This is a genomic window from Solibacillus sp., assembly GCF_040273735.1.
Lineage (GTDB): Bacteria > Bacillota > Bacilli > Bacillales_A > Planococcaceae > Solibacillus.
On sequence record NZ_JBELZM010000004.1, the window covers coordinates 138507 to 196177 of the forward strand.

Below are 57671 nucleotides of genomic sequence, written 5' to 3' on the forward strand. Positions count from 1 at the left end.
ACCGGTTGTTCAAGCCAGTCGATATTTAACTCTTCCAGCTCACGAACTGCTTGCATCGTTGTTGAACTGTTTACCCAGCCTTGGTTGACATCAACACGAATTGCAATTTCATTTCCAACACGTTCACGCACTGCTTTAATGCGGGCAACATCACTCGCTACATCGCGTCCGACTTTCATTTTGAATGAGTTGTACCCCATTTGTACACGCTCTGCTGCTTCATTTGCCATCTTTTCAGGTGTTCCGATACTTAACACATGTGTAATCGGGAACTTTTCATAATAACGCCCGCCTGTTAATTGGTAGGCAGGTACACCAAGTTTTTTCCCTGCCAGATCAAAGCAAGCGATATCAATTGCCGCTTTTGCAGCCGGCGAACTGGAGATGAGCTCGTCCATTTTGGCATGGATCTTTTCAAAATTCATCGGATTTTCCCCAATCATTGCTGGTGCCAACGTGTGTTTTAAGACAGCATAAGTGCTTTCCAATGTCTCCCCCGTCACATGTTCATCCGGCACTGCCTCACCCCAGCCGACAAAACCACATTGTGATGTCATCTTTACTATAATCGACGGCATATTCGGATATGTCCCATAGCTCACGATAAATGGTTCAATTAATGGTAATTCGATATTAAATAATTCAATTGTTTTGATTTGCATCATTTATTCTCCTTTGTTTAAAGCGGGCGCTTAATTGTGAATTGCTCACCAATTTTTGCATAGTCATTTCCTGCAAGACGACTGATTGGGCCAAGTCCTTCCGGATCAATTCGACCATCTTCATACAGAGTTTCTTCTATATGATAGTACACAACTTTTCCGATGATTAAATCACAGCCTGCAGTTTCGTCAACGCCGCCAAGTTCCAGTGCTTTTTCAAGAACACACTCCAGTCGGACTTTCGCTTCCCTTACACCCGGAACATCAATCTTTTCGCTCTTCACTAATGACATTCCCGCAACTGCTACTTCACTTTCATTTGGTGGCAAGTTAGCTGCAGTTTCATTTACTTGCTCTACATTTTCAGTATCGACAATATGAACAACAAATTGCTCTTTTTCTATAATATTTCTTGCCGTATCTTTTTTCTCCCCTTTTTTCCGTTGGATACTTACCGAAATCATCGGAGGATTTGAAGACACTATATTGAAGAAACTAAATGGTGCAGCGTTTACAATACCTTCTTCAGAAACAGATGTAATAAAAGCGATTGGCCTAGGAATAATGGAACCAATCAGAAATTTATAATTTTCACGTTCGGATAATTGTTTCGGATCAATTTTCTTCATAAAAATTCGCCTCTTTTCTTATCACTAATTTGACTTTAGAGAACAGAACGTAACACGTCAATTAATTTATTTGATTGTAAATAAAGAGCAAGTATTTTTATTCATATCCCTCCAGTTCCATTTTTTATGTGATTTCAGGCCCGTTCCCAAAGGCTTTATTAAAGAAATCGAAACAAATAATCTCTTTCATCCCTTAAAAATATCTCTTTTTTAATCATAATTCTTCGGCGTAACTTCAAAAATTTCATTTCTCGCAATCTGTTATAAACAGTTTCAACATACTTATTTAAAATCAGAAAATCGAAGGGTTTTTGGGTCTATTTCCCCCTAAAAACGTTGATTTACCAGTGCATAAAGCATTTTTCCAGCTAATTCCACGTGTATTAGTAACTGTTATATTATGAGTTCAAAAGCATTTTCCGTTAATCGCCTTTCTGCATTTAAGAGAAATAATAGGTACAACTAAGTATTTTTAGTTATTTAAATAGAATTTATTATAGTTTACAATATTATCCTCCTGTTCACATATTGTTATACTGAACAAGCACTCAACCCTTGCGAAACCTTGATTTATCAACGTTACAGCGCTATTTACCCTTCGAAAAATATTTACTTTAAGTACAAATTTATTACCCAAAAGAGAAATATATGTTTTTTCGAGATAATTTATTTTGTGAAATTCTACTTGCACAAAATAATAAGTTAATGTTAAGTTATTGTACATGGACGTTCATACTTTAGACATAACTACTTCAAGTAGAAAAATGTCGTATAACTGATATTTATTTTTGTGTGAGGGGGAATATTTTTGAAAAAGAATCGTTGGTTAATTGCTGCAGCAGCAATCGCTATTCACCTTTCGATTGGTGGAGCTTATGCATACAGTGTGTATAAAAATCCAATTGCCGAGGAGCTTGGATGGGATGCATCGCAAATTACAATTGCGTTTACAATAATGATGGGGTTAGCAGGTTTTGCTGCCGCACTATTTGGTAGTACAGTAGAGAAATTAGGACCGAGAAAAGCAGCGATGGTTGCCGCAGTACTCTTTGGTTTAGGTCAAGGTGGCGCAGGGATTGCAATCGCTATGGATTCGGTTGTTTTATATTGGTTGACATACGGACTGTTAAGTGGACTAGGGATGGGTATTGGTTATATCGCTCCAGTATCTACACTTGTTAAATGGTTCCCGAATCGTCGAGGCCTGGCGACAGGTATGGCAGTATTAGGATTCGGATCTGGTGCATTAATTACCGCGCCGGTAGCTGTAAACTTAATGGAGTCTTTCGGTATTTCAAACACTTACTTTATTTTAGGAATTAGCTATTTTGTATTAATGATGATCGGTGCACTTTATATCGCTCCGCCTAAACCGGGCGAAGTAGAAGAAGCTGTTGCATCAGGAAAAGCAAAAACAACTGAAATTGCACAAATGTCTGCACGTGAAGCTGTTCGTACAAAGCAGTTCTGGATGCTTTGGGCAATGCATTTAATTAATGTTACATCTGGTTTAATGTTAATTTCTGTTGCTTCTCCAATGGCACAGGAAATTGCAGGTTTATCTGTAGCTGCAGCTGCAGCAATGGTTGGATTAATGGGCTTATTTAATGGTGGTGGTCGCTTACTTTGGGCAGCTGGATCAGATTATATCGGGCGTTCTAACGTATTCGTTATTTTCTTCACAATTCAATTAATTGCCTTTATTACACTACCATTCACTACAAATGCAATTCTATTACAATTGTTCATATTCTTAGTAGTTAGTTGTTATGGCGGTGGTTTCTCGAATTTACCAGCGTTTGCAAGTGATTTATTCGGTACGAAACAACTTGGTGTTATTCACGGATATTTATTAACAACTTGGTCACTTGGTGGTATTTTCGGTCCACTAATCGCATCAACTGTTTATGAAGCTGCAAATAGCTATGTACCATTGTTTTACTTATTCAGCTTCTTAATTGCAATTTCATTAGGAATTTCTTTATTAATGCGCTCGAATGTCAACAAAATGAAAAAACAACGCGCAAAAGAAGAAGCAAGTTCAAAACACAAAGGGAAACAGGGAGCACCTGCTCATTCATAAGGGGATTATATAGAGATGAAACGGAAGTAACCAACTTCCGTTTCATCTCTTTTCTTTTTTCTCTTACTTCTGCGGGTATTTTCTCTATTACTCTTGAATTTAAGAATGGTACAATTACTGTAGGGGATTTTTTCCAGGGGGGATGTTCATGAACCGTCAACATTTCAGTATCATTTTAGGAAGCATTTTATTTTTAGCGGTTGCAATGGGGATTAGCCGCTTTGCTTTTACACCGATTTTACCGTTCATGCGTATTGATGAAAACTTATCGTTTGCACAAGGCGGTTGGCTCGCATCAAGCAATTATATCGGGTATTTCATCGGAGCTTTAGGTGCCGGCTTTGTTTACAAGTCAAAAAAGAATTTCCTATTAATAAATGTATTTCTGAATGTGTTCTCAATTATTTTAATGGGATTGGTTGAATCTTATTTAATCTGGATACTTTTACGTTTTATCGCCGGCTTGACGAGTGGCTTCATATTTGTTCTTACATCAAGCATCGTGATGGATTATTTAGCGGCAAATTTATTAACCCGCTGGAGCGGCTATTTATTTAGCGGAGTTGGATTGGGTATCGCGTTATCAGGACTTTTCGTACCATTTTTTGAAGCGAGTTTTAACTGGCAAGGGTCCTGGCTTGGTCTTGGCGTATTATCCTTCTTATTTTTATCAACGACAATTTTCTTATGGCGAAAGTTAACCGTTGCAAACCATATAAAACAGCCAAAGTCAGCGGACAACAATATTTGGCGCGGCTTTATGCCATGGCTGATCATTGCATATGGCTTGGAAGGGCTCGGCTATATTATTACAGGTACTTTTTTAGTAGACATTATTTATAATATTGAATCATTGCGCGCCTATGCCGGATACAGTTGGGTACTTGCCGGGCTTGCTGCCATTCCGTCAGCACCGATCTGGATGAAATACATGTCCCGTTTTTCACCAGTTTCGATGATGACTATAGCCTATTCCCTGCAGATCATCGGCATTCTGCTTCCTGTTTTATCACAATCGGCATGGAGCGTACTGTTGTCTGCGATGTCATTTGGTTTTACGTTTGTCGGACTCGTAACGATGTCGACTGCCTATGCTAGACAGCTGTTTCCAAAGCAAAGTAACTATGTCGTATCGATACTGACTACGTTCTATGCTATTGGACAAATTATCGGACCGGTAATTGCAGCCCGTCTGGAAACTCATTACCGCACGTTTAAAGCACCCCTGCTGTTTGCAGGCGGTACCGTTACAGTCGCGCTTGTATTGTTACTCGTAGGGTATTTCTACAGCAGGAGAAGCCCTGTTCATTTAGCTCCTAATATTAAATATTAAATATTAAATGTAAGTCACATCTCATAAAAGTAATGAGGTGTGATTTTTTCCTTTATCAAAATAATTTACCCCTATCCCCCATTAATGTTACGATACCGATAACATTGTACCTCGGAGGACACTCTATGGAAGAAAAACATTATGCAATCGGTGAGGTTTCCAAACTGACGAATATCTCTATTCAAACATTACGCTACTATGATCAGATCGGCTTATTCAAACCTTCCTATGTCGATCCTAAAACAAATTACCGCTACTACAAAGACTCACAATTTTATCATTTGGATATTATCAAATCATTGAAATATATCGGTGTCTCATTGGAGGAAATTAAAGCAGCACAGCAGTTTACCCCTGCCGAGCTTCTTTCCTTTTTGCAGAAGCAGGAAATTGTCATCGAACAGCAGATGAATCGCATGTATGAAATACAGCAATCCTTATATAAAACAAAAAGGCAGATGGAGGAACAGCTGGCGATTGATGTAATGGATACGGTCTATTTCAAAAATGAAGAATCGGTCCGTATTTTATCAATTGAAACAAATGAACTGACACCGTACTATATTCCAAATACGTACTACAGTTCCTTAATTAAAACATTAGAAGTTGAAAACAGCTTGCTCAGCAATCGTTATGGATGTATTTTCCCTTACGAGCAATATGACAGCCTGGATGAGCTGCATTACAGTCATGTTTTCACACCGCTGATTACAGACCGGTATATTACCCATTTAACAACAGATATGGACGTGAAAACGATACCTGCAGGACGCTACGTATGTATTGCGTTTATTTTTAAGCCGGATACGTATTTAACACAATTCCAAAAACTTTATCATTATATTGAAGAGCATCATTTACAGGTGGTTCCGGTTGTCTATGAAATCTTTATGCCTCTTAACTATTCTCCAAACGAAGAAGACCAATTCATCGTGGAATTAAAGATTAAGCTGCTTTAGCTAATTTTAACATTACTTAAAACAGTTCTATTGACTCTATAGCTACTGTAGGGTTTATGTTAGAAAGTGCGGATTAACGATTTTTATACAACTTAATAAGGAGCAATAACAATGAAAGACTATAAAATAACATTAGGGTTACTATTATTAAACCTGTTCATCGCCTTTCTAGGAATCGGTTTAGTTATCCCGGTACTTCCTACTCTAATGAATGAACTGCAGTTAAGCGGCCAGGTTATCGGCTATTTAACAGCAGCATTCGCAATTGCACAACTGATTGTTTCACCAATCGCCGGTAAAGCGGTTGATAAATATGGACGCAAAATTATGATTGTCCTCGGATTATTTATTTTCGGTATTTCGGAATTTCTGTTCGGTTTAGGTAAAACGATAGAAGTTCTTTTCATTTCCCGTGTATTAGGCGGGATTAGTGCGGCGTTTATTATGCCAGCTGTTACGGCCTTTATTGCAGACATTACTACAATGGAAACACGTCCAAAAGCACTTGGCTACATGAGTGCGGCAATTAGTACAGGTTTCATTATCGGGCCCGGTATCGGCGGATTTTTAGCAGATTTCGGTACACGCGTGCCTTTCTACTTTGCAGGGGCGCTTGGTACAACAGCTGCAATCTTATCGATTATTTTACTGCGTGAACCGGAACGCAATGTGGAGAACGCGGAAAATGCACCCGCACAAACATCCGGATTTAAACGCATTTTAGAACCGATGTACCTGATCGCGTTTATATTAATTTTTGTCGCATCATTCGGCCTCGCGGCATTCGAATCCTTCTTCAGTCTGTTTGTTGATCACAAATTCGGGTTTACCCCTATGGATATCGCGATCATTATTACTGGTGGCGCGATTTTCGGTGCGGTTGCGCAAGTTCTGCTGTTTGATCGGCTTGCACAAAAATGGGGAGAGATTAAACTCATTCGCTACAGTCTGATTTTATCGGGTGTTCTCGTATTTTTAATGACCGTTGTCAGCTCATATTTTGCTATTTTACTCGTAACATGTATCGTCTTTATCGGCTTCGACTTATTCCGTCCTGCCGTTACGAGCTATTTATCAAAAATTGCGGGCAATGAGCAAGGTTTTGTCGGCGGGATGAACTCTATGTTCACAAGTCTGGCGAATATTTTCGGGCCGATTTTAGGCGGGATGTTATTCGATATTGATATTAACTACCCATATTACTTTGCAACGGTTGTCATCTTCTTCGGTATTCTGTTAACATTAATTTGGAAGAAACCTGCATCGTATATGTAATTTTTTCTGTCTTTTGCAATGGATTTATCTGTTTTACAAGTAAATTTGCTTAAGGAGGATTTCATCATGACAACAAAATCAAAATCAGAACAACTTATTTCAACTACGGAAAAATTCGGGGCGCACAACTATCATCCACTTCCGATTGTAATCGAAAAAGCAGAAGGTTCTTGGGTGACAGACCCTGAAGGCAACCGTTATTTAGATATGCTTTCGGCTTATTCTGCCTTAAACCAAGGTCATCGTCATCCGAAAATTATTCAGGCGTTAAAAGATCAGGCAGATGCGGTGACACTTACGTCACGTGCATTCCATAGTGCGACATTAGGTGTATGGTATGAAAAGGTCAGTAAGCTAACAGGCAAAAATATGGTGCTGCCGATGAATACAGGCGCTGAAGCCGTGGAAACGGCCATTAAAACAGCCCGTCGCTGGGGTTACGAAGTAAAAGGCATCGAAGCAAACAAAGCGCAAATTATCGGCTGTAACGGCAATTTCCACGGCCGTACAATGGGTGCTGTGTCGTTATCCTCGGAAGCGGAATATAAGCGCGGTTTCGGTCCAATGCTGGAAGGCTTCACATTAGTTCCTTACGGCGATATTGAAGCATTGAAGGAAGCTATTACACCTAATACAGCGGCATTTATCGTCGAGCCGATCCAGGGAGAAGCAGGTATCATCATCCCGACTGAAGGCTTCTTAAAAGCAGCGTATAACTTATGTAAAGAAAATAATGTTCTGTTTATTGCAGATGAAATCCAAACAGGTTTATCGCGGACAGGAAAACTGTTTGCCTGTGAGTGGGAAGATGTTATACCGGACGTCTATATTTTAGGTAAAGCGCTTGGAGGCGGTGTTTATCCGATTTCAGCAGTTGTCGCGAACGACGATATCCTTGGTGTGTTCAATCCAGGTTCACACGGCTCGACTTTCGGCGGTAACCCGCTTGCATGTGCCGTATCGATTGCAGCGATTGATGTATTAATAGACGAAAAGCTGACAGAGCGTTCATTGGAGCTTGGCAATTACTTTAAAGAACAGCTTCAGACAATTGAGAACCCGGTGATTAAAGAAGTTCGCGGGCGCGGTCTTTTCATAGGTGTCGAGCTTCACGAATCAGCTCGCCCCTACTGCGAAAAACTGGCAGAACGCAAATTGCTTTGCAAAGAAACACATGACACAGTAATCCGCTTCGCCCCACCGCTAATCATTTCAAAAGAAGATCTGGATTGGGCAATCGAGCAGATTAAGGATGTTTTTAGTGAATAGGTAGTATATTAAGAGGGCGCTGTGTTATGCATAGTGCCCTTATTTTATTGATGGCTTAGCAAAGGAGACTTATGATGAAATCACTTTATATTACGGGCTACCGTCCACATGAACTAGGCATATTTAATGACAAGCATCCTGGTGTCCCGGTTATTAAAAAGGCGCTGGAAAACCAGCTGCGCATTCTAGTAGAAGATGGGCTCGAGTGGGTCGTAATCAGCGGCCAGCAAGGCGTTGAAACATGGACGGCACAAGTTGTACTTGAACTTAAAAACGACTACCCGCAACTCAAATACTCCATTATAACCCCCTTCTTGGAGCAAGAAAAAAATTGGAACGAGCATAAACAAGAGACCTATATGCATATAGTAAGTAAGGCAGATTTTGTGACAAGTGTGACGAAGCGCCCTTATGAAGCTCCATGGCAGTTTATCGAAAAGGACAAATTCATTATCGATAATACGGATGCGACACTGCTCGTCTACGATGAAGAAAATGAAGGATCTCCAAAATATGTGCTTCGCCTCATCCAAAAGTATATGGAACAGCATGATGAATATAAGCTGTTGATGATCAATGCTTATGATTTACAAATGGTGGCTGAGGAAATGCAGCAAGGAGATGATTGGTAAAAAATATGTAAATATCTAAATTAAATAAATATTCTGATTAAAGCTGTTCGTTTTGGGGTATAATATATTGAACAAATTATATTTTACTAATCAAGGAGGCCACATTATGAACCAATTGACGATGATTAATGAGACGACACCAATAAATATCGCACACCATACGTATAAGCGTGAGTGCCGATATACAAGAGGCATCAACATCCCCCTCGCGGATATCGAAAGAATTTTATATGGGCTGAGCGATGATGCGCTTCACTATTTTGAGTTCCATAATATCGCAAAAGAGATTAAACAAGGAACACTATTAAATGGCTATGCCGGTCTTGCTAATATTATTTCAGACTATTATAAGAACGAAAAAAATTTAGAAATTCCTGAACTGACAAACGGTCGCGATTTTTATGTAAAAATAGTTTAACAAAATTAAGGGGATGACTTTCTAAGTGAATACCGAAAACAACAACGTCTAAAGTATCCTGAATGGTCCGGTGCTTTCGGCGTTGTTTTACATATTGTAGGATTCAGCAAATTGAATTTTCTAAAAATTTGTTTAATAAAAGTATTGACTTTCTAATTGATAAAGATTATCATTATCATTGTAAGGTTAGTAAAACCTTTTCGATACTGTTCCCCCCAGTTCAGATTCGAAACTCATTAATTACTTTTCTCATATTTCGAAAAGATAACGCATTTATCTTTTCTCCTGGAAGATGGCAAATCCCCTCACACGATTTGCCATTTTTTCATGAAAATTTGGGTATACATATATTAAAGGAGATGATTTAGTTGGAATTCCGTATTGAAAAAGACACTTTAGGTGAAATTCGTGTACCGTCAGACAAAATTTGGGGTGCACAAACACAGCGAAGCAAGGAAAACTTCCAAATTGGGACAGAAAGAATGCCTATCGAAATTATTCGCGCCATGACCATTTTGAAAAAAGCTGCAGCCATCGCCAATAATAAATTGGGCAAGCTTTCCGATGCGAAAAAAAATGCGATTGTGGAAGCAGCCGATGAAATTCTTGCAGGCAAATGGGATGAACACTTCCCTCTTGTCGTTTGGCAAACAGGCAGTGGTACACAGACAAATATGAATGTGAACGAGACGATTGCCCACTTAGCGAATGAAAAGCTGACGGCAGCCGGCTCGGATGAAAAAGTTCACCCAAATGATGATGTCAACAAATCACAAAGCTCGAATGACACATTCCCTACTGCGCTACATATTGCTGCAGTCGAAATCGTAGAGAACTATTTAATGCCTCGCTTAAAACTATTACAGGCGACATTGAAAGAAAAGGCAATCGCGTTTAACGATATTATTAAAATCGGTCGTACCCATTTACAGGATGCAACACCGCTTACACTTGGCCAGGAAATTGGCGGCTGGCACCATATGCTGTTAAAATGCGAAAAAATGATTATGGTGAATACGCAATTCATGAAGGAGCTTGCAATTGGCGGTACTGCCGTTGGTACAGGCATTAACGCCCATCCGGAATTCGGTGCCCGCACAGCTTCAGAAATCAGCAAACTGACAGGCATTGAATTTACATCTGCAGAAAACAAATTCCATGCACTGACAAGCCATGATGAAGTTGTGACTGCACACGGTGCATTGAAGGCATTGGCGGCAGATTTAATGAAAATCGCGAATGATGTACGCTGGCTGGCAAGTGGTCCGCGCTCGGGTATCGGTGAAATTACAATTCCTGAAAACGAACCGGGTTCATCAATCATGCCGGGCAAAGTTAACCCGACACAAAGTGAAGCGATGACAATGGTCGTGACACAAGTTGTCGGCAATGACGCAACAATCGCTTTCGCAGCATCACAAGGTAATTTCGAATTGAACGTATTTAAACCGGTAATCATCTACAACTTCCTGCAATCAGCACGCCTATTGGCCGATTCGATGAAATCATTCAACGACAATTGCGCAGTCGGTATCGAGCCGAATATGGAAGTATTGGATGCTAACCTGAAAAATTCATTGATGCTTGTTACTGCGTTAAACCCGTATATCGGTTATGAAAATGCGGCGAAAATCGCGAAAACGGCACATAAAGAAGGCACAACATTAAAGGAAGCCGCCATTGCTTCAGGTCTTTTAACAGAAGATGAATTTGACCGTTATGTTGATCCAAAAACGATGATTTATCCAAATGCTGAATAATTTTTAGCTATCCTACACAACCTTCCAACAAGTTTAGTCAATTGCTCTCAGCCGGTAATAAACTAATGTTGAGGAGGTTGTTTTATTGAAAAAAATTCAATTTGTAAAGGATGGTTATGAGATCGTCGTAAATATTCGCAGAAATATACAGACCCAAACAACTAAATATGTTGAAGCAGATGCCTATTATAATGATTTTGGTAACTACCGCATATTAGTTTTAGCAGATACCGTAGAAAAAGCAGTGGAACTGGCAACATATGAGCTGCTGACCAATCACCCATTTGAGAAAATCATATTAGATTATTAAATCATATTTAAAGGGATGCCCCGAAAATGAATTCAGGACACCCCTTTTTATCGTTATAGTAAGTTTAAATACATATCAATGAGCTGGTTACCGTAAAAGTATACGATAATCGCTGCAATAGCAATTGACGGTCCGAAAGGTACAGGGGTTTTGCGCCCTTTCCCACGGACTTTCAAAATGACGATACCGACAATCATACCAATCACTGATGCTAAAAATAAGGTTAATAATGTATTGAACGTACCTAACACTAATCCGATCAGTAAAAACAGCTTAATGTCTCCTCCGCCCATTCCGCCTTTAGAAATGACTGCGATTAATAGTAGAATTGAAAATCCGATTGCAGCTCCGGCAATACTATCCCACCATGGGTCAAGCGGCGAAAGAATTCTACCAATGATTAGTAGCGGGAGGAAAAACAGTAATATTTTATCCGGAATAAGCATGTACGCAATATCCGAGACATTAATAATGACCAATAGAGAAATAAACAGTAAAGCTACTGCCAATTCCCATGTGATGCCGAGCTGCCATGTAGCAAATGCAAAAAGCAGTCCTGTTACAAGCTCAGTAAACGCGTAAATCGGCGATACTTTCACACCGCATGTCCGGCATTTCCCTCGTAAAAATATGTACGAAAAAACAGGTACGAGTTCATAAGCGCTTAAACGTCGATTGCAGTGGACACAGTGAGATGGCGGTGTCACAATCGACTCTTTTTTCGGTACCCGTAATCCGACTACATTGTAAAACGAACCGAAAACCAATCCGAAAATTCCCGCAAATATTGTATACATAATCTCCATTTTAGATGCTCCTTACTTGTACCTGCTAAATATCAAGTGGTTGTGTTCCATTCCGGGTCGTACGCTTTCTAGTGTCAACTCAGCTACCCTTGAGAAACCTAATCCTCAGTTTGGAGCAGATTATCCTCACTTGATACAGATTAATCCTCAATATCGGTGTCTTAATCCTCAAATGCCGCCACTTAATCCTCAATCATGAGTCTATAATCCTCAAATGCATTTTTAATCCTCATTTTCAAAGGGGACACCATGCAACAACGCAGAACAGAGGCAGTGACTATTAACTTTTACACAATTATATATTCGAATAAATGCCTACTCATAGTAGAAAGTTGTGACTTGAATATCGGCTGTTACGATTTCCGATGCTTCTTCCGTAAATTTGTCTTCTTCACCTGGAAGCGCAAAATCAATAATATCGATTCGCATGACGCGTTCTTTCTTTTCAATTTCTTCAATGAACTGCAGCAAGTTTACGTCATTTGGCGCAGCCACATTGATGTTAAATGTAACTAACTTCAGTGAAGGTGGTAATGTTTCTACAGCGATTGTTGAAACTGGTAATGCTTCTGATGCTTCAGTATTTTCTGCTTCGGCTGACTCGGTAGTTGCTGGTTCTGTTGACTCCATTTGCTCCGATCCATCCGTTGTCGACTGCCCTTCTTCTATTTGAGAGCTCGCCATTGGATCCTGTAAGCCCGAACTTGATACGAGGGCATCATAGTTATTAAACTCGATACTTTGTACACGTGAGCCAGTTAAATATTCCGTTTCCTCGATTGATAAAATCAATGCATCAAGTTCACGGCTGGCAGGTACTTTTTTGCGTAATACAAACTCATTCATACTTGTTTGAGACAGCTGTGTTTGGTGTGTTGCGATTGTTTCCTCCAACGCAGAAATTTCCGTTTTTAAACTAATTATTTCACTATGAATCGACTGTTCTTCACCTTGCACCGGCTTGACAAAATAGTAATAAATGGCAAATAACAGTGCCATCGCCAAAGCTATTACTAATAAAAGCGTTCCATTTTTACTACTTGAGATGGAATTCACGACTCACCACCTCCAGCAGCTACATGTAGTTGATTAATTAATAACATTATTTCTACACTATATCGAGGTACTTCACTAAATTGCCGCTCTGCATCCAGTTCATCATTAGAAGGATTCAAGTCAAAGTTTTCAATTGCACCCAATTGAATGTCATCGAAATAAGGGCTTTTTTCAAGTTTACTTACATACGAAGATATGGCGTTTAATGTTTCAAAATCAACCGTCACTTGTAAATCTGTTTCAGAAAATACATAGTCGCGCAAATATGTATCTGACGGTAGTAAATTCCGCGTTTCCAGAATGACCGGCGTTACCGGATATGATACACGTTCCACAAAAGCAACTGATTCTTCTAACGAGCCTTGATTCATTGTTTCAAATGAGGTTACTTCCGCACTCAATTCATCGCGCGTTAGGATTAAAGAATCTCTCTCCGGCGTTGCACTCGCTATTTCACTTTTCGCACTAAAAAATGTCCACGATAAAAGACCAAGTGTTACCAATGATACAATCCCCACTAAATAAAATGCAAAATTTAAACTAGTCTCACCCTTTTCGATTTTGGGCATGAGGTTAATATCCGGAATCATTCATTAACCTCCTTTAAAGCAAGACCTAACAACGTCGCGTGCTTTGCTTTGCAATTCGGAAATTGCTTTTCAATAACGGTATCATTCACAAGGCGAATTGGTGCCGGCAGATTCTCATCTAATAGCGTTTCGATTGTTTGAAGCAATGGGTGATCTCCCATTACAATAATTTCATCGACAACTCTTTCTCCTTTATGTAACGAGAATTTGAAGAAATTCATAATACGGTCGATTTCAAGCACCTGGTCTGTAGTCGCTCCTCGAAAATCATCTAATTGATCAGTATAACGGAATTCGACTTCACCGTTTTCAAGAACTTCTTGCTCCCACTTATCTAAATCTGTATCTACTGTCTGGAAACGCAGAAATTCGACTTCCCCATTTGAATAAATACAAATCGACAATTCATTAATAGACCAGTCAGTCACTAAGTACGTACAATTGGAATCGATAAACTGTATATGCTCCAGCAAACGTAAATTGCATAAAGCCCGGATATCAGCTACTTGCGGATGCAAATGATTGTCCAATATTAAACCAATCATTTTCCCCACTTCATCGGGTGGCGCAGCAAACAATACTGCCTTCCCGTCACCTTCAACCGCGTCATATACGTCAATGAGAGGTTCCTGGAAAGGTAAATGTATTGTATTACCTAGCTCCATTTGTACAAATTCTTTTAACTTTCTACCACTTACATCAGCAGGGTGCTCGAATGTTTTTAATAAAATAGATGTGTCTGGAACCAGGAATCGGACATTTTGCTTTCTGCCGCCCCAATCCGGAACCTTTGATTTTATCAATTCATACACCACCATCTCATCTATGATGGAACCTTCTTGCACAACATTTCTAGGTAATGCCGTTTCATAAATAACAGGTTGGTCGAGAGTTGGCCCTTTAGATACAAGTGCACGGATCACATAGTCGTTTATAAGGACGGATACATGAGATTTTTTCTTCTTATTGAACATAGGGATCCTCCCCTTTATACTTTGGCGTTAATTGTAGATTAGTAGCTATCTTAATAGTGGCATCATCGCTCAATGGAACACCCAAATACTGTTGGGTGTTTTTTGGGGGATGATTATTTAATCCCAAGTAAAAGATGTTGTTTTATCATTTGAATCAACTTTTAAATTATCAATTGTTGCACCGCTAATTTTAACAGTTTTATTTCCAACCTTAACTGTACCAGTTATCGTTAAACTTGTAGGCTTTGAAGTTGTTTTACCTTCACTTGCTGTAGTAGCTCCTTTTGTAACTGTTATAGCAGTCACTGTTGTTTGATCTAACACGCCCCAAGAATCTACATAGGGTGCTAATTGTTCCTTACCGGCAGTTGCTCCTGCTGAAGCTTCATCAGTAAAATAAATATTAGCTCCACCTAATACATTTGCTACATCTGCTTTTGCTGCTTTAATACGACTATTTTCAATGATATTCCCAATTGCTGGAATTGCAATAGCTGCTACAATCGCCAAGATTACGATTACTGCTAAAAGCTCGACTAAAGATAAACCTTTTTCGTTTTTAATACGTTTTTTTAATGTGTTAAACATATTAAACCCTCCTCTTATTTTAATTTTATAGTTTGTCTTGTTTTTTGCACTGACGCTTTGTACTGCTTTGATGCCTCCTTGCAAAACGTCCATTTAAATTTCGTTTTTTATTACATTTGTTCGTATAGACTGAACATTGGCAGGAAAATTGCCGCTACGATAATACCGACCGCTCCCGCTAACAATACAATCATTAAGGGTTCGATCAATGACTTTAATGTGTCAACATTCCGGTCTACTTCCTCTTCATAAAAGTCTGCAATTTTCTCAAGCATATAATCGAGTGATCCTGTAGACTCACCAATTCTTGTCATGCTTGTAACCATTGGCGGAAAAATCCAGCTTTTTTCTAATGGCTCTGTTAAAGTGCTCCCTTTTTCAAGACTTGCCCGAGCATCTAAAACTACTTTGCCGACAACCGGATTACCAGAAACTTTTTGTGAAATAGTTAATGCATGCAAAATTGGCACTGCACTGCTAAATAAAGATGATAAATTTCGCGTCAATCTCGCAATCGCTGTTTTTTGAAGTAATGGTCCGAATATTGGCATCTTCAGCAGCATATAATGTACAGTGTAGTTGAATTGCTTATTATTTCTGTATAAATGCTGGAATATCGTAGCACCAATAACAACAGCACCAAGCGGCAGCCACCAATATTTCCTTAACCATTCTCCTAACGCTACAGTCCATACCGTTAGAGTAGGAAGTTCCGCATTCATTGACTCAAACGACTCGACAAATGTCGGAACAATAAAAATCAGCATGAAAAAGACGACTACTACGATTAAAACCAACAGCATCACAGGGTATGTTAGTGTTGACTGTACCTTTTTAATTAACCGAAATGATTTTTCGTAAGAATTGGCCAATCGTTCTAATGTATCATCGATATTACCTGTTGCTTCCCCGGAACGCATCATATTGACGAACAGCTCCGGAAATACCTTAGGATGCTTCTGGACTGCATCTGAGAAAGGAATACCTGCACGTATGTCTTCCTCGACTTTCTCCAATGCCTTTTTCAAAGGCTTACTTGTGGACTGCCTTGCCAAAATATTTGTCGCTTCAACGAGCGATATACCCGCACGAATTAATGTGGCAAACTGACGGCAGTAAATAACAAAATCCTGCGTTTTGATTTTTCCGCTTCCAAGGTTGATATCCATGTGCAAAATACTTTTGGACTCTTCTATTTCACGCGGATTAATTCCCTTTTCGCGAAGCTTCATAATGGCTGCCGCTTTATTCGCCGCATCAATCGTTCCTTTTTGGGTTAACCCCATTTTTGTTCTTCCTACATATTTAAATACGGTCAATTGTATTCACCTACATTCAAATATGGACGTACTTCTTCTAACGAAACTGTACCGGAGGATACAAGTGCCTGTATCGATGTTTCCAAAGTGTGCATTCCCAGCGCTCGGCTCGTTTGCATAACACTTGGAATTTGATGGACTTTTTCATTTCGGATTAAGTTTGTTACTGCAGGAACGCTAACCAATATTTCCGTCGCTGCAACTCGCCCTGCTTTATCTTTGCGAATGAATAACCGCTGTGAAATAATGCCCTGTAAAACGTTGGCAAGTTGAATTCGTATTTGCCCTTGCTGATGTGGTGGAAATACATCGATAATTCGGTCAATTGTAGTCGGTGCGCTTGAAGTATGAAGTGTACCGAATACTAAGTGACCAGTTTCCGCAGCAGTAATCGCTGTCGAAATTGTCTCTAAATCCCGCATTTCACCTACTAGAATAATATCTGGATCCTGACGGAGAGATGCGCGTAGGCCATTAGCAAAAGAGCCTGTATCCACACCAATCTCACGCTGATTAACGACTGATTTTTTATGTGTATGTAAATACTCAATCGGGTCTTCAAGGGTAATTATATGTTTCGATTTCGTTTCATTAATATAATCAATCATTGCTGCCAATGTAGTAGATTTCCCTGAACCAGTAGGGCCTGTCACTAAAATAAGTCCCTGTGGTTTTTCCGCTAAGTCGGACAGTACTTTCGGCATATTCAATGACTCAATTGTCGGAATTTTACTAGAAATCAAACGGGCCGCAATCGCTCCTGCATTTCGCTGGTGATATGTATTAATACGGAAACGGCACAGACCTTCCAGTGAATAATTAAAGTCGGTTTCTCCCTTCTCCTCATACTCTGCTGTTTTATAATCGGGGAGAAGATCTTGCACCATTTCATTAACCATTTCTTCCGTAACGACGACATCATCGTACTGCTTCAGTAATCCATTTACACGATAGACGGGTGGGATACCGATTGTTACATGCAAGTCGGACGCTTTTTCATCATACGCATGCTGCAGTAAGTCTTGGATTTTTAATGTCATCTTACATCCCCTCCTAGTCAATCGTTGCAACTCGTAGTACTTCTTCAGTAGTGGTCACACCTTCTATTACTTTTAGCAGACCATCTTGCAATAATGTGTAGTAGCCTGCAGTCTTCATATAGTCACCAATCTCATATCCGTTTGCCCGGTTCAGAATTAAATCTTTCAGTTCCCGATGAATTGGCAGTAATTCATGAATCGCCAGCCGTCCGCGGTAGCCTGTGTTTCCACAAGCTGAACAGCCTCGCCCTTTACGAATTTTTTCAACATCGAAACCATTATTCGCGAAAATCTGTTTTTCCCGTACAGTAGGTTCTACTTCTGTACTGCAATCTCGGCAAATTTGACGTACAAGACGCTGTGCCAAAACACCTACCAGTGAAGATGAAATTAAAAACGGTTCAATTCCCATATCCTGCAAACGGGATATCGATTCAATCGCACTGTTGGTATGTAATGTACTTAATACAAGATGTCCTGTCAGTGAGGCACGAATCGAAATCTGTGCCGTTTCTCGGTCACGGATTTCCCCAATCATAATAATGTCCGGATCTTGTCGTAATATCGAACGTAAACCGGCAGCAAATGTTAAGCCAACTTCCTCTTTTACCTGAATCTGGTTTATTCCATCCAACTGATATTCAACTGGATCTTCAACTGTAATAATATTAACTTCCTCATTATTTAAATTTGAAAGTGCCGCATATAAAGTTGAAGATTTACCTGAACCAGTAGGACCTGTTATTAATACAATCCCATTTGGTTTTTCAATCATTTTTTTAAACATTGCTTCATTTTTTTCCGTAAAACCTAAGTGCGCAATATCTGTTGATGCATTGCTTACATCCAAGATACGCATAACTATCTTTTCACCGTAAACGGTCGGCAATGTAGAAAGACGAATATCGATACTTTTAAACTCAATATTAACTTTTATTCTTCCATCTTGCGGAATTCGGTTTTCTGTAATATTTAGTCCACCTATAATTTTCACACGCGCTGTCATCATATTTTGCATATGTTTTGGCAGAGATCGTTCCGTCTTTAATACACCATCAACACGATAGCGCACTTTAAATTCAGTTTCCTGTGGATCAAAGTGAATATCGGAAGCACGCTGGGCAACCCCATTGGCAATAATCTGATTGACTAAACGGACAATCGGCGAATCTTCATCGGTAATCTCTTGCTGAACTTCCGCTGTACTTGCAGCCACTTCTGATAACGCGGCATCCATGGAAGCCTGTAAATCATAATACTTTGTAATTGTTCTATATAAATCATCTTTTGCCGCAATACTAGTTTCAATCTGACAGCCAGTCGCCATCCGGACCTCTTCGATCGCAAAGTAATCCATTGGGTCAGACATCGCAATTAACAGTTTATTTTTGTCACGACGTACCGGCATAATATTCGCCCGCTTTGCCAATTCCCTTGGGACAAGCTGCAATAGTTCAGGATCAATCGCATATTTAGTTAATGTGATATGGGGAATACCGAGCTGGAATTCCAATACTTCAATCAGCTGCTGTTCTGTCAGCACGTTTTCCTTAATTAAAAAGTCACCTAATTTTTCATCGCGACTTTTATTTTTTAATGCATAATCCAACTGCTCCTCATTAATAACCCCTGATTCTACAAGTAAATCCCCTAAACGTTTTCTCAAATTTGCTTTCATTGTGTATCCCCCCTCTTCTATGGAGTTATTAAATTCCCGCCTTTATCGTAATAACTGCCAGGTGGGAGGTTATCATCTGATTTATCTTGATTTTGTTCATCAATTGATTCATTTGAGTTTGTATGTTGTAAATCACTGTTTTGACTAACATTTGACGTGCTTTCCCGGCTTCCATCTATATCCGGTAAACCATCGCCGTCTAAATCAATCGGATCATTTGATGTATTACTTTCAATAACAGCTGGTTCTCTTATTTCTGGTCGTTGAGACGATTCAACAATTACACGGTTTACTGGCGGATAATAATCTCGGCTTACAAGTTGCTGTTCTCCATAAACTGTCCGGTAGACTGAAACGCGCAAACCTTCCGCACCCTCCTGCACTTGTTCTTGTCGTCCAATTGCAAGGTCTTCAGAATAACGTTTGATAGTACGCGGCTGAATCTTTTCATCCTCTAACACTGTAATGTCCACTTCTAATTCCTTTGCAGGTGAATATACTTCTGTTTGCAACTTCCCGTCGTTAAACAACAGTTTTAATACAACTGGATTAGATGATGTATTGCTAAACTTTAAATCCTCATTTCCTAGAGCATCTACTTTCGCCTCTAACCCTGGTTTTAAATAAGAAGGAATTTCATTTTGCGAATGCCGCTCTAAAATTTCACCGTTTATATTAAGTGCTGAACTATAAATATTTGATGCTATAAAATTGATAGCCTCTTGATTTGCCAGATTAATTGTTTCTCCTAATTTTTCAAGCAGAGAGAAATTTGTTTGCGGGTCAATAACAGTGTCGTGCAATGCAAGGACAAGTTCATTAATCCCTATAGCACCTTCAGGCAGTGTTTCAACAGATAACGAAATCCGATCAGTTTCTAATACCGATAAATCGTCGACAACTGCCTCGATTTCATCCGTTTTCAAATAAGAAGCGTTTAGCTGAACTTTTTCATAAGTTAAGTCCGTATCCCATCCAGAAACATTGCTGATTTCACTTTTGACAATCTCACTAGGAAGAATAATTAATGGAAGATGAACTGTTGTTTCGTATTCCCAAAATGCATACCATGGTTTCCGGTAATTTTCTTCGTAGCTGTTAACAGTGCTTTCAATATCAAATTGGAATGAGGATGAACTGACTTCAATAGAATCTCCTTCACCTGCAACAATCAAATTTTGAGAATACCAGTCATTTACAGCGTTATTTAGGATTTCTTTTAATTCTTCACCCTTCAAATTTCCTACTTCAATTCCGCCAATTGTGGTCTTTTTAGAGCTCTCATCAGATGAATTATTAGGGCTAGCTATATAATGTGGAACCCATATTGCTATTAAAGTGACCATTACCGCAAAAAGTATAATTGACCTAAAGACTATTTTCATAGATTCACCCCACTAATTTCCTTATTCATACTTTTAAAATAGCTTTCTATACTAACTCTAACTCACTTTTTACTGAACCATATATACTACTTTTCTGTCTAATTTTAAGTAAATACTCTTTATTATATTTAAAAAAATTTAAATTTTACCATATCTAAACTTTATGGTATTATCTATCATAATACACAAAGGATTACTTTTTGACTATATATTTTACAAAGTTACAAAAAATATTTTTACATTAATACCTAGTACCTAACATATTTCGAACAAATAAGTTCTTTTTCGCTATTTTTCTACATTTTTCTTGGATTTTTCAATAGAATGGCTGTAGTACATATTTTCAAGGGGGATTTTAAAGTGAAAATCTTAAAAGAAGAGAGAGGTTTTTCTTTAATAGAGGTAGTTGCATCTTTAGTAATTATCACTATTGTACTTCTTAGTTTTTCTCAGTTATTCATTCAATCGAATAAAACAGCGGCTTATAATAGTGAAAAGATACTTTTAATAAATTTAGCAGATGCAGAACTTGAAAGAATTAAGATTGACCCTTTTACTTTTTTCAATAAGCCTTTAACAAATCCTATTAATACCAAAAAGACTAAAACAATTTTTTTAAATAAACAAAATTATAATATTACAATTACCGCTTCTCAAAACACCGATGAATTTAACATGAAAATATTTAACGTTCTTGTAACATCAAGTTCTAATAACAGTAATGCAAAAGTCTCTGTAGAAGGATATGTTGTCTATGATTAATTTAAAAAATATAAAGGGAATATCGTTAATTGAAGTACTGGCAACTATTGTAATAACAGCGTTAATCTTCGCAATAGCTACACCATTACTAATTAGTGGAATAAATCGTTATAACGATATTCAAACGGAAATGATTCTGAGGGATGAAGCAGATTTACTTATGTCTAAATTCTTTTTAGAAATTTATACATTGAAGGAATCTGAAATAAAGAAATTAAATTGGACAGGAAACTCTGATTCTGATGGAAATTATTACTTTGAATATGCTAGGCAAAACTTAGATTCTATAACTAAAAAAACTGAGATCAAATCTTATATATTGGGTTTTAAAAACGGGCAGGTATATTTCAAAGGTGAGCCTTATCAATTTTCTAACCCATCTATCCAGCTCTCCTCTCCACCTACTTTTTCTACTATAGAAAAAATAGGTGATAACAATTATCGAGTAACACTTGAATTGTATAATTCAAAAAAAAACAAATCCGCTACATTTGTTAATGAAATTCAAACTATTAATGATAAGGGAGATGGGAGTTAATGCATTCTTTAAAAAATCATAACGGTTCCACACTGCTTATATCACTCGTACTGGTTCTTTTGTTTACTGTGCTCGGTCTTAGTTTATTATCACTATCTATAAATGGTGCTAGTAAAAACACTACACGTAAAGATACCGTTGCATCATATGATTTATCGCAAAAGGGTATTGATTACTTAGTCAATAAAATCGAATATGAAGTTGAAAAAGAATTAGGTACTAATGGTCTTGCAGCCTCAACCTACGTTACTAAACTTGAATCAATCCTTAATAAATACAAATGTACAAGCATAACAAATACTGATAAATCTAAAACTGTCACTACAGGAAATATGGAATATTGCATCGATAGTTATACAAACAAAGTTGATATTTCCGGAAAAGATAACGTTCACAGGAAAATTGTAAAAATAAAAAGCATCGGATCATCCGGAAATATAAAAAAAGATATGTTACACGAAATTGAAATCGGGGCTGACTCTATACCTGATTTTTTAAACTATGCAATTGGAACAAATAAAACAAATGACAATCGAGATGGAGATGGAAACCTTTATCTTCATGGTGGAGTGGAAATTAAAGGTGATATCAAAGTTGAAGGAGATTTAATAACCTATAATAAAGGCTACGGTAATAACGTGTGGGTAAATAGTGTATATCCTCGTGCACAGGGATACAATACCGAAAAGGCAAAAATTGTTTTAAAAGGTTCTGCCTACCACTTGAAGAATAATACTACCATGTCCGACCATTTGTCTCGAACAAATTTTAAAAACAATAGTAACTATGAGCAATTTGTTAGAGAGGGAAAACTAGATTTAACGAAATACTTCAACCCAGTATTTGCTCCGGAAATAGTTAATAGAAACCCTGTTAAAACAAAAATTGTAATCACTGATTATGAAAGTGACATGAAATTTAACTACAACAGTCCAAATACTACTCAAGAGTATATCGAAACAAACAATCTTGATAAAATTACAGTTAAAAATTCAAATAAGACTACAAAAAACATGTATTTTAGTGCTATTAAATACGACAAAAAAACGATAAAAGAATGCGATTGGTGGGGAAGATGCCAATATGTTGAAGAGGTAACAACAACTAAAAAAACGGATCCTGAAATAGTTTTTGAAGGTTCAAACAACTTCAAATCTCTATCTACTAATTCTAATGTCAATTTAGAATCAACAGGCGCAAAATTATCATTAACAAAAGACTCACTAGATAATGGTGGTACAGCATTTATTGGTAAAAATTTAAATATAGGTAACAGGAATGGGACCAACTCTACAAGTGATGACGCTAAAAATGAGTTAGTAGGCACATATTACATCAAGGGTAACTTAGATATCTTAGGTTCAGAATTAACTACAAATGCAGTAGTTTATGTTGAGGGCGATGTTACTATTCGCTTTTCAAGTATTAAAGGCAAAGAGTTACCAAGTGGAGAAAAAGGCTCTTTAATTATTTTTTCAAAAGGAGATATACAAATAGCTAACATTTCAGCATATGAACAAAATGCCAGCGAAATTTCTGCCTACTTCTTCACAGAAAAGAATTTTGAAATGTACGGTACTGGTTCAAATATCTATATTAACGGCGGTATTTCTGCCCGAAGAATTGCCTTACATGGTGTGAGGGGAACTTCTACTAGCTCTCAAAGTTATTATGGTAACTATAGTTATAGTTATGACACCCCAACAACTCAAGAGAAAAGACCATCACGTTTAAGGGTCTCCTATAACCCAGATATAATTATGACTTACTCAGATTTAAGACAAAAGGAGCCTATAATTTATCAAATTGACCCTTCTAAAACATTGAATAGACAATAGCTTTACTATTAGAAAGTGCTATATAGGCGCATACATTTGATTAATTCTTTAAGGCCTAACTACAAAAAACAACGTAACTTTAGACTTCATACTAAAAAAGCCAACTATCTTTTTTCATATAGTTGGTTTTTTGTTCATTTAGCTGTTATACAGTCAGAACAAAGTTAACAGTTAACATTTATAAATTTTTCTACACAAAAAAATCACCCACCTCAACTAAATTAATAGTCAAAGTAGGTGATAACGTTCTAATTCTAACGAGAATGTGGGGTACTCATTAGAACCTGATATTTAATTTGCTTCCCCAACATGCATCGGATCAACACGCTTCGTCCCGACCATATTAAACAACACGTTCAAGAATATCGCAGTTACCGACCCCGCTACAATCCCATTAGAAGTCAAAATCGACATCCATGACGGAAGGTTTTCGAAAATTCCCGGTACTGTCGCAACGCCGATTCCTAGACCGACGCCTAGTGCTGCGACCATTGCGTTTTCCATTGATTTTTGGATTTCCGGTGCAAGCATTTTTACACCCTGCGTAATAACCATACCGAACATTGCAAGCATTGCTGCACCAAGTACTGGTGTTGGAATGATTGTTGTTAATGCTGCTAACTTTGGCAGGAAGCCAAGTGCTACTAGCATACCGCCTGTAATGAATATTACTTTGCGGTCGCGTACGCCTGACATTTGGATCAGTCCTACGTTTTGTGAGAATGTTGTGTACGGGAATGCGTTGAAAATACCACCGATAATCGATGCTAGTCCTTCTGCACGGTACCCTTTTGATAAATCTTTTGAAGTTAAATCTTTTTTTGTAATATCACTTAATGCATAGTAAACACCTGTTGATTCAACTAGTGATACCATTGCCACCAATGTCATCGTTAAAATAGCAGAAGCATTGAATGTTGGTGTTGCTAAGTAGAATGGTTGCATAATGTGCAGCCAAGATGCTTCGGCAACTGGCGCAAAATCCACTTTGCCCATGAAAATACCGATTACTGTACCTGACACCATACCTAGTAAAATTGCAATGGCACGAACGAAGCCAACTGTGAAGCGGTAAATTACTAAAATAATTAATAATGTAATAAACGCTAATGCCACATTTGAACCTGATGCAAAGTCTGCTGCCCCTTGTCCGCCAGCCATATTGTTGATAGCTACTGGAATTAAGCTGATCCCGATAATCGTTACAACTGAACCAGTTACAACAGGCGGGAAGAATTTAATCAATTTTCCGAATAGACCACCGATTAATACGATGATAATACCTGAAGCAATAATTGCGCCGTAGACATCACCTAAGCCGCCGCCAGAACCGATTGCGATAATCGGACTTACTGCTGTAAATGTACAGCCTAATACAACCGGTAACCCAATTCCGATTACTTTACCCTTCCATACTTGGAAAAGTGTTGCTACCCCGCACATGAAAATATCGATCGCTACCAAATACGTCATTTGCGCTGAACTGAATCCCAATGCCCCACCGATAATTAACGGTACTAAAATGGCTCCTGCATACATTGCCAACAAATGCTGAATCCCGAGCATTGTTGCTTTCGTGTTATTCATAAAAAGTTTTCCTCCAATATATGTGTACTCTTGCTGAGTCAATTTACATCGTCTGAACTTATTACCTTTTAAAAATGTGAGCTACTAAATTAATCGTAAAATTCTACTTTGCCGTTTGCCAATGATTTAATATTTGCTAATGATTCGATGCGCAGTCCTTGCTCGCGTAAAATTTTTCCGCCCTCTTGGAAGCCTTTTTCAATTACGATACCTGCACCGACAATTGTTGCACCTGCCTGGTTCGCAATGTCGATTAGGCCTTTCAAAGCTTCGCCATTCGCCAAAAAGTCATCAATGATTACGACATTGTCATCCGCAGTAATAAACTTATTCGATACAGAAATTTCGTTCGTCTCGTTTTTCGTGAATGAATGTACTTTTGATGTGTACAGGTTGTCCGTTAATGTCAGTGATTTGCGTTTACGTGCAAAGACAACAGGTGCACCTAGTGTTAATCCTAAAAAAGTTGAAGGTGCAATACCGGATGATTCGATCGTCAATACTTTCGTAATGATTTGGTCCGAGTAACGCTTTGCAAATTCGTCGCCGATTTCTTTCATTAATAACGGGTCAATCTGATGATTTAAAAATGAATCTACCTTTAACACTGTATCTGAAAGCACTTGGCCCTCTTTTTCTATTTTTTCCTTCAAAAGCTTCATGATAAAAGCTCCTTTCCAATTTAATCAATTACGCCTTGGCGTAATTGCGTGAGGATTTTTTTGAGTTTACTCAAAAGTTTCCTTTAAAAATCTGTGACATCTGCCAGAGGCTTATTTTCATTCAGCCGCTGCTGAATGAAGAAAACAAAAAACTCGAAAGGCAAGCTCCCTACGATGAGTGGAGCAAGACTTCCGAGTAAGTTCAAAAGTAATAACAAATGTATTGTGCAAATATATAATAATTGGACAAATACATTCATTAAGCATGCTTCACTCATAGTCGGTTTATTTACGGTAAACCGGTAGAAACTTGCAAGCCGTATCCTTGCTATTATATGAGTGGCGAATATTTAATTTAACTATATGAATGTTCCAATTATAATCATGGAAATGATAGTTTGCAATAACATTTAAATAATAAAATTATTCTTATTTTTCGGAAATTTGGTTAAAAAGTAAATTTTATTTAGTATAATGTTCGGTTTTAGGCATTATTTTCTAACACTTCAGCTAGATTCTCTTTAAATTGTTCGAACTTCGAACCATCTGCACCATAGTAGCTCATGCTGCGGGTAACAAAAACAGACGCTTTTTTGCCATCTTCATAAACCATCTCCGCAAATGGGCCGGTCTGTTCCAGTAATTGTACCTTTGTCACATCTTCATTAAAAATGGCTAACCGATCAGCATACCGCGCTTTAAATTGTTCGTATGCGGCAGTCCCTTGCAAAATAATAATTTCCGGCTGAAACTCATCCATTACTTCTTTAAAAATGAGATTTCCTTGTTCAAAATTAGCTGTATCCTCTTTTTTAGCTACTTTTGCTTCATCCCCTGATTCTATCTGATACGTATTTAAAGAAGTATATATGAGCGGTTCCTGATGCTGTTTTTCCAGCCAGTTTTCAAACTGTAAAGAACCTTTAAATTCCCGAGGTGCCCCTTTAATTTCACTTAAATAAAGGTCATGGAAAAGATCTCTGTTCACTAATGACTCCGCAAAAGTGTGCTCGCTTCTGTCTTCTACTTTAAACAAAGGTACCGCATGTGAACTTACTAGGAAAATACGGGATTTATACGGGTTTCCCTTAGCAAGAAACGGTCGATACAACACATCCTTGCTACCTTCCCCTGTTAACCACGAATATACTTTTTTATAGAAACCTTTTGAAATAGGCATGTTTTCACTTCCTTATTCTTCAGTGTTACTCAATTTTGTTTCTTCTATAATACCACTCTTGTTGCCATCATACTCGAGGAAATTATTCCTCACTTTTGTACAGATTATCTTCAAACAGCATAGCATAATCCTCAATCACTCCAACTTATTCCTCACTTCAGCACAAATAATCCTCATAAACAAAAAAAACGCAATGAAAGCCTGGAAGCTCACATTACGTTTCAGAAATTAATTATTCGATAAATCGCAGTCCTTTAAAGGAACGATTTTCGTTTTGTGTTTAAATTTATAGCCAAACCATAATGCGGCAAACAATGGTAAGCCGATATATGAAACAACGACACCGTACCAGTCAATTGTTCCACCCATAAAGGCCATATAGTTTTGACCTAGCACGACAATCATACATAGGGCAAACGCAAATAACGGACCGAATGGGAAGAATTTTGATACATATGGTAAATCGCTCAATGAATGTCCTTGTGCAACATATGCACGACGGAATCGGTAATGACTGATTGCAATACCAAGCCAAGCGATGAACCCGGACATACCGGAAGCATTTAATAACCAAATGTAGACAACACCGTCACCGAAAAACGATGCCAGGAATGCTAATGAACCGACTGCCAATGTAGCTAAGAGTGCATACATCGGAATACCGCGTGAAGTTACTTTCATAAACAGTTTCGGCGCTTTTCCGTCTACTGCTAACTGATAAAGCATACGACTTGCTGCATATAACCCTGAGTTCCCTGCAGATAACATCGCAGTTAAAATGATCGCATTCATAACAGATGCCGCAAATGCCACACCTAAGTTTTCAAATACTAAAGTAAATGGACTTGTCGCAATATCTTCTGATAAGAGACGTGAATCCGTATACGGAATCAGTAATCCGATTGCACCGATTGCGAAAATGTAAAACAGTAAAATACGCCAGAATACTGAACGTACAGCTTTTGGAATGTTTTTGCCCGGGTCATCTGTTTCCCCTGCTGTTACCCCAAGCATTTCCGTACCTTGGAACGAGAAACCTGCTGCAAGGAAAATACCGAACAATGCCAGGAAACCTCCATTAAACGGTGCGTCGTCTTTAACGAAGTTCGTAAAGCCGACCGGATCGTTCCCGCCTAAAATTCCGAAAATCATTAAGAAGCTGACAATGATGAAGACAATTACTGTCGCGACTTTAATCATCGCAAACCAGTATTCTGCCTCACCGAAAGCTTTTACTGATGCTAAGTTAAAGGATAAAACGACTACGATAAATAAAATTGTCCATAAAATTGAAGAACTGTCCGGGAACCAGTATTTCATAATTAACGAAACAGCCGCAATTTCTGCTGCAATTGTAATTGCCCAGTTGTACCAATAGTTCCAGCCAAGCGCAAAGCCTAAAGCCGGATCCACAAATTTAGTTGCATACGTACTAAACGAACCGGATGTTGGCATATAGGCAGCCATTTCCCCTAATGATGTCATTAGGAAATAAACCATAACGCCGATCAGTGCATATGCAAGCAATGCCCCGCCTGGACCTGCCTGTGCAATCGCACCGCCTGATGCTAAGAATAAACCTGTACCGATTGTTCCGCCAAGCGAAATCATCGTTACATGGCGACTTTTCAAACTCTTTTTCAACCCGTTGTTACCGAGCTGATCTATTTTAATCTCACTCATGAATATAAAACTCCCTTTTTGTTTTGCTTGATAAGGTATCAATTACGCCTCGGAGTAATTGCGTCCAGATTTTTTCGAGATCCCTCAAAAAGTTCCTTTAAAAATCTGTGACATCCACCGGAGGTCTGCACTCATCGGGTGTCACAGATATCCGATGAGTGCAGGTAAAAGAAAAACCACCACAAGTTTTTGTGATGGTTATATTTACACCTCATCAAACTTGAAAGATAGCTCAACACATGCTCACACATGTGACAGTTCTGTTCCTTATCGAAAACAGCCCCAGCATTATTTTCAAGAAGAAAAATAACACTTCGGCAACCATTCCTTTCATAAAGCTTCACCGATTCTTCCTAATCTCAGCTATACTAGTCTTAATGATTGCGACCTCTACCTCATACATCTACATGAGGTAATGTTTTATTTAATTGATTAAAAGTCTAACATAACATTTTTTTGATAGCAATGGCTTCACCTTTATTCTGTTTTTTAAGAGTATTCACACTACTCAAACATATATTACTAGACAAAAGGAGAATTATTATGGACACCGAACAATTGAATCAAAACAGCAAAAAAATACTATCCAACCGACAGCTCATCTATTTTATGGTTGCCGTATTTTTATTTGCAACAACATTACGTACACCGATTACATTAGTCGGTCCGATTATTTCGTTTATTCGTGAAGGTCTCGGGATATCGAACTTTCTTGCGGGCTTTTTAACGACCATCCCTTTAATTGCCTTTGCGGTTGTTTCACCATTTGCACCAAGTATTGCCCGTAGGTTCGGGATGGAATGGACATTATTTTATTCCGTCATTTTGCTATGTGCAGGGATTTTACTGCGTTCACTTGGGGCAACGTCTTTGCTCGTTTTAGGAACAATATTAATTGGCGTCGCAATTGCATTCGGGAATGTTCTCATCCCAAGTTATTTTAAATGGAAATTCCCATTGCATATCGGCTTATTAACAGGGATTTATTCTGTATCAATGAACATTTCTTCCGGACTTGCTGCGGGCTTCAGTTATCCTATAGCTGCAAACGCAGGCTGGCAAATAGCAGCAGGGATTACGATTATTTTAGGGATTCTTACATTACTAATTTGGCTGCCGATTTTGCGCCAGGAAAAAATTGCATTACAAATGCCGACATCCCAGACAAAGAAAACGCTGATGTGGAAGTCACCGCTTGCCTGGGCAGTCGCAGGAGCAATGGGGTTCCAGTCGTTTATATTTTACTGCTCTTCAGCTTGGTTACCCGAAATATTCATTAGCCAAGGCCTGGATGCTACGGCTGCCGGTTGGATGGTATCCATTATGCAATTTTCGCAAATACCGATGACATTTATTATTCCGATTATCGCAGGGAAAATCGCTTCACAACGTCCGATCGTTGTTTTCTTTACAATATGTTACTTAGTCAGTTTCACGGGTATCTTGATGGAATGGACAAACCTTGCCATCTTATGGATGATTTTACTGGGCTTTGCAGGCGGGGCTTCATTTGGTTTAGTGCTGATGCTGTTCTCATTGCGGACGAAGACAGCCTATGATGCAGCTGAACTTTCCGGTTTCGCACAGTCAATCGGTTATTTCGTTGCCGCAATCGGACCGGTTCTGTTCGGCTATGCCCATGACTTGACGGATAGCTGGTCAATCCCAATTGTGCTGTTTATTCTAATTTCTGTTCTGTTATTTATCGCTTCCTTTATGAGTGCAAACAATCGTACGATATAACCAAACGTATGTACCCTTTTATGATATAATAACGGTAGTAAATAAAAGGAGTACAGAACTATTGCGTAAAAAGAGAAAACGGAATAAAAAACGCCTGCCGGTTATCCCGTTGTTTTTCATCGCATCGGCTGGTGCAGCTGGTTATTATGTATCGCAAACAGCTGAAGGCATCGGTATTGGAATTGTCGCTTATTTCGTACTATATATCGCGTTTAAAGTTTGGCTAAGATCGCTGAAAACGAGGAAATTACGGAAGTCCGGCATTCGCGAAGTCGATAAAATGACCGGTGAGGATTTTGAAAGATTTTTAGGAGAGTTATTTAAGCGACGCGGTTTTAAAGTGAGCTATACCGCAACGAGCGGTGACTACGGTGCCGATCTTATTTTAAAGGACGGAAAAGATATTATTGCAGTCCAGGCAAAACGCTATTCCGGTACAGTCGGTGTAAAAGCTGTTCAGGAAATTATCGGTGCGGTAAAAATGTATGAGGCAACTGAAGCTTGGGTTGTTACAAACAGTCATTTTACCCGCCAGGCCGAAAAACTTGCCGACATCAACGACGTTTACTTGATCGACCGCGATGAATTGATCCAAATTATATTAAATAAAAGGTAAGAAATAGGTGTGCAGAGGCTTTCGCTTCCTGCACACCTATTTTTAATATGGTTGTTGCTGGTATAGGTAGTTTGGTTTTTTTATCTTGTTGGCAATCGGTTCATGATACAGATCAGTTGTGGCGGGAGATAATGGCGGTACAAGCCATACCCAGTTTCCCGTTACATCCCGGTTGCTTGCATGTTCCTGCTTTTGAAACAGCTGAAATTGCTGGGCAGCGGTATGATGATCGACAATACTTACCCCCGCTTTTTTATATGAATGTAGTACCGCAACATTCAGTTCGACAAGTGCACGGTCCTTCCAAAGCGACGCATTCACCGAAATGTCCAGTCCCATTGCTTCGGCCACTTTCGGCAGGAAATTATAGCGGTATGTATCCGCTAAATTACGCGCCCCGATTTCCGTTCCCATATACCACCCGTTAAATGGCGCTGCCGGAAAATCAGTGCCCGCAATATTAAAACGCATACTCGAAATAATCGGGACTGCATACCACTTCATATTTAGTTTCGAAAAATCATAATCAGGATGGGTAATCGCCACTTCCAGCACATGCTCTTTTGGAATGTTAAAAAGCATTGGGTCCCGGTCATCTACTTGAATGACAAGTGGTAAAACATCGTAGTTTGTACGTGCACCTTGCCAGCCGAGGCTTTCGCACATTTTCGTAAACTCGAGTGAATCGGAATCTCCAGCAATCCCATCATCTGTTTCATAGCCTGCATAGCGGATTAACTGATGATTCCAAATGCGTACACGGTCCGGTTCAAATAGTGTAATAGCCGGTCTGATTTTCCCGTTGTTGGTGGCAAAATCAATATGGTTTATTAGCGCTTCATAAATTTCAACTTCATTTAGTAAATGGCGCCCATCAAACACGGTTAAGCTATTCCAAAACAGGCGCCCGATGCATTTATTGCTGTTGCGCCATGCAACCCGTGCCCCGTACGTAAGCTCATCTTTCGTTAAGGTGAAATCCGGAAGCTGAACTTCTTCCATCCGCTCTTTCAGCCACTCTTCTGTCTGGTTTGTTTCTTTTTTATATAAAGTAAGGAAATCTATTCGTTCATGCAATACTGTAGTCGCTGTTGCCATTGTTTCATCCCCTTCTAGCCTTTATTTTGGCCTCTTAGAAAGGGAAACTCAATAAAACGACAACAGGTTAAAACATATATATTTCATACATGACTAAAATTGTTCATAAAGTTCGGATCTATAATAATAGAACTCATTTTATAAAAGGCGAATTAAAACCTTCCCTTGATGCTTTCTGCTTTCAATTAGACGATGCGCCTCCTGGACTTCCTCTAAATCGAAGACTTGAGCAATTGGAACGTTTAATTGTTTGCTTTCGAACAATGGAATGATTCGCTCAACTACGGGAGCTAATCGGGATGGAGCTTCCTTACGAGTTGTACCTAAGCTGAAACCTTTTATGTTTCGGCAGCTACTATGCACATCGCTTGTTGATATTACACCAGCTTTTCCACTGCTATTTCCAAACTGAACCAATGTCCCGTAGTTAGCTAAGCATTCAAGACTTGCCTTTGTAACATCACCGGCGACCGAATCAAAAATTACTTGTGCCCCTCTACCATTAGTATGTTGCTTAACGCCTTCTACAAAGCTTTCGTAAGTAAACACATCATCAGCACCTATGCTCAAAACATAATCTTTCTTACCTAAATCACCGACAGTTCCAATGATTTTTGACACACCATAATGTTTTGCCAACTTCACAAGCATTGTCCCTACACCACCAGCCGCGCTATGTACGACAATTGTATCTTCCTTTTGTATATCTCCAATTTGTTTAAGTAAAACTTCCGATAAAATGGTCACGGTTGGTAGAGCAGCAGCCTGTAATGGATCGATCGCTTCGGGAATTTTAAAGGTTAACGTTTCTTTTGCCGCTACTACTTGCTGATAAGAACCCCCTTTAGGAAATGCGAAAACATAATCTCCTTTTTGAAATGACGCACTTTTACTTTCAATGACGTGCCCTACAATATCTAAGCCTAATGTGATGGGAAATGTACTTTGACCTTTATTACCCATTCGAGTTTTGATATCAGCATAATTTACGCTCGTATATAGCCCCTGTATTAATACTTCCCCCTGTTGGATTGCAGGTATCTCCACATCTTCCACAATTAAAACATCTGCCGCTCCTGCTTTGTATTGACGTATACTTTTCATTTAACCCATTCCCCCTACATGTTCTATTTATTTCAAATAAAATAGCCGCCCGAATTCGGACGGCATCTTTCTGTTAAACACGACTTAGTAGCTTAACTCATCCTTCTTCATTAATAATTACATTTTTCCCACGTAATTTCATAAGAATCGGAATTAGTATCCATAAAACTGCAACAATCAGGAAGATTAATGAAAGTGGTTTTGCTACGAAAATACTGTACTCCCCATTTGAAATTGTTAAAGCACGTCGCATGTTATTTTCAATCATCGGACCTAACACAAGCGCTAAAACTAATGGAGCAACAGGGAAATCATTTTTCGCAAAGAAATAGCCTGCAATCCCGCACCCTAATAACAGGAATAAATCAAACGTCGTATATTGAACTGCATATACACCAAAAAATGAAATAGCAATAATGATAGGCAGTAAGAATCTTTTCGGTGTTTGAATAATTTTAGCGAAAACACGAACTAATGGCATGTTTAATACAAGCAGCATTAAGTTTCCAAGGAACATACTGGCGATCAATCCCCACGCTACATCCGGATGTTCCTCAAATAATAATGGACCTGGCTGAATATTGTACATAATGAACGCACCCATTAAAATGGCTGTCGTTCCCGATCCCGGAATCCCTAATGTTAATAGCGGAATCATCGCTCCACCCGATGATGCATTATTTGCAGATTCCGGGGAAGCAACCCCGGCAATATTTCCTTTACCAAATGATTCTGGATTTTTGCTAATCTTCTTTTCTGTAATATACGCAAAGAAGGAAGCAAGTGTCGCTCCAGCACCTGGAAGTACTCCTAAAAAGAAGCCAAGGAATGATCCGCGTGCAATTGGTGCCGCACTGTCTTTTAAATCCTTTTTGGTAGGTAAAATACGGTTGATCTTCGCGATCGGTTCATCGTTGCCATCCTTCTCGAAGATCGTTTTAAATACCTCACCTAATGCAAATAAACCTACAGCAACTGTTAAGAATTCAATTCCGCTAAATAAAACTGGCTGGTCATATGTAAATCGGGCAATTCCTGAAACCGCATCTATTCCAATTGTTCCTAATAATAGACCAAGAACCGTCATAATTAATGCCTTCGTAATCGATTTACCCGCTAAACCACTTACCGCCGCCAACCCTAACAGCATTAGCGAAAAGTATTCTGCCGGACCAAAATTTATTGCTACTTTTGATAATGGTCGGGCTAATAGAACCAACCCGATTAACGCGATAATACCTGCGATAAACGAACCGATTGCCGCAATGGATAAGGCAGCTCCAGCTCTTCCCTGCCGTGCCATTTGATACCCGTCCAGCGTCGTAACAACTGAAGAAGATTCGCCTGGTGTATTTAATAAAATAGATGTTGTAGATCCACCATACATTGCACCGTAGTAAACTCCCGCCAGCAAGATGATTGAACTAGTTGCAGCCATTTCTAATGGTAAACCAGATGTTAATGTAGCCGTAACAGGAATTAATAATGCGACCCCGCTCATAGGACCAATTCCCGGTAATACGCCTACTGCTGTTCCAATAATTACACCTAATAATGCGAATAAAATATTATGCCACTGAAAAGCAATAGCAAACCCGTCTAATAAGTACTGTACCGTTGACATATCAGCTCCTCCTTTCTATTTAGAGTGGGAATTTAGGCAATGATCCGCCTAATACGTTGACGAAGCCGAAGTAAATGATTGCTGAAAACGCGGCTGCCACTATAATCGAGCTAACCCATTTTCCTCGTTCAAGTGTTTGGAACGAGATTAATAAAAATGCAAAGGTCGTAATTAAATAACCTAGTTTTTCAAGTAAAAATGCATAAGCAACGGCTGAAATGAAAATAATTAGAAATCGCTTATAATTAGAAGAATTCTCTCCTTCTTTATCCTCAGCAATTTTATACATCGCCTGGTGACGAATCGTTTCAATAAACAGCAAAATACTTAATAAAATTAAAGCGATTCCTAATCCAAACGGAAATGTACTCGGGCCAATTTGAGAGCCGTACGCACTTGTAGAAATTTTTTGGGATTCGACGATAATAAGTATTCCTAGCATTAAAAATACAACACTAGCAACACGGTCAAATTTTAAATTCATCGTTGTAACCTCCTATAAAGCAGGTGTGGGCAATTACATGCCCACATCATGGTTAAATTATTTTTGCATACCTAAAGCTGTTAAAATTTCAGTGATCGTACCTTCTTGTTCTTCAAGGAATTTCGTGAAATCATCACCTACACGGAAGTCTTGTGCCCAGCCGTTACGCTCTAATTCTGCTTTCCATTCCTCTTTATCATTTAACTCTGTTAACTTTTCAACCCAATAATCCTTAGCTGTTTCCGACATATCTTTCGGTCCGAAAATACCGCGCCAAATAGTAAACTCTGCCTCAATCCCTAAGTCATATAATGTCGGGATCTCTTCCAAACCTTCAAGCGCTAATTTTTCAGGTGATGTAACTGCCAATACCCGAACGTCACCGCTCTTCACATACGGTGTTACAGTTGAAATATCTGTTCCGATCGCATCGGCGTTGTTCCCTAATAATGCCGCCATCGCTTCCCCGCCACCATCATAAGAAACATATTTTACCGCTTTAGGATCAATGCCGTACTCGTATGCAGGTAAAATTGTAACTAGATGATCCATTGAACCAGGAGCTGAACCGCCAGCCATTGTAAGCGCTGTTGGATCTGCTTTAACAGCATCCAATAAATCAGTCAACGATTCGTAAGGAGAGTCAGCACGAACAACAATTGCACCAAAATCCTTCGTTAGCTGCGCTAAAGGTGTCGTATCTTTATAACCGTAAGGACTATTACCTTCTGCCTTTAAGTTATTAATTAAAATCGGTGGTGATTTTACCATTAACATATAATCATTTTTTGCTTCTTTCGTTGCGTACGTTGCCATGAATACGGCACCGCCACCACCTGGTTTGTTTTCTACTGTTATCGGTTTTTCGATTAATTTAGTTTCGTTCATAACTTTTGCAATTGAACGAGATGTTAAATCCCATCCCCCGCCAGCCCCGGATGGTGCCACGATTGTTAAGTTACTTGTTGGATAATCTTTGTCGCCTGATGATGTCCCCTCACTATCATTACAAGCTGCTAATGTAAGTGTTAACGCCGCTGCTGAAAATAAAGTTAATAGCTTTTTTTTCATAGTCATAAAATAGTCCCCCTTCTGTTTTACGCATTATGTAAGCGTTATCTTTATTAAAAAGGATATTGTGTCATTTTTATATATAACGAAACTATTGTCTTTTATTTTCATAGTGTCTATATTGTTCATATTGTTCACGACATAAAAAAGAGCATGTCTTTTATGACATACTCTTGTTCTTTTATTTTTTTATAAAGTATCTGCGCTCTGGTCTGCCTACGTAACCATAAATATGATCTACAAAAATTACTTTTTCATCCATTAGATGCTCCAGATAACGCCTTGCTGTTGTTCTGCTTATTCCTATTTCATTTCCAAGCTTTTCAGCAGTAATTCCTTCGTCGCAATTTTGAATATAGGTTACCACCTTTTCCTTTGTCACGGAATCAATGCCTTTAGGGTTGTTTCCTTTTTCAAGCTCACCCGCATATGTAATGTTATTCCACAGCTTTTTTATATCTTCGGCCTGCAACCGGTCGGTGGAGTTTAAAATTGTCTTTTTCTCTTGATATTTGAGAAGGCATTCAGTGAAACGCTGTAGTGTTAAAGGCTTTAATAAAAAATCGATCACACCACTCGCATATGCTTTCTTTACAATTTCTACCTCCGCTGCTGCCGTGATTAAAATAATATCGGTATCCATATCTTTTTGCCTAATATAATCGATAAGTTCTGTCCCCAAGTTATCGGCAAAGTAAATATCCAGCAAAATCAGATCAGGCTTTATCGTATCCAGCCAAATTTTTGCTTCTTCAATTGTATGGGACATTCCTATCGTTTTAAAACCGTCAATTTGCTCAAGGAACTTTTCATGTATTTGAGCAATACGGATATCGTCTTCAACGATTAATACTTCAATTGTATTCCCCATACGACTCACCCCTCTTTTGGAATTGAAAAAATGAATAGTGCTCCACCCAATTCTCCACTCTCGATTGCAATCGAACCATTTAATTTTCTCAGGTTTTCATCGACGATATACAGGCCATAACCTCGATGTTCCTCGCCTTTTGTAGATTGCTTTTTTTCGAATATACTGTGGATTACTTGTTCATCGATACCATTCCCTGAATCTTCAATTTCACAAATGACCTCTTTTTCATCTTCGTAAATATAAATGCGTACGATCCGTTCTTCTTCATCTAAATGCTCTACCGCTTCAAAGGCATTTGTAACTAAATTTCCTAGGACTGAAATGAGTAAATGCTTTTCAAGATGTTGACCTAGTTTCCCACAAAAACTATCTTCATCTAGTAATAATGTAATTTTCAACTCTTTTGCTCTATTATAGAATCCTATGATTAAACCACAAATAAACGTATCTTGTATTTTTTCGTTTAAAAATGAAATTAATGCGTGATTTCCAAGTCTCTCAGAATGAATTAAGTAGAGGGCTTCATCATATTCTTTCAGTTGAATCAACCCTGAAATCGTATATAAAAAGTTATTGTATTCATGTGTCTGAGCTCGTAACGATTCGATATATTGTTTTACTTGTGACAGCTCATTAGCAACTAGATCAATTTCTTCAAACGGCCTAAAACTGGAAACAGCACCGGTTACTTCACCCTTATTAATAATCGGAACACGGTTTACCAATGTTTTTACACCATTAATTGTCATCATTCGATCTAGCTGTTCATCACCAGATTCCATTACTTTAATTAAATGTGTATTCGGAATAACTTCGCCGATATTTCTGCCTATTTCAGATTCCCCGCTCCTCAAAATCGCTTTCGCAGATTGGTTAATTAGCGTAACAGTGCCTTCTCGGTCAACCATGATAATACCTTCCCGAATCGATTCCAATATAGCATTTCGCTCGGACAATATTTTGACAATTTCCTGCGGTTCGTAATCCAATAATTGTGCTTTCGTTTTATTGGAGAAATACGTGGAAAGGATAATTGATAAAACAATTGTAATGAAAAATACTATTATTAAATATTTGGAATAAACGATATTTGCTGAAAAGATATCGGTAAATAAAAAACCGACTGAAACGACACCAATAATATCCCCATTTTCATCCTTTACAGGGGCCTTGCCGCGTAATGCTTTACCCAATGTTCCTTCCGCAAGGGAAACGTAAGCTTTTCCATCGATAAGTGCTTTAGCATTATCGTCACCAACCATTTTTTCCCCAATTCGTTCTTTTACCGGGTGGGCATATCTGATTTCATTTTCATCCCCTATTACCACATATTCAGCATTGATATTATGTTGGATTTTTTGCGCAATTTCTTGAATTTCCGCTGATGTTCGGGGTTGCTTCAGTCCCTCTATAATAGCTGGGTGCTCCGCTGCGACCTGCGCTGCACCTACTGCACGCTCACCTATTTCTTTCTCTACAATTTCCCCAATAATAAAATAGGTTGAAACTAAACTTACTACTAAAATCATTGCAGCCAGAATGGTATTATACTTGAAAAAACGAAAATTTAATGAGCTTCTTTCCATATGCTTTTACCCCTATTTTGGCAGTTATTACTTTAGATAATTATAGCATAAGAATATTCCCTTAATTCTAACAATTGCGAAAAGCCCCTGTAATACTTTAGCAATGTGGCCCGATTACAATACTCAGCGACAAACGACTAAGCCACTTGGTACCGAATAACGGCACCAAGTGGCTACATCGTCCTTTATTAGAAATAGTCTCTTTATAGAATAAGCTTAATTGCGACCTATCTCTTCCATTTATTACTCGCTTTGAAATTGTAAACAGGAGTCACGTGTTTCTGGATTGTCACCGTTTCTCCGATTTGCTCGACAATTTCCTGCATCGGCTTATAGGCCATTGGTGCTTCGTCGAGCGTTTCCTCACTTACCGAAGTTGTCCAAATCCCTTGCATCGTCTGTTTAAAATCATCCATCGACAGATTTTTCATTGCGGCTGTCCTCGAGTAAATCCGTCCTGCTCCATGTGGGGCTGATTCATTCCAGTCGGCATTCCCTTTTCCAATACAAATGAGAGAACCGTCCCGCATATTCATCGGTATGACGAGCTTTTCATCCTTTGCCGCCCGCACTGCCCCTTTACGTAAAATCATGGCATCCGTATCAATATAATTGTGCACGGAGTCAAACTGCTCCGCGTACTCCCACTTCATATGCTCGGCGATTGTCCTGGCAATATGCACACGGTTTTCATGCGCAAAACGCTGTGCCAGTTTCATATCGGCAATATAATCCCGGAACAGATCGCCTTCTAAATATGCCAAATCCTTTGGCACAACCGGATTTTCGTTCTTATAGACTTTAATCATTTTTTGAATGTTCTTACTGTTTCCGACTTCTTTCAATGCCGCAATTCTTTCGGATAAATCTTCCCGCTGCAATGACTCAAATGCACGCTTTTGATGCCAGTTCGCCACCTTTGCCCCGACATAGCGCGAGCCTGTATGGATTAATAAATAATGAACTCCCGTCTCATCTTTTGCAAGCTCGATAAAATGATTGCCCCCGCCTAATGTACCTAGCGACCGTCCAGTATATTCATTTTTCAAGCCACGTGCGATGAAGTTTTCGTTTGCAAAACATTCTGTATCTTTTACTTTTAGCGCGGTTTCATGGATTTCATTGCCGCTCGGTACAAAACGTCGGATCGTTGTATCAAGTTCATTAAAATCAATTTTGCCTTTACCGATTTCCGAAACAAACACCCCACACCCTACATCGACACCGACGAGATTCGGTACAACACGGTCATTCAACTGAATCGTTGTGCCGATTACACAGCCTTTTCCGGCATGATAGTCGGGCATAATCCGTACTTTTGTCCCTTCCATAAACGACTGATTGAAGAGTTCATCAATTTGCTGAATCGCCACTTCCTGCGGTGTGTTCGTATAAATTTTAGCGTTTGTATATTTTCCGTTAATTTCGATCAATGCTGTTCACGCCTTTCTTTTTTATACTGAGTACAGCGAATATAAGAAGTGCTACCCCAATGTAGCTGCCAAGGAGAAATATCGGGGAACCTTGGTAAACAAATCCGAATGCCATTTCAGATTGCAGCATAACCGTATCCGGTGCAAATTGTGGTTTATAGAAGAATGTTTGAACTAATCCGATTAACAGCTGGATTGCGAAATATAGAATATGTAAGAGCAGCGCCCCTATGAATGCGAACAGGATTTTACGTTTCATGCCAAACCTCCCTTTGCGAAAGTAATTGGTACTATTTACGATTGGGGGCGAGGAGAAGTTTCATAAATTTTTCCTGTCCGGCAATTGGCTTTTTATTAGAAGATATAGGGGGTATATTAGAAAACTGGTGGGCGATATTTGAAACTTTCGACTCTATATTCGAAAATCGGGGATCGATATTAGAAAATCCATTTGCTTTATTAGAAAACGAACGTTTTATTAGAAGCTTGAGTGCGGATATTAGAAAATCTCTGTAACTTATTAGAAAACCAAATTTCCTAAAAAAAGGGCCGTTCGAAAAGTGGTTAAACTTTCCAAACAGCCCATTTAATTATTTCTTCGCCACATTTAATGCGATGTCTGCTTTTTCAATATCATGCTCCATCTGCTCTTGTAAATCATAGGCATGATACATTTCATTCTTAATCATATATTGTGCAATTTTGTCGTGGGTATCAATCGCATTATCCAGTTCGCGGCGTAAAATTCGTTTAACAGCCGGTGTTGCTGTTTCGGTAATGGCTACCGCCAAGTTTCGAACTGCTGCTTTCGATGTGATAAGCAGGTCAGTAGCAATCGCCATATCGTCAATCATTGATACATCCAAATCCAGGTCCATTTGCTGTTCAGTTGTTTCTTCTGATCTTTTCGTTGCCATTGTCTCTGCCTCCTTAGTTGCTTGCATCTTTCAGTAATTTTTTCAGATCTTTAATTGCCTTTACGGAAAGTTCAAGGTCCTCATCAAGGATTTCCTTAAGTTTCTTGTCTTGAACAAGAGGTGAGAACAACTTCCCTTTTGTCACACATGTCGTTTTAAAAATTAATACTTCATGGACTTCCAATTGTTCATGTAATGCTAGTTCCTTTTTAGCAGCCATTTGACAACCTCCTGTAGTTATTAATCTCTTTCCTCCTTTACCCCCTGATACAATTCTTAATCCGCTTTTGTTATGATTTACTTCATAAAAAAACCGAATTCCCTTATAAAGAAATTCGGTCAACTTTTCATTTCAAATGTACAAACCTTGATACCAGCATCGTTAAAAACGCGTACACTCCGGCTTTTACCGTCTGCAATTCACGTGTATCACGATGCGGGTCGACACAGACGAAATCCATACCTTTTACAATTTCGTATTTCCCCACTTCATACAGCAAATCGAACAGCTCATCTGTCCGCATTCCACCTGGTGTAGAAGCAGGAACTCCCGGGGCGTATGCAATATCAAGTACGTCCATATCTACTGTCACATAAACAAGATCCACTTTCTTGGAAAGTTCATCCATGGTATTCGCTATTACGGACTCCGCGCCACGACGACGGAAATCCTTTAATGTAATACGATTTACACCATAATGGTCTGCTGTCCGAATAAGGCTCGGGGCATTATAGAAACCGTGCAGCCCGATGTTGTACACATCTTCTCCTCGTATTACACCAGCATCCAGCAGCTGGCGGATCGGCGTGCCGTTTGTCGGTCCATCTGATTCCGTATCACGTAAATCCAGATGGGTATCGAACTGCAAAATACCGATTCGTTTGCCGGAAGAACTAGCAAATGCTCTTACAACCGGTGCAGTAATCGAATGATCCCCGCCAATCTGTACATAGAAGCTTTCAGGACAACCATTTAATACGTCCGTCATCGCCTGTTCGATATTGTCATGACACTGCAAAATATTCGTCCCGTGCATTTTCACATCGCCCACATCAGCAACCCGTAGTTCCCGAATATCTACATCTTCATCAATCGAATACGTTGTGAACAGATTCCAGCTTTTGCGGAAAAAATCCGGATATTCCGAAGCTGCTGAAGCACTGATTGACGAGCGCGACAGCGGGATCCCTGTTATGACCACATCAAAGGATTCCGAAAGCTCCCCATAACTTGGTGCAATCCAGTCTTTTACCTTCATGTCTTCAGATTCCACCCGATTCCAAGAAGTCGCCGGGCTTACGAGGAACTTGCTCACAGTAAGCTTCCACCTTTCACAACGACGTTCCCTGCTTTAATAACAGTATCTGTATGATTCATCCCGTAAAAATATTGAAGCTGCTTATAATTCGGAACGTCTAAAATTAGTACATCTGCCTGTTTTCCTTTTTCGAGCGTACCGACTTGGTCGGCACGTTTTATCGCATGGGCAGCATTGATTGTTGTTGCACAAAGCACTTCTTCCATCGTCATTCCCATGTTCATGCATGCCAAATTTTGAATGAACGGCAAGCTGATCGTTGGCGAAGAACCCGGATTAAAGTCCGTTGAAATAGCTACAGGTACGCCACTATCGACCATCAGGCGACCTCTTGCATACGGTGCGCGTAAAAAGAAGGCTGTTCCCGGCAAAAGCACTGCAATTGTCCCGGCCTTTGCCATAGCGGCAATCCCATCATCTGAAGCAACGAGTAAATGCTCTGCGGAAATTGCCCCGACTTCTGCAGCGAGTTCAGCTCCTTCATATGGCTCGATTTCATCTGCATGAATTTTCGGTGTCAGCCCGTAAGCTTTCCCCGCTTCCAAAATTAGACGGGATTGCGCAGGTGTGAACACCCCTTTTTCGCAAAATACATCATTGAACTCAGCAAGCCCCAGCTCCGCCACTTTCGGAATCATCTGCTCTATTATAATTTTCACGAATTCATCTTCATTGCCTTTATATTCTTTCGGAACGGCATGTGCGCCCATAAAAGTCGAGGCAATATCTACCACATGCTCTTCCTGCAGTTTCTTTACAACATAAAGCTGTTTGAGTTCATTTTCAAGATCAAGGCCGTAGCCCGATTTTGCTTCAACTGTCGTAACGCCGTGACGCAAAAACTCGTTTAGATGCTGAACGGTTTTATTGTATAGGTCATCATAACTCGCTTCACGTGTTTTTGTCGTCGTATAGTGAATCCCGCCGCCTTCATTCATAATATCCATATAGGTCCTTCCGGCAAGACGCATATTCAGCTCATGTTCGCGTGTCCCCCCATGCACTAAATGTGTATGGCAGTCAACAAGGCCCGGCATGACAATCTTCCCTCGTGCATCAATAACCTCAGCATCGCTTACAAGATGCGGATACTCCTGTTTTATTTCATCAAGAGGCGCAATCATTTCGATGCGATCTCCTTCGATTAGTACACTTACCTCTGTTTTCAGACCGAGCTCGCTCATCTGCTCACGACGGCGAGGTAATTTCACATCACTTTCCATAGTTAATACTTCATTTGCATTGTTTATTAAAATAGCCAAAGTTCATCATCCTTTTAGCATCGGCATATTGATACCTTTTTCTTTTGCTGTGCGAACTGCAATGTCGTAGCCTGCATCTGCATGGCGTACAACCCCCATACCCGGGTCTGAAATAAGCACGCGATTGATCTTTTCTGCTGCCAGCTTTGTGCCGTCAGCTACAAGTACTTGGCCGGCATGTTGGGAATAACCCATTCCTACACCGCCGCCATGATGAATGCTCACCCAACTTGCACCGCCTGCCGTATTGACGAGCGCATTTAATAATGGCCAGTCTGATACAGCATCCGAACCGTCCTGCATACCTTCTGTTTCACGGTTTGGTGAAGCGACGGATCCGGAGTCCAAATGATCACGGCCGAATACAATCGGCGCTTTCAATTCACCATTTGCAACCATCTCGTTAACGCGCAGTGCAAAGCGGTGGCGGTCGCCATACCCTAGCCAGCAAATACGGGCAGGTAAGCCTTGCCACTTCACCATTTTTTGTGCCATATCGATCCAGTTTACTAATGCTTTGTCTTCAGCAAACATTTCTTTTGCCAAAGCATCTGTTTTGTAAATATCCTCCGGGTCGCCTGACAGTGCTGCCCAGCGGAACGGTCCTTTTCCTTCACAGAATAATGGGCGGATATATGCCGGTACAAATCCTGGGAAGTCAAAAGCGTTTTCCACACCCATTTCTTTTGCGTAGGCGCGGATATTGTTTCCGTAGTCGAATGTTTCCGCACCTGCCTGCTGGAATTCAAGCATTGTTCGTACATGCTCTGCCATCGTTTCCTTTGCACGGCGCTCATATGTTTTCACATCCGTTTTGCGCAATTGAAGTGCTTCCTCCAACGTCATCCCGTTTGGAATATAGCCGTTAATCGGGTCGTGCGCAGATGTCTGGTCTGTAACGAAATCCGGAATCATGCCGCGATTTAACAGCTCACGGTTAACGTCCGCACAGTTTCCTACTAAACCGATTGACGCAGGTTCTTTAGCAGCTGTTAACTTATTAACAAGCTCTATCGCTTCATCCACTGTTTCGACAAGGTAATCACAGTAGCCCTCATTTATTTTGCGTTCGATTCGTGCACGGTCCACTTCAACAACTAAAATAACCGCTCCCGCCATTTTCCCGGCTAATGGCTGGGCACCACTCATGCCGCCCATACCACCAGTTAATATCCACTTACCACGAAGGTCGGCTGTTCCAAACTTCTTTTTCCCTGCTTCCACAAAACTTAAATATGTTCCTTGGAGAATACCTTGTGCCCCGATATAAATCCATGAGCCTGCCGTCATTTGACCGTACATCATTAGATTACGTTCTTCGAGTTCATAGAAATGGTCCCAATTCGCCCAGCCTGGCACTAGGTTCGAGTTGGCGATCAGGACGCGAGGTGCATTTTCATGAGTTCTGAACACTGCAACCGGTTTTCCGGACTGTACAATCATCGTTTCGTCATTTTCCAGTTCCTTTAAAGTCGAAATAAGCTTTTCGTAGCTTTCCCAGTCACGTGCTGCTTTCCCGATACCGCCATATACGACTAGCTCATCCGGATTTTCCGCTACTTCCGGATCCAGATTGTTCATCAGCATGCGCATTGCCGCTTCCTGTGTCCACCCTTTACATGAAAGCTCAGAACCACGTGGTGCACGGATGTTTGTTTTATATACCATAAAAAATCTCTCCTTTTATTTTAGGTTAGAACAAGATAAACGCTATTGGTGTAACGAAAATGAGTGTTAAAACAACTCGCTCAAACCAGATAATGATCATTTGGCGAATTGATAACGGGATGTCTGTCGATAAAATAACCGGAATGACAGCTGAGAAGAATAAAATAGCTGAAATCGAAACGACGGCTACGATAAACTTCGTTACAAGAGCTGCCTCTGTTACAATCATTGCCGGTAAAAACATTTCCGCAATCGATAAGGACAACGCTTTAGCTGTCAGCATCGGATCAGGAATTTGCAGTAAATAAGTAAATGGCGCAAAAATGTATGCCAACCAGTCAAATAGCGGTGTATAAATTGCCAATACCATTCCTAATAGTCCAATAGATAAAATGGAAGGAATGACCCCCATCGCCATAATAAATCCGTCTTTTAAATGAATGTATAAATTTCTAGGTAAAGACGGGTTTGATTTTGTTGCTTCAACTGCTTCGGTCCAAGCAACGTTTAAACGGTCAGTTTTTACAATCTTTTCAGGCTGCGGAGTTGAACCTTCATAATAGTCATCCTTAATTTTGTTTAATGGATAAATTCGGGCTGTAATTGCTGTAACGACGAATGTCACAACTAATGTCACCCAGAAAAATAAGTTCCAGTATTCCATTAGATCCAGTGTTTTCGCAACAACTACCATAAAAGTAGCTGACACTGTAGAGAAGCCAGTAGCAATAATGGCAGATTCTCTCGCTGTATATTTCCCTTCTTTATAAACACGGTTCGTCAATATTAAGCCAACCGAATAGCTGCCAACAAAAGAGGCTACCGCATCAACTGCCGAACGGCCAGGCGTTTTGAAAATCGGTTTCATTACCGGTTGCATGAGTACCCCTATAAATTCAAGCAGGCCATAGCAAACGAGCAATGCTAAGAAAACCGATCCAATCGGAATGACCAGCCCCACCGGCTTAATAAGTTTTTCTAATAAAAATGGACCGATATCAGGATTAAACAACCATGCCGGACCAAATCCAAAAATAAGCATTACCCCGGCAACAAGTCCGCCCAATTTAAAAATTGATAGCACCATGTTTACTTTAGAGGTATTCCACTTTTTCGTGACAAATGGATAAAATGCACCGAGTACTAGAAGAATCAACACATACCCGTTTACTAACGTTGGTGCGAATGTCGTGAATGCACTTACGATATGGTCGATTAAAATCGATGTTTTTCCATTCCATTCAAATGTGATAAAAAAACTGAAAATCCCGATTAAACTGCAAAACACCATTTTAATGAAAATGCTCACTTCAAACTGACCAACTTTTGGCAGTTCCTGTTCCTCCTGATACTTTGTCATCCCACCACTCCTTTGTTATTTATATTTTAATTTTCTTCCAATTCCGAATAAATAGAATAAAAACATCGATTATAGTAATATTTAAATAAAATAAAATTAATTTATATAAATTATAGGATTTATATATGAAACAGAAATTATTAAAGGTGGTGTTTGATTGAAAATTTTAATTGTCGAGCGGGATTTTGAAGAAATTGCCGGAATTGAGTGGTATTTAAAAAATTATTTTATGCGGGATATTGAAGTCATTGGTGAAATAGATGGCAGCAGAATAATTGAAGCTTTCGAAGAAACATGGCCGGAAGTACTTCTTATTGAAGTGGAACTCGTTTCTCCTTCTATAGAGCAGTTTTTACAAAAAAAGGCGATCCCCGTTATCGGTATTACAGCGGAACCTATTTTTCAGCAGGCTATGAAGGCAATCCGCTTAAAGGCAGTCGACCTTTTTGTGAAGCCCGTACCATTGGAACAACTGAAGTCTGCTTTGCTGAAAATTCCTTCCACTAAGGCGGCAGCGACTTTATGCAGTACCATTCCAGTCGAAACTCAATTATATTCAGATTTGTATTTAAATAAGCCAGGTAATTACCCTTTAGATGGAAAGTCCTTCTTTTTAATTGAGTGTGCAGATTATAAGCATAATTTAATGTTATATGAGTGGCTCATTGAATTGCCCATTTTTCATAATCTCATTGCCCTGCCGCTGCAAAACCGGGTTATTTGTATTGTTGAAATCGATGTTTTTACCAATCTATTCAGACAGCTTCGAATCATGAGCCAGGAATGGGAGAAATTCAATGGGGAATCGCTAAATATTGCTGTTTATGATGGTCAGGAAACTACATTGCTGACCATGTATCAAGCATGTAAAAAGACATTGGCGCAGCGCTTTTACAAAGGTTATTCCCATATTTTTAAAAGCTCGCAAACACTACATGTGACGAGGCTCGATCCGCTTTTAACTCCTGAAGAACAGCAGCTTTGGATCACGAGTCTTGAAAACAGTGATTTAAAGGTAATTAAGACTTTTTTATATACACTGACAACAAGCTCCACCTATTATCATCAGGATGATGTGCGCATTCATTTGACGAGTATATTAGCGCAAATCCGCCGGTTTATGATGAAGTACCATCTGCAGCAGCAAGCAAAAATCGAACAGCAATACCGCGCACTGTTCCATTTTATTTTAGAGCATCCGATTTTATATGCGATTGTACAGGAGTTTATTCTATTTACACAGCGTTTGATCGATGCGAGAAAAAGTCTGCAGCAACAGCAAATTGCCGATTATACGGAGTTGGCTGTCGAAATAATTGAACGTGACTATAATAATGCTGAGCTGACATTACAGCATGCGGCAAATGAGCTAAACATAAGCACCAATTATTTGAGCAATGTATTTTCGAAAAAGCGCGGCATTCCTTTCCGGAAATATTTGCAGCAGTATCGCGTACAGCAAGCCGAAAAGTTATTAATTGAAACGAGTTTGGGAATAGGAACAATCTCGGAAATGGTCGGCTTCACGGACGGCAATTACTTTACTAAAGTATTTCGGGAATACTACAAGTTAACCCCTTACCGCTACCGTTTGCAGGTGAGGAAGACAGCCGGGAATTCTGTTTAGGAAAACAAAAAATACCTGGGCACATATTGAAATGGCCTAGGTATTTGTATTTTATACAGACGCAGTAGCACGAACAGATAGCCCGAAGTCCATATCGGCTGCTGTTTGTTTCAAGTTATAATAATCTCTTAACTTTTCAACAATCTCCGTCGGCGGTTTTTCGTTGTAGTAGCCGACACGTGTCATCGTCATTCCGCTTACCTTCTGCAGATCGACAAGCGATTCGCACATTTTTATTCCTGTACCAAAAGAATCGATAATCGGGACATTGCCGACATGATGAATATGGTGGGTTGCCAGGAATATATTCATTGGCCCTTCACCCGGGATAATGACATCCGCACCTTGCGATATTGCTATTTCAGCAGCTGCAATAAATTTATCGATAATGGGCTGAGGGTTTTTATAGCCTTCCATAATATCGTAAAAACCGATATCCGCCTGAACGATCGGTCCAAGCTTTTGCCCCAGCCCGTATTGCTGAGCATTGAAACGCAGCTGATCGGCTAACGGCGCCAGGAAATTAACAATTCCGATTTTTGTACCAAGCATTGACGCCATATGCATCGATGCGTGCCCGTAACCGATCACCGGGATATCAACAAGTGCACGTGCCTCGATTAAGCCAACGTCCGGAATCGTTCCAATAAACATCGCATCATAGCCCGCTTTTTCCGCGATTAATGCATTGCGGATGAACTGCTCCTTATGCAAACTTTGCAAATAGTTGTACGTAATATAGTGACCGGGATAATTTTCAGGGTACGTATCATTCGTCATGCCGTGAAGGACAACATCTACATCCGGACGTGCAATTTTCAAAATATGCTGAATGACCGCATCACGATATTCTGGAATATCTTCAATCGATGTTAAGCTTTGGTGCCAAATTTTCATTTAAGTACCTCCTGCTTGTTTGCTTGTATTGCTGTTCTTGCAGCTATGCGACCAAAAATTGCAGCTTTTCCTAACGAGCTTCCCGTCATATAACCCGCTCCGTGGAAACCTCCGACCATTTCGCCGGCAGCAAATAAACCTTTGATCGGCTCGCCGAACGGATCGAGTACATGCGTCTGTTCGTCGACTTGGACACCTGCATACGTAGCAAGCATAGCTGTTGCTGTTTCCATTGCATAAAATGGAGCTGTTTCGATTGCTGTTGGTGTACCGAATTTATGTGTGAGCGATGTGCGGCCAAATGCTGTATCCTGCCCTGTTTTCACATCAGAATTATAAGTAGAAATCGTTTGCTTTAATGCATCAACCGGCAGCCTTACTTTCTCTGCTAACTGTTCAATTGTGTCAAAGCTTTCGATTAAACCTTCTCTGTAAAGTAGATCAAAATCATATAGTGCATCATTTTCGACGCTTTTGTCCATGACCGTCTGATCCCATACTTGATAGCTCCGGCAATTCGGTTGCTGTAATGCTGCATCACCAAGCAGCTTATATGAAATCGATTCATTCACGAAGCGCTTTCCTAGTTCGTTAACGATGATCCCGCCTTTATAAAACGTATGGGCCTGCCGTTTTTTATCATTTGTCGATGTTGGATGAAAACCGTATGTGCCTTTCAAATACGTAAAGTCTTCCAGCCATGCGCCTGCCGAAGCAGCAAGTTTAATCCCGTCGCCTTTATTACCGGCACCACCGAGTCGAACAGTATTGGCTAATTGCGGAGCAAACTGTGCCAGGAGCTCTTCACTTTGAGAAAAGCCGCCCGCTGTTAACAGGACACCGTAATCCGTAGTAAGTTGATTTTGTTCACCGTTCTCTTCATATACAACACCAACAACTTGCTCATTGTCTTTTATTAAACGTACAACGGATGCATTCGTTTTAATCAATACGCCGTTTGCTTCAGCATTTGCACGTAATTGGCCAATCGCCTGGCTAGGAATGATCGTATGTCCGCGCGGGTTGGAATGTCCGCTTACAGCTTGGCATGTCTGGAATTGGACTCCCTGTTCGACAAGCCAGTTGTATGTAGCAAGCTGATGTTTACCGTATGCTTCAATGAGTATACGTTTGTTTTTATAATGGCCTACAGCGAGAAAATCCTCCATTAAGCTTTCTGTCGTATCTTCAATTCCGAGCTTCTTCTGAAAATCCGTCTCGGCAAAGGCCATAAAACAGCCGCTTAATAAAGAACTGCCGCCAATTTCAGCTTGTTTTTCCAGGACAATGACCTTTGCGCCAGCAGCAGAAGCCTCTACTGCCGCGCAAAGTCCTGCCATACCCGCACCAACAATTATAAGATGGTCACGGCTCATGCGTCCTACGCCTCCTTAACTGTTTCGGCCAACAGTTCAAGAGCGGCTTCACAAACTTGCATATCATGTGTATAGTGACCGCCACTTACACCGATTCCTCCGATACATTCACCATCTAATTGGATCGGGTAACCCCCTCCGAAAATAACGAGGCGATTCGTATGAACTAGACCTTCCATTAGTGGCGGATCATCTTTTAAACGGTCGTACCATTCATGTGTAGCACGATTATACGCTGCCGCTGAAAATGCTTTGTTTTGTGCGATTTCCAGCGCTAATACCGGTGCACCGTCCATAGCTGAAAATGCTTTTAAATTTCCGGCTTTGTCAACGATTGAGATCGCGAACTTCATGCCTAGCTCTTTCCCTTTTTCCTCTGCCTTCTCTAACATTTTCTTTGCTAAATCTAAAGTAACTGTGTTTTGTCGGAACGAATACGTTAATTCTGTCATTTTGATATCCCCTTTTCATTGTTATTTAGCTAAACCTACTGGTGCACCGAATCCGAAAGCTTCTACTGAAGTAGCAGTAATCGCGCGGCTTTTCGGCATTACAAGGTCGACGATGACATTTGCAATATCAATGGCATCCAACCAGCCGTCTTTATTTAAGTTCGCTCCGAGATCATTGGTCATTTGTGTATCAACCGGGCCCGGACAAACTGCATTCACGCGTATCCCATATGGTTTTAATTCTTCACCCAGTGCTTTTGAAAATCCGATTACCGCATGTTTGGAAGAGATGTAGGCACTGCGGTTTGGACCGCCTTTCGTTCCCCAGATCGAAGAAATATTGATGATCGACCCTGTACGTCTTTCAATCATCGACGGAACCGTTTCATAACAGAAGTAGTACGGGCCATGGACATTTATGTCGTGCATTTTGATCCATTCATCGGGCGTTGTTTCTGTAAATGGCTTCAATGCCATCGCACCTGCATTATTGATTAATATATCGATCGGTCCAAGTTCCTTTGCGACAACTGCCACTGCTTCCTGGACTTGTGTATAATCAGAAACATCACATTTAATTCCGATTGAAGGAACATTATATTTTGTTTCAATCAGCTGCTGCACTTCTGCACACTCTTGTTCATTACGCGCACAAACAGCAACTTTCGCACCTTTCGAAGCTAATAATAAGGCTGATTCTTTGCCGATGCCCCTGCCTCCGCCTGTCACAAGCGCTACTTTACCTAGTAATTCCATATGGGCCTCCTATTGATAAGATTTTTCCTTTTCCGCAATATAGCGCACAGCATCATGTCCTGCACGGCGACCGAATACTAAGCAGCGCAGCACCGATGTGCCACCCGGATATTTGCCGTAATACACACCTGAAGTTTCGCCTACAGCGTATAAACCAGGAATCGCTGCTTCATCACCTGTTACGACACGTCCATTTAAATCTGTCGCTAATCCGCCATTTGTAAATACGTTGCAGCAAATAATCGGATACGCTATAAACGGACCTTCGTTAATCGGAATGGACCAGTTCGATTTATTTAGTGCCAAGCCTGTTGTCCCAAGGCCATCAACCCGGTTATAGATGAATTCGCCAGTCGGACATGCTACATTAAATTCATCGATTGTGTGCTTTAGGTTTTCTGCATTCACACCGATTTGATTTGCGATATCTTCAATCGTTTCTCCGACGATTGCCGGGATATCAGTTTGCAGTGCCTCTTCATAATTCGGGATATTGTACATTTTCTGATCGGTAATCATGTAAGCGATGTGGTCTTCACATTCATAAAAGATTTTACGTGCCACTTCCTCATACTGCTCATCAATTGTCGTAACCCCTTCATCCGTAAAGCGTTTTCCCTGCTTATTTACAAGGACGGCATACGGGAACAACATAACGCCCGCTTCTTCACGTTTGCTTCGCGGGTCAACTGTTTCGGCATGGAAAGCATCAAACTGTCCTTTTCCGGCAGCTCCGATATTTAGTGCCATACGGATTGCCTCGCCTTTGTTAAACAGGCCACCTTCAGATACCGGGGGAATTTTATGTGCATCCCGGCCGATATACTGTGCCATCATTTCCTTATTTCCTTGGAAACCGCCTGCACCTAAAATGACCGCATTTGTTTTCAGTACGATTGATGTTCCGTCAGCCATACGTACTTTAATGCCATTGATCGCTCCTTCATCATCGAGCGTTAAATCCCATGCTGTTGTCTCATAAATAATTTCCACACCTAAAGCACGTGCGCGTAACGTAAGGGCATCAATAATCGCGCGTCCTCCGCCAATCGGTAACAGGCGGGGTCTTGATGCTGTCAAAAACATCGTCGGTAAATAATCAAAATCAACACCTTTCGACTCCACCCAACGCAATGTTTCTCCTGCTTCATCCCGTAAGGTTTCGGCATAGGCGCGATCCATGAATGAATCCGAAAATGAGACCATATCCTCAACAAGACCATCTGCAGGCTTATCGATATTCTCCATACGCATATAAGCCGCCGTCCAGCGAGTATTTCCACCGCGCTGTTCAAAAGGTGCACGCTCTAAAATGGCAATTGTTAAATTTTCATTTTGTTCCTTCGCTCGTTCAGCTGCAGCTAATGCAGACGCTGTACCTGCTGCACCGCATCCTACAATGACTAAATCATAGTCCACTCCGCTCATATCCACACCACCTTTCCGAATATTAAGAATATTGTTTTTCCAGTTGTTGAATTTCTTTTAACTTGAACAATTCCTGGCGCTGTTCCCATGTGCAAATGACATCATGAATGTTTGCCTGGCATTCATCACGCATTAAAATCTGCATGGCATCTGTAGCACCTTTAATCGCACCGCGTAAAGCCGAATTTGCACACAGCATTATCTGAAACCCTAAATTTTGCGCTTCCTGACGTGATACTAAAGGCGTTTTACCACCTTCTACAAGATTGATAATATGCGGAATACCCGTTACCTCTTTTGTAATACGCGACAATTGCTCATACGTAGTTGGCGCTTCCACAAAAATTGCATGTGCACCTGCCTCTTTATAAGCATTTGCTCGTTCGATCGCCTCTTCGAAACCAAGAACACCTAAAGCATCCGTACGCGCAATGATCGCTAACTGATCATCGTTACGCGCATCAAGAGCAGCTTTAATTTTCCCGACCATTTCATCCTGTGAAATCACTTCTTTACCGTTGAAATGACCGCATTTTTTCGGCATAACCTGGTCTTCGATTTGCAGTGCAGCCGTACCCGCCTTTTCCAGAACCTTTACCGTTCGCTGCATATTGATCGCATTGCCAAAACCTGTATCGGCATCAACAACAATCGGTACCGTTGTTACTTCACTCATCCAGGAAACGACCTGGGCGATTTCCGTTAGAGTCGTCAGCCCGACATCAGCCCAGCCAAGCTGTGCATTTGAAATGCCGGCTCCTGTTGCATAAATGGCCTTAAATCCTGTTTCTTCGATAATGCGGGCAGTCATTGCATCAAAGGCGCCCGGTAATATAAATGTGTCTTTACTTGCTAATAACTGTTGAAACATCTCTGTTTTTTTCAAGGTTAACCAGCCTCTCAACTAATTTCTTGGTATTTTTGGGTTGCGCGTTGATGGAAATAAATCGAAAAATCTTCAATATTTAAATCATGGTAGAAAATAATTTCCTGTGAATTCTTTATATAAACTTTTTGCGAGACTGCCCGCTTGCCGGCTAAAATCGTGACATAGTATTCTCCGCATTGAGGAAGTGTATAGTAGTCGTGCAGACCGTGTTCCATCGAGTATTGAACGCTATACGGCTTTCCTAACAACACCGTTACTTCCTCGACATAGCCCTGTTTCAGCTTTTCACGAATGCATGTCGAGCTCACCTTTTTACCTGAAATGGCAAAACGCTTAACAACATCAACTTTAATTTTCCAGTCGCTGTCTGACTGGATTGTAGCAATCGTACCGGCTCCTTTAGTTCCGTACGTATAGTCATAACCTGCTACAGCGTACTGCACTTGAAGCCCCACTAAATATTGCTGGACAAATTGCTTCGGCTGAAGAGCAGCAAACGATTTCGTAAAATCCACAATATAGAACAAATCGACATCCAATGACTGAAAGCGCTCGGCCTTTTTCTCCATCGGCATTAAATAGTCTACTTCTTCATTTGAAAAGACCGTTTTCGGATGGGGGAAAAAACTCATCACAGCCAATTTCAAGCCTTTTTTCCGGGCTTTTTTCCTCGCTGCTAAAATCACTTGCTGATGACCTTTATGCACACCATCAAAAAATCCTAATGCCATTACTGCCGGTTCGCTATTTTGCTGGACAATCGCCAGATTTTTTTCGTTTACGATAATTGTTTTCATGCTTCTTCACAACCTTTCTAAAATGTCGTAATTTAGTGGTTTACTTAGGTTCCTACCTTGCTTCAATCGTAATATTATTTAATTCTTTATCCTGCACACTGTCGCCCCAATATGTATTACTCAAGGCACGTTCTTCCAATGTCCACTCAACCGGTTCCCAATCCGGTTCGAAAATCAGGTAACCCCCCGAGAATAATTCCACACGGCAACCACTTCCAGGATCCATTACATATAAATAGATTGCCTGAGATACACCGTGTTTACCTGGACCGATAAATGGCAGATTATTTTCTTTTAAAATATCTGCAGCACGTAAAATATCCTGCGTATCATCCAGCCAGTAAGAAATATGATGGAGTCGGGCTGGTGTTGGAAGCGTTTCCTTTTTTATCATCGCCACATCATGCACAAGTGGTGTCACACTCATCCAGCCGGCCAATATACCATCATCGCCACGTACATATTCACGCATATTGAAACCGAGCACTTCCATTAAAAATTCATAGGATTCATCTACATCTGTCGTCGTATGAATGTTTACATGATCAAATCGACGAGGCGAAATCCCTTTATTCCATGATTTATATACTTGGTTTTTCAGAATCGAAGCTTTATCAGATGCAGCTTTTGACTTTTCCACGTCATAATAGAGTTCAAATGTATGGCCGCTAGGTAATTGAAAACGGATCGAATCACCGACGCCTGGTGTTGTGCCTTTTGGATATTCCTGAACAGCTATTCCTTGTTCGTCTAAAAGCTCTTTGAAGCCTTGAACACAATCAGCTGTTTTTGTACGCCAGCCGATATGTTTGACGTGAGCGCTTTCACCGGCTTCAATGCTTAATGTATGGTGCTGGAAATCACTGTAGGCACGCAAATAGTGAACACCGTCAATTTCCGTTGTTTCTTCCAATCCAATAATCTCTTTAAAGAAAACTAATGACTTTTCCAATTCTGTTGACACTAAAGCAACATGGCCTAATTTAGCGATTTCTGGTGCCACTGCAATTCCCCCTAAAATGATGGATATAAATAACTTCTTATTGTCTTCAATGTTACAAAATGTACTTTTTGATATCTAGGAAACTTTTATTCAGAAAAATCTAACTTTTAGTAAAAAATTACTGAATTTCAAGAATCACTTCCACTGTTCGCCAGCATAAATTCATATGGTAATACACCTGTCGTTTTTATAGGAAACTGCAGTAAATAGCCTGCTAGCGGTTCCTCTTTAACACGCGCTTCCGGCAATGCTTCATAGGCTGTTGTAACATATAAGTGGTCCAAATTTTTACCGCCGATTGTGCAGGAAGTGACATGGGAAACAGGAATGATGAATTCTTCTTTAATCTGCTGTTCCTGTGGAGTAATACATACAACACGAGTTTGTTCCTTACTTGTTTTTGCCATAAGACCGCTTTTAAATAAAGTTACATATAAATCGCCTTCACTATCGATCGTCATGCCGGCAGGATACCCTTCGACCATTTTGAAAGTATATACAACCTTTTCAAATAGCAGATGTCCCCTTTCTGTTAATTCATATTGAAAGATTGCATGTTTCGAAGAATCGATATGATAAAATTTATTTGTTTTGCGATCCCACTCTAAACCATTTGATATCGCTACTTTTGATAAATGCGTCTGAATTTCGCCTTCTGCATCAATGGAAATTAACTTTGCATTTTCGAATGGATAGTTAGAAAATGCGGTTTGCGGAGTTTCTTTGAATTTTTTAAAAAAACCGTCTGAAGAGCCTACCCATAGTCGTCCATCTGGTCCACATTTAGAATCATTTAAAAAATGTATTTCAGACAGATCTGGCGGCAAAACAAACGGTTTTTTCAGGCCTATTTTAAAATTGATTAAATAGAGGCCGTCTTTATAAACTCCAATAAACTGACCATCTGTAGTCGGGATAATCGATTGAATCCATCCCATTGCATCATACACATCTTCTTTTTCCGTTTCCGGATTGAATGTGATGATTTTTTTATTGGAAACATCAAGCCAAATCACCCCGTATGCCTGATGCCAGATTGGACCGTCTGCAAATTTCGCACGGTAATTCCCGCAAATCTTCATGCGCTCACCTTCTCTATCTATATAAGTATTTAAAAATATGAGATGAATAAAAAGCTACCTCATTATATTAAGGTAGCATTCAAAAATTATCGGTTTGTTTCATATATAAATTTGCCAACACAGCTGCTAATCATTTCCGCAAACTCTGTGCCACTTCATAAATTAAATCTTCCTGTCCGCCGACTGTTT

At 39.9% G+C, this 57671-nt stretch carries 55 protein-coding genes and 2 riboswitches (2 of these 57 cut by a window edge); of the genes, 15 read left to right on the plus strand and 40 right to left on the minus strand.

What is annotated here, in order from left to right:
- Both ABS917_RS06250 and ABS917_RS06255 read right to left on the minus strand, forming a co-directional pair.
- A protein-coding gene (locus ABS917_RS06250; RefSeq protein ID WP_350478194.1) for a mandelate racemase/muconate lactonizing enzyme family protein crosses the window boundary here: on the minus strand, window positions 1-662 show its 5' portion. 448 nt of this gene lie to the left of the window's left edge; only the first 662 of its 1110 coding nucleotides appear in the window; the start codon lies at window positions 660-662; the stop codon falls past the left edge of the window.
- Between the two features lie 17 nt (window positions 663-679).
- Window positions 680-1291: a flavin reductase family protein gene (locus ABS917_RS06255; protein ID WP_350478195.1), complete on the minus strand. Its 612-nt coding sequence runs from the start codon at window positions 1289-1291 to the stop codon at window positions 680-682.
- Between the two features lie 808 nt (window positions 1292-2099).
- Here ABS917_RS06255 and ABS917_RS06260 point away from each other — a divergent pair.
- The 9 genes from ABS917_RS06260 (at window position 2100) to ABS917_RS06300 (ending at window position 11330) form a co-directional block, all read left to right on the plus strand.
- Window positions 2100-3374 (plus strand): L-lactate MFS transporter, encoded by a 1275-nt coding sequence (locus ABS917_RS06260; RefSeq protein ID WP_350478196.1) that lies wholly within the window; start codon window positions 2100-2102, stop codon window positions 3372-3374.
- Between the two features lie 148 nt (window positions 3375-3522).
- Window positions 3523-4707 carry a YbfB/YjiJ family MFS transporter gene (locus ABS917_RS06265; protein WP_350478197.1) on the plus strand — a complete coding sequence of 395 codons (1185 nt, stop codon included), beginning with the start codon at window positions 3523-3525 and terminating at the stop codon, window positions 4705-4707.
- Between the two features lie 125 nt (window positions 4708-4832).
- On the plus strand, window positions 4833-5666 hold the full coding sequence (locus tag ABS917_RS06270) for a MerR family transcriptional regulator (protein WP_350478198.1): 834 nt from the start codon (window positions 4833-4835) through the stop codon (window positions 5664-5666).
- A gap of 111 nt (window positions 5667-5777) precedes the next feature.
- A complete protein-coding gene (locus tag ABS917_RS06275) occupies window positions 5778-6941 on the plus strand; it encodes an MFS transporter (protein WP_350478199.1) in 1164 nt (387 codons plus the stop codon).
- A 66-nt stretch (window positions 6942-7007) separates the two neighbouring features.
- The gene (locus tag ABS917_RS06280; protein WP_350478200.1) at window positions 7008-8210 is read left to right on the plus strand and encodes an ornithine--oxo-acid transaminase; all 1203 of its coding nucleotides are present in this window, start codon (window positions 7008-7010) and stop codon (window positions 8208-8210) included.
- Between the two features lie 71 nt (window positions 8211-8281).
- Entirely contained in the window at window positions 8282-8842 is a 561-nt protein-coding gene (locus ABS917_RS06285) for an SLOG family protein (protein WP_350478201.1), read from the plus strand.
- Window positions 8843-8948: 106 nt separating this feature from the next.
- On the plus strand, window positions 8949-9260 hold the full coding sequence (locus ABS917_RS06290) for a hypothetical protein (RefSeq protein ID WP_350478202.1): 312 nt from the start codon (window positions 8949-8951) through the stop codon (window positions 9258-9260).
- Between the two features lie 368 nt (window positions 9261-9628).
- Window positions 9629-11020: a class II fumarate hydratase gene (fumC, locus tag ABS917_RS06295; protein WP_350478203.1), complete on the plus strand. Its 1392-nt coding sequence runs from the start codon at window positions 9629-9631 to the stop codon at window positions 11018-11020.
- 85 nt (window positions 11021-11105) lie between these two features.
- A complete protein-coding gene (locus ABS917_RS06300; protein WP_350478204.1) occupies window positions 11106-11330 on the plus strand; it encodes a hypothetical protein in 225 nt (74 codons plus the stop codon).
- A gap of 53 nt (window positions 11331-11383) precedes the next feature.
- Here the strand turns inward: ABS917_RS06300 and ABS917_RS06305 are convergent, their stop codons facing one another.
- The 9 genes from ABS917_RS06305 to ABS917_RS06345 form a co-directional block, all read right to left on the minus strand.
- A complete protein-coding gene (locus tag ABS917_RS06305; protein WP_350478205.1) occupies window positions 11384-12136 on the minus strand; it encodes a prepilin peptidase in 753 nt (250 codons plus the stop codon).
- A gap of 315 nt (window positions 12137-12451) precedes the next feature.
- Window positions 12452-13192 carry a potassium transporter gene (locus ABS917_RS06310; RefSeq protein ID WP_350478206.1) on the minus strand — a complete coding sequence of 247 codons (741 nt, stop codon included), beginning with the start codon at window positions 13190-13192 and terminating at the stop codon, window positions 12452-12454.
- Window positions 13189-13782 carry a PilN domain-containing protein gene (locus ABS917_RS06315; protein ID WP_350478207.1) on the minus strand — a complete coding sequence of 198 codons (594 nt, stop codon included), beginning with the start codon at window positions 13780-13782 and terminating at the stop codon, window positions 13189-13191. The genes ABS917_RS06310 and ABS917_RS06315 overlap by 4 nt, the downstream gene beginning before the upstream one ends.
- Entirely contained in the window at window positions 13779-14756 is a 978-nt protein-coding gene (pilM, locus tag ABS917_RS06320) for a type IV pilus biogenesis protein PilM (RefSeq protein ID WP_350478208.1), read from the minus strand. Before pilM ends, ABS917_RS06315 begins: the two co-directional genes overlap by 4 nt.
- 117 nt (window positions 14757-14873) lie before the next feature.
- Window positions 14874-15344, minus strand: coding sequence for a prepilin-type N-terminal cleavage/methylation domain-containing protein (locus tag ABS917_RS06325; protein ID WP_350478209.1), 471 nt, complete (start codon window positions 15342-15344; stop codon window positions 14874-14876).
- 110 nt (window positions 15345-15454) lie between these two features.
- Window positions 15455-16663 carry a type II secretion system F family protein gene (locus ABS917_RS06330; protein WP_350478210.1) on the minus strand — a complete coding sequence of 403 codons (1209 nt, stop codon included), beginning with the start codon at window positions 16661-16663 and terminating at the stop codon, window positions 15455-15457.
- Window positions 16660-17703, minus strand: a complete 1044-nt coding sequence (locus ABS917_RS06335; RefSeq protein WP_350478211.1) for a type IV pilus twitching motility protein PilT — start codon at window positions 17701-17703, stop codon at window positions 16660-16662. The genes ABS917_RS06330 and ABS917_RS06335 overlap by 4 nt, the downstream gene beginning before the upstream one ends.
- A 13-nt stretch (window positions 17704-17716) precedes the next feature.
- A complete protein-coding gene (locus ABS917_RS06340) occupies window positions 17717-19381 on the minus strand; it encodes a GspE/PulE family protein (RefSeq protein WP_350478212.1) in 1665 nt (554 codons plus the stop codon).
- Window positions 19382-19398: 17 nt separating this feature from the next.
- Complete coding sequence (locus ABS917_RS06345) at window positions 19399-20766, minus strand: VanW family protein (protein ID WP_350478213.1); 1368 nt, start codon at window positions 20764-20766, stop codon at window positions 19399-19401.
- Window positions 20767-21126: 360 nt separating this feature from the next.
- Here ABS917_RS06345 and ABS917_RS06350 point away from each other — a divergent pair, with 360 nt between their 5' ends.
- From ABS917_RS06350 to ABS917_RS06360, 3 genes are read left to right on the plus strand one after another with little or no spacing between them, the layout of a single operon-like run.
- The gene (locus ABS917_RS06350; RefSeq protein ID WP_350478214.1) at window positions 21127-21528 is read left to right on the plus strand and encodes a type IV pilus modification PilV family protein; all 402 of its coding nucleotides are present in this window, start codon (window positions 21127-21129) and stop codon (window positions 21526-21528) included.
- Window positions 21521-22066: a pilus assembly FimT family protein gene (locus tag ABS917_RS06355; RefSeq protein WP_350478215.1), complete on the plus strand. Its 546-nt coding sequence runs from the start codon at window positions 21521-21523 to the stop codon at window positions 22064-22066. Before ABS917_RS06350 ends, ABS917_RS06355 begins: the two co-directional genes overlap by 8 nt.
- Window positions 22066-23904: a hypothetical protein gene (locus ABS917_RS06360; protein ID WP_350478216.1), complete on the plus strand. Its 1839-nt coding sequence runs from the start codon at window positions 22066-22068 to the stop codon at window positions 23902-23904. Before ABS917_RS06355 ends, ABS917_RS06360 begins: the two co-directional genes overlap by 1 nt.
- A gap of 291 nt (window positions 23905-24195) precedes the next feature.
- On the opposite strand, the gene ABS917_RS06365 is transcribed toward ABS917_RS06360, so the two are convergent.
- The 4 genes from ABS917_RS06365 to ABS917_RS06380 form a co-directional block, all read right to left on the minus strand.
- Complete coding sequence (locus ABS917_RS06365; protein ID WP_350478217.1) at window positions 24196-25491, minus strand: nucleobase:cation symporter-2 family protein; 1296 nt, start codon at window positions 25489-25491, stop codon at window positions 24196-24198.
- A gap of 89 nt (window positions 25492-25580) precedes the next feature.
- On the minus strand, window positions 25581-26153 hold the full coding sequence (locus ABS917_RS06370; RefSeq protein ID WP_008408004.1) for a xanthine phosphoribosyltransferase: 573 nt from the start codon (window positions 26151-26153) through the stop codon (window positions 25581-25583).
- Between the two features lie 257 nt (window positions 26154-26410).
- A riboswitch (purine riboswitch) is annotated at window positions 26411-26512 on the minus strand.
- A gap of 125 nt (window positions 26513-26637) precedes the next feature.
- Window positions 26638-27333 carry an RNA 2'-phosphotransferase gene (locus ABS917_RS06375; protein ID WP_350478218.1) on the minus strand — a complete coding sequence of 232 codons (696 nt, stop codon included), beginning with the start codon at window positions 27331-27333 and terminating at the stop codon, window positions 26638-26640.
- A 228-nt stretch (window positions 27334-27561) separates the two neighbouring features.
- Window positions 27562-29016 carry an amino acid permease gene (locus ABS917_RS06380; protein WP_350478219.1) on the minus strand — a complete coding sequence of 485 codons (1455 nt, stop codon included), beginning with the start codon at window positions 29014-29016 and terminating at the stop codon, window positions 27562-27564.
- Between the two features lie 220 nt (window positions 29017-29236).
- A riboswitch (Lysine riboswitch) is annotated at window positions 29237-29417 on the minus strand.
- Window positions 29418-29559: 142 nt separating this feature from the next.
- On the opposite strand from ABS917_RS06380, the gene ABS917_RS06385 reads away from it, so the two are divergent.
- Window positions 29560-30759, plus strand: coding sequence for a CynX/NimT family MFS transporter (locus ABS917_RS06385; RefSeq protein WP_350478220.1), 1200 nt, complete (start codon window positions 29560-29562; stop codon window positions 30757-30759).
- A gap of 61 nt (window positions 30760-30820) precedes the next feature.
- A complete protein-coding gene (locus ABS917_RS06390) occupies window positions 30821-31375 on the plus strand; it encodes a restriction endonuclease (RefSeq protein ID WP_350478221.1) in 555 nt (184 codons plus the stop codon).
- Between the two features lie 42 nt (window positions 31376-31417).
- Here ABS917_RS06390 and ABS917_RS06395 read toward each other — a convergent pair whose 3' ends face one another.
- From ABS917_RS06395 to ABS917_RS06465, 15 genes are all read right to left on the minus strand, one after another.
- Window positions 31418-32473 (minus strand): nitric oxide synthase oxygenase, encoded by a 1056-nt coding sequence (locus ABS917_RS06395; protein WP_350478222.1) that lies wholly within the window; start codon window positions 32471-32473, stop codon window positions 31418-31420.
- 138 nt (window positions 32474-32611) lie between these two features.
- Entirely contained in the window at window positions 32612-33577 is a 966-nt protein-coding gene (locus tag ABS917_RS06400; protein ID WP_350478223.1) for a quinone oxidoreductase family protein, read from the minus strand.
- Between the two features lie 97 nt (window positions 33578-33674).
- Window positions 33675-35201: a tripartite tricarboxylate transporter permease gene (locus tag ABS917_RS06405; protein ID WP_350478224.1), complete on the minus strand. Its 1527-nt coding sequence runs from the start codon at window positions 35199-35201 to the stop codon at window positions 33675-33677.
- Between the two features lie 19 nt (window positions 35202-35220).
- Complete coding sequence (locus ABS917_RS06410; RefSeq protein WP_350478225.1) at window positions 35221-35685, minus strand: tripartite tricarboxylate transporter TctB family protein; 465 nt, start codon at window positions 35683-35685, stop codon at window positions 35221-35223.
- Between the two features lie 57 nt (window positions 35686-35742).
- On the minus strand, window positions 35743-36762 hold the full coding sequence (locus tag ABS917_RS06415) for a tripartite tricarboxylate transporter substrate binding protein (protein WP_350478226.1): 1020 nt from the start codon (window positions 36760-36762) through the stop codon (window positions 35743-35745).
- Between the two features lie 175 nt (window positions 36763-36937).
- A complete protein-coding gene (locus ABS917_RS06420) occupies window positions 36938-37627 on the minus strand; it encodes a response regulator (RefSeq protein ID WP_350478227.1) in 690 nt (229 codons plus the stop codon).
- Window positions 37628-37632: 5 nt separating this feature from the next.
- A complete protein-coding gene (locus ABS917_RS06425; RefSeq protein WP_350478228.1) occupies window positions 37633-39216 on the minus strand; it encodes an ATP-binding protein in 1584 nt (527 codons plus the stop codon).
- A 227-nt stretch (window positions 39217-39443) separates the two neighbouring features.
- Window positions 39444-40649, minus strand: a complete 1206-nt coding sequence (locus ABS917_RS06430; RefSeq protein ID WP_350478229.1) for an RtcB family protein — start codon at window positions 40647-40649, stop codon at window positions 39444-39446.
- The gene (locus ABS917_RS06435; RefSeq protein WP_350478230.1) at window positions 40636-40908 is read right to left on the minus strand and encodes a hypothetical protein; all 273 of its coding nucleotides are present in this window, start codon (window positions 40906-40908) and stop codon (window positions 40636-40638) included. Before ABS917_RS06435 ends, ABS917_RS06430 begins: the two co-directional genes overlap by 14 nt.
- A gap of 331 nt (window positions 40909-41239) precedes the next feature.
- Window positions 41240-41566 (minus strand): spore coat protein, encoded by a 327-nt coding sequence (locus ABS917_RS06440; RefSeq protein WP_350478231.1) that lies wholly within the window; start codon window positions 41564-41566, stop codon window positions 41240-41242.
- A gap of 13 nt (window positions 41567-41579) precedes the next feature.
- Window positions 41580-41786: a YvdQ family spore coat protein gene (locus ABS917_RS06445; protein WP_079523927.1), complete on the minus strand. Its 207-nt coding sequence runs from the start codon at window positions 41784-41786 to the stop codon at window positions 41580-41582.
- A gap of 127 nt (window positions 41787-41913) precedes the next feature.
- On the minus strand, window positions 41914-42882 hold the full coding sequence (locus ABS917_RS06450) for an agmatinase family protein (protein WP_350478232.1): 969 nt from the start codon (window positions 42880-42882) through the stop codon (window positions 41914-41916).
- Entirely contained in the window at window positions 42879-44108 is a 1230-nt protein-coding gene (gene hutI, locus ABS917_RS06455) for an imidazolonepropionase (protein ID WP_350478274.1), read from the minus strand. The genes ABS917_RS06450 and hutI overlap by 4 nt, the downstream gene beginning before the upstream one ends.
- A 45-nt stretch (window positions 44109-44153) precedes the next feature.
- Window positions 44154-45815: a urocanate hydratase gene (gene hutU, locus ABS917_RS06460; RefSeq protein ID WP_350478233.1), complete on the minus strand. Its 1662-nt coding sequence runs from the start codon at window positions 45813-45815 to the stop codon at window positions 44154-44156.
- Between the two features lie 25 nt (window positions 45816-45840).
- A complete protein-coding gene (locus ABS917_RS06465) occupies window positions 45841-47175 on the minus strand; it encodes a YjiH family protein (protein WP_350478234.1) in 1335 nt (444 codons plus the stop codon).
- Window positions 47176-47332: 157 nt separating this feature from the next.
- Here ABS917_RS06465 and ABS917_RS06470 point away from each other — a divergent pair, with 157 nt between their 5' ends.
- Window positions 47333-48802 (plus strand): helix-turn-helix domain-containing protein, encoded by a 1470-nt coding sequence (locus ABS917_RS06470; RefSeq protein ID WP_350478235.1) that lies wholly within the window; start codon window positions 47333-47335, stop codon window positions 48800-48802.
- A gap of 51 nt (window positions 48803-48853) precedes the next feature.
- Here the strand turns inward: ABS917_RS06470 and ABS917_RS06475 are convergent, their stop codons facing one another.
- From ABS917_RS06475 to dmpG, 10 genes are all read right to left on the minus strand, one after another.
- Window positions 48854-49699, minus strand: a complete 846-nt coding sequence (locus ABS917_RS06475) for an aspartate/glutamate racemase family protein (protein WP_350478236.1) — start codon at window positions 49697-49699, stop codon at window positions 48854-48856.
- Entirely contained in the window at window positions 49696-51075 is a 1380-nt protein-coding gene (locus tag ABS917_RS06480) for an FAD-dependent oxidoreductase (RefSeq protein WP_350478237.1), read from the minus strand. Before ABS917_RS06480 ends, ABS917_RS06475 begins: the two co-directional genes overlap by 4 nt.
- Window positions 51076-51080: 5 nt before the next feature.
- Window positions 51081-51527, minus strand: a complete 447-nt coding sequence (locus tag ABS917_RS06485; protein WP_350478238.1) for a GlcG/HbpS family heme-binding protein — start codon at window positions 51525-51527, stop codon at window positions 51081-51083.
- 21 nt (window positions 51528-51548) lie between these two features.
- Window positions 51549-52283 carry an SDR family NAD(P)-dependent oxidoreductase gene (locus ABS917_RS06490; protein WP_350478239.1) on the minus strand — a complete coding sequence of 245 codons (735 nt, stop codon included), beginning with the start codon at window positions 52281-52283 and terminating at the stop codon, window positions 51549-51551.
- 9 nt (window positions 52284-52292) lie between these two features.
- The gene (locus ABS917_RS06495) at window positions 52293-53711 is read right to left on the minus strand and encodes an FAD-dependent oxidoreductase (RefSeq protein WP_350478240.1); all 1419 of its coding nucleotides are present in this window, start codon (window positions 53709-53711) and stop codon (window positions 52293-52295) included.
- A gap of 22 nt (window positions 53712-53733) precedes the next feature.
- Window positions 53734-54597 (minus strand): isocitrate lyase/PEP mutase family protein, encoded by an 864-nt coding sequence (locus ABS917_RS06500; RefSeq protein WP_350478241.1) that lies wholly within the window; start codon window positions 54595-54597, stop codon window positions 53734-53736.
- Between the two features lie 14 nt (window positions 54598-54611).
- The gene (locus ABS917_RS06505) at window positions 54612-55397 is read right to left on the minus strand and encodes an FAD synthetase family protein (RefSeq protein WP_350478242.1); all 786 of its coding nucleotides are present in this window, start codon (window positions 55395-55397) and stop codon (window positions 54612-54614) included.
- Between the two features lie 52 nt (window positions 55398-55449).
- Window positions 55450-56400 (minus strand): VOC family protein, encoded by a 951-nt coding sequence (locus tag ABS917_RS06510; RefSeq protein WP_350478243.1) that lies wholly within the window; start codon window positions 56398-56400, stop codon window positions 55450-55452.
- 128 nt (window positions 56401-56528) lie between these two features.
- Window positions 56529-57482: an SMP-30/gluconolactonase/LRE family protein gene (locus ABS917_RS06515; RefSeq protein WP_350478244.1), complete on the minus strand. Its 954-nt coding sequence runs from the start codon at window positions 57480-57482 to the stop codon at window positions 56529-56531.
- Between the two features lie 130 nt (window positions 57483-57612).
- On the minus strand, window positions 57613-57671 hold the 3' portion of the coding sequence (dmpG, locus tag ABS917_RS06520) for a 4-hydroxy-2-oxovalerate aldolase (protein ID WP_350478245.1). 937 nt of this gene lie beyond the right edge of the window; the window shows 59 of its 996 coding nt (coding positions 938-996); its start codon lies beyond the right edge, outside the window; its stop codon occupies window positions 57613-57615.

What these genes read in the sequence shown, in the direction of transcription:
- ABS917_RS06255 (WP_350478195.1), bottom strand. Translation starts at nt 1,291, where the DNA reads ATGAAGAAAATTGATCCGAAACAATTATCCGAACGTGAAAATTATAAA.
- ABS917_RS06265 (WP_350478197.1), top strand. Translation starts at nt 3,523, where the DNA reads ATGAACCGTCAACATTTCAGTATCATTTTAGGAAGCATTTTATTTTTA.
- ABS917_RS06270 (WP_350478198.1), top strand. Translation starts at nt 4,833, where the DNA reads ATGGAAGAAAAACATTATGCAATCGGTGAGGTTTCCAAACTGACGAAT.
- ABS917_RS06275 (WP_350478199.1), top strand. Translation starts at nt 5,778, where the DNA reads ATGAAAGACTATAAAATAACATTAGGGTTACTATTATTAAACCTGTTC.
- ABS917_RS06280 (WP_350478200.1), top strand. Translation starts at nt 7,008, where the DNA reads ATGACAACAAAATCAAAATCAGAACAACTTATTTCAACTACGGAAAAA.
- ABS917_RS06285 (WP_350478201.1), top strand. Translation starts at nt 8,282, where the DNA reads ATGATGAAATCACTTTATATTACGGGCTACCGTCCACATGAACTAGGC.
- ABS917_RS06290 (WP_350478202.1), top strand. Translation starts at nt 8,949, where the DNA reads ATGAACCAATTGACGATGATTAATGAGACGACACCAATAAATATCGCA.
- ABS917_RS06305 (WP_350478205.1), bottom strand. Translation starts at nt 12,136, where the DNA reads ATGGAGATTATGTATACAATATTTGCGGGAATTTTCGGATTGGTTTTC.
- ABS917_RS06315 (WP_350478207.1), bottom strand. Translation starts at nt 13,782, where the DNA reads ATGATTCCGGATATTAACCTCATGCCCAAAATCGAAAAGGGTGAGACT.
- pilM (WP_350478208.1), bottom strand. Translation starts at nt 14,756, where the DNA reads ATGTTCAATAAGAAGAAAAAATCTCATGTATCCGTCCTTATAAACGAC.
- ABS917_RS06325 (WP_350478209.1), bottom strand. Translation starts at nt 15,344, where the DNA reads ATGTTTAACACATTAAAAAAACGTATTAAAAACGAAAAAGGTTTATCT.
- ABS917_RS06335 (WP_350478211.1), bottom strand. Translation starts at nt 17,703, where the DNA reads ATGACATTAAAAATCCAAGACTTACTGCAGCATGCGTATGATGAAAAA.
- ABS917_RS06340 (WP_350478212.1), bottom strand. Translation starts at nt 19,381, where the DNA reads ATGAAAGCAAATTTGAGAAAACGTTTAGGGGATTTACTTGTAGAATCA.
- ABS917_RS06345 (WP_350478213.1), bottom strand. Translation starts at nt 20,766, where the DNA reads ATGAAAATAGTCTTTAGGTCAATTATACTTTTTGCGGTAATGGTCACT.
- ABS917_RS06355 (WP_350478215.1), top strand. Translation starts at nt 21,521, where the DNA reads ATGATTAATTTAAAAAATATAAAGGGAATATCGTTAATTGAAGTACTG.
- ABS917_RS06360 (WP_350478216.1), top strand. Translation starts at nt 22,066, where the DNA reads ATGCATTCTTTAAAAAATCATAACGGTTCCACACTGCTTATATCACTC.
- ABS917_RS06365 (WP_350478217.1), bottom strand. Translation starts at nt 25,491, where the DNA reads ATGAATAACACGAAAGCAACAATGCTCGGGATTCAGCATTTGTTGGCA.
- ABS917_RS06370 (WP_008408004.1), bottom strand. Translation starts at nt 26,153, where the DNA reads ATGAAGCTTTTGAAGGAAAAAATAGAAAAAGAGGGCCAAGTGCTTTCA.
- ABS917_RS06375 (WP_350478218.1), bottom strand. Translation starts at nt 27,333, where the DNA reads ATGCCTATTTCAAAAGGTTTCTATAAAAAAGTATATTCGTGGTTAACA.
- ABS917_RS06380 (WP_350478219.1), bottom strand. Translation starts at nt 29,016, where the DNA reads ATGAGTGAGATTAAAATAGATCAGCTCGGTAACAACGGGTTGAAAAAG.
- ABS917_RS06385 (WP_350478220.1), top strand. Translation starts at nt 29,560, where the DNA reads ATGGACACCGAACAATTGAATCAAAACAGCAAAAAAATACTATCCAAC.
- ABS917_RS06395 (WP_350478222.1), bottom strand. Translation starts at nt 32,473, where the DNA reads ATGGCAACAGCGACTACAGTATTGCATGAACGAATAGATTTCCTTACT.
- ABS917_RS06400 (WP_350478223.1), bottom strand. Translation starts at nt 33,577, where the DNA reads ATGAAAAGTATACGTCAATACAAAGCAGGAGCGGCAGATGTTTTAATT.
- ABS917_RS06405 (WP_350478224.1), bottom strand. Translation starts at nt 35,201, where the DNA reads ATGTCAACGGTACAGTACTTATTAGACGGGTTTGCTATTGCTTTTCAG.
- ABS917_RS06410 (WP_350478225.1), bottom strand. Translation starts at nt 35,685, where the DNA reads ATGAATTTAAAATTTGACCGTGTTGCTAGTGTTGTATTTTTAATGCTA.
- ABS917_RS06415 (WP_350478226.1), bottom strand. Translation starts at nt 36,762, where the DNA reads ATGACTATGAAAAAAAAGCTATTAACTTTATTTTCAGCAGCGGCGTTA.
- ABS917_RS06420 (WP_350478227.1), bottom strand. Translation starts at nt 37,627, where the DNA reads ATGGGGAATACAATTGAAGTATTAATCGTTGAAGACGATATCCGTATT.
- ABS917_RS06425 (WP_350478228.1), bottom strand. Translation starts at nt 39,216, where the DNA reads ATGGAAAGAAGCTCATTAAATTTTCGTTTTTTCAAGTATAATACCATT.
- ABS917_RS06435 (WP_350478230.1), bottom strand. Translation starts at nt 40,908, where the DNA reads ATGAAACGTAAAATCCTGTTCGCATTCATAGGGGCGCTGCTCTTACAT.
- ABS917_RS06440 (WP_350478231.1), bottom strand. Translation starts at nt 41,566, where the DNA reads ATGGCAACGAAAAGATCAGAAGAAACAACTGAACAGCAAATGGACCTG.
- ABS917_RS06445 (WP_079523927.1), bottom strand. Translation starts at nt 41,786, where the DNA reads ATGGCTGCTAAAAAGGAACTAGCATTACATGAACAATTGGAAGTCCAT.
- hutI (WP_350478274.1), bottom strand. Translation starts at nt 44,108, where the DNA reads ATGGAAAGTGATGTGAAATTACCTCGCCGTCGTGAGCAGATGAGCGAG.
- hutU (WP_350478233.1), bottom strand. Translation starts at nt 45,815, where the DNA reads ATGGTATATAAAACAAACATCCGTGCACCACGTGGTTCTGAGCTTTCA.
- ABS917_RS06465 (WP_350478234.1), bottom strand. Translation starts at nt 47,175, where the DNA reads ATGACAAAGTATCAGGAGGAACAGGAACTGCCAAAAGTTGGTCAGTTT.
- ABS917_RS06475 (WP_350478236.1), bottom strand. Translation starts at nt 49,699, where the DNA reads ATGAAAATTTGGCACCAAAGCTTAACATCGATTGAAGATATTCCAGAA.
- ABS917_RS06480 (WP_350478237.1), bottom strand. Translation starts at nt 51,075, where the DNA reads ATGAGCCGTGACCATCTTATAATTGTTGGTGCGGGTATGGCAGGACTT.
- ABS917_RS06485 (WP_350478238.1), bottom strand. Translation starts at nt 51,527, where the DNA reads ATGACAGAATTAACGTATTCGTTCCGACAAAACACAGTTACTTTAGAT.
- ABS917_RS06490 (WP_350478239.1), bottom strand. Translation starts at nt 52,283, where the DNA reads ATGGAATTACTAGGTAAAGTAGCGCTTGTGACAGGCGGAGGCAGGGGC.
- ABS917_RS06495 (WP_350478240.1), bottom strand. Translation starts at nt 53,711, where the DNA reads ATGAGCGGAGTGGACTATGATTTAGTCATTGTAGGATGCGGTGCAGCA.
- ABS917_RS06505 (WP_350478242.1), bottom strand. Translation starts at nt 55,397, where the DNA reads ATGAAAACAATTATCGTAAACGAAAAAAATCTGGCGATTGTCCAGCAA.
- ABS917_RS06515 (WP_350478244.1), bottom strand. Translation starts at nt 57,482, where the DNA reads ATGAAGATTTGCGGGAATTACCGTGCGAAATTTGCAGACGGTCCAATC.